This window comes from Pandoraea sp. PE-S2R-1 (assembly GCF_002179865.1).
GTDB lineage: Bacteria > Pseudomonadota > Gammaproteobacteria > Burkholderiales > Burkholderiaceae > Pandoraea.
Genome location: NZ_NGUR01000009.1, coordinates 1 through 57671 on the forward strand (window position 1 = coordinate 1; position 57671 = coordinate 57671).

Sequence of the window (57671 nt, forward strand, 5' to 3'; positions counted from 1 at the left end):
TCGAGCGCAGTCAGTACATTGATTCTTCAGGGCACCGGCACCGCCAGCAACGCGTTCGTGAACTTTGGCACCCTTCTCGCTCAAGGCGACAACTGGACATGGAGTGGCAGCGGCAACTTCAACAGCGCCCAGTTGCAGACCGGCACGTTCAACCTTACGGGCACGCTCGGCGGCGCGACGACGACCGTGGCCTCTGGCGCAACCCTTACCGGCACTGGGACACTCACGGGCAACGTCACTAACCAGGGCACCGTTCATCCGGGGGACGGCAGCGGCAATGGGACTCTGACCATTGTCGGCAACTACACTGGGCAAAATGGCACCTTGAAAATTGACTCTGTACTTGGCAACGACAGTTCGCGTGTCGCCCCTCTCACAGTGAGCGGCGGCACGATCAACGGCAACACATCGGTTGCCGTCAATAATCTGAGCGGGCTCGGCAACCTGACCACCGGCAACGGCATTCCGGTGGTGCAGGCCGTCGGCGGCGCGACATCGACTGCGTCGGCCTTCGCGCTCGGCTCCTCGGTGAGTGCCGGCGCCTACACCTATTACTTGTATAAGGGTGGCACGACGGCCGACAGCACGAACAGTTGGTATCTCCGCTCGACGGTTGCTGCCCCCGTTGAGGTGACCGTCACAGATCCGGTCACCGGAGAGCCGGAAGTCGAAATTCTGACGCCCACGCCAAGTATCGGAACACCGCCAACCGCGACGCTCCAGCCCGGCGACGACCCGCTCCCCATCTATCGGATCGAGGTGCCCGTCTACTCGATGATGCCGGAGCTAGGCAGAACCGCAGGCTTCGCCCAATTGGCCACATTCCACGAGCGGCAGGGCCAGCAGGGATTGCTTGATGAACGTGGCTGGCTGACCGATGGCTGGGCTCGGGTGTGGGGGCAGACTGAGCAATTGCGTACGAAAGGCGATGTCACCCCTCAGTTTGATGGCAACATTGGCGGCATTCAGATCGGGCACGACGTCTTTGCCAGTCGCAGCGATTCGGGCCACGGCGACCATGTGGGGATTCTCGGCGGCTGGACGCGCGCGTCTGGTGACGTTCAAGGTCTCGCTCTCGGCATGCCTGATACGCACGCCGGTTCCCTGGGATTGGACATGTACAGCGCTGGTCTCTACTGGACTCACGTCATGCCCAGCGGTGCTTACACGGACGCCATCTTCTTGGCATCGTCAATGCAGTACCAAGCAAAGCCACTAAGTGGCCTCAATCGGAACGTCAATGGCAAGGGTCTCGCCGCGTCGCTGGAGACGGGCTGGCCGATTCATCTTTCGGAGACGTTGGCGCTTGAGCCACAGGCACAGATCGTCTGGCAAAGACAGAGCATTGACGATTTCAATGACGGAATTTCCAGCGTAGCGTTCAATAACGTCAACAGTCTGATGGCGCGTGTCGGCGCGAGGCTGGAAGCGAACTACGACGGCGCGCGCGGGTTGCTCCGCCCATACCTGCTCCTCAATCTCATCCACACCTTCGGAAACGATGGTCGCGTTCTGTTTGGAGGCAACACACCGGTGGTGACCAACTCCAACAGCACCGCCGCCCAGTTCGGCATCGGCGTCGCCGGGCGCTTTAACAAAGCAGCGAGCGTCTATGCCACGCTCGCCTATCTTACACAGCTTGACGCGACGCGGCAGCAATCCGTGTCGGCAACGTTAGGGCTTCGTTGGACGTGGTAATCAGCGAGATTTACTCCTTCAAAAGCACCTGTGGCACCACCTGCCTCACAAACTCAACAAGCGCGACCTGTGCCAAATTTCGCCGGGCGATGGCACCGGCAAGAAGAATGGTTCCACTTCGCCAGACGTCAACAGTTGCTGCTTCGACCTCAGTGTTCGCACGCTCGAGCTGCCCAAGTAGTTTCGCGTATTGGTCTGGAATGTCCACGTGCCCTCCTTTCGCTTTGGGATGCCTCCGCGAGGTTCCAATTTATCGTTCCTGAGGACTGTATCAAAGGATTTATTTCACGTCAGCAACTCGCTGTTGAGTTTGGGAAATCGCCCTATCAATGCATTGGATCGGTGTTGGCGTGATCAGGATTCGACGATGTCGAGATCAATGGCTCGTCGGACCTCGCTTAACAATTCTCGCGTAATGAGGTCTAGGGATTCGGCCTTAGCCAGTTTCAGCTTTCGGCTGCCCGGTGGCTCGATGAGTTCGACCCCGTCGCGCGGCGTAACGGTAATCGTGATATCCCATCGCAGCGCTCGCTCGCTGATCTGTATGCCAATCTCGCAACCGCGATAAGTCTCGCGCAGGTCAACCATCAGCTACTCCCACGTTTCATCAATTGGCCGGTCCGAGGTCTTGGGCCTCGATCGCCATTGCTTGCGCAACTTTGGTCAGGCCGGCACAGAGATTCCCTATCTCTAGGAGCGGAATCGCGAACGCAAGCCAGCCGAACCCGGGATGGCGAATCTTAATGACAGCACCGCCGCCCAGAGGGTCGGGACCAACCTGCCACTTGGGATCGTAAGCGGCCATCATTGTCAGGTGAGGAGGAGGCGGGTCTGCTGCTATAGGCGGGTCGATTTTGGCACGACAATGGCCGAGGACCGCTATCAAACGATCGAACATCTCAATCGCGACGGGTTCGTTCGGATCTCCATTCTGGTACCGCAGACCAGTTTGGTTACCGTCTTCAAACATTTCCACGATGAGAAGCGTTTCGGACATGCTGGCCCCCAGCACTAGATATACGTAGCGAGGTCTACAACATTCCTCACCTGCCTGCATTAATTTCATGAATCCATCCGACTTGCCCCCGGCGATCAGCGTTGTGCCCTGGCGACGTGTGCGACGGCGGAACTGGATACCGGAGTTATCGACCCCTTGCCTCCCATCGTCAAGCGAAATCTTGCGGTGCAGCGATTCACTGCCGTTGTGTGATCAAGTTGATACGGCCCCGTGCCATTTCGGCCGGTGTGGTCAGTCGGTTGGACCAGATCGAAGCATGGCAAGCCCACTTGCAGCCGCTGCTACTGAGGATGCGAAAAACATCGACGTGTATGTAAGTCGCTGACGAACGATTTTGGCCTTGGTCGGAGCGAGCACAGTGGTGACGTTTACGATGATGCGCATCAGTCGACTGAACGTACTCGCCCCACATCCCGGGATTCGTGTAACAGATGCCTCTGATTGCTTACTACCGCGTGCTAAGTGACTGGGGTTGCTTTCTCGCGGAATGAGTGGCGCCAGTTGCTTGTGAGAGATGGTCGCTTGATTCCGCACGCGACACATGCGGAGCAAACAAAGATGGACTGGCCGCCGAAGGCGGTAAAATAAATCAACGGCTTAGCCGTGAGGTGGCATACCCTACTTTACTTTGGTCTCACAGGAAACCGGAAAGTCGATCTCGCTCGAGTCGTGCCGATAAAAGCGCGGTATGCCGGGAAATAAACCGTGTTCGCTGAGCGGTTCGAGCTTGACGGCGTCCTCAGTACACGACTACCGAGCGGATCGACTCGCCGCGCTTCATCAGATCGAAACCTTCGTTGATCTGGTCGAGGCGCAGCGTGTGCGTGATGAGATCGTCGATGTTGATCTTGCCTTCCATGTACCAGTCGACGATCTTCGGCACGTCGGTACGGCCGCGCGCGCCGCCGAAGGCCGAGCCCTTCCACTCGCGCCCCGTCACCAGCTGGAACGGACGCGTGCTGATTTCCTGACCCGCCGCCGCCACGCCGATGATGAACGACTGGCCCCAGCCCTTGTGGCAGCATTCGAGCGCCTGACGCATGGTCGTGACGTTACCGATGCACTCGAACGAGTAGTCGGCGCCGCCATCGGTCAGTTGCACGATGGTGTCGACCACGTTCTCGACGTCGTTCGGGTTGATGAAGTGCGTCATGCCGAACTTCTTCGCGAGTTCCACGCGGCCCGGGTTGATGTCGACGCCGATGATCTTGTCGGCACCGACCATCTTGGCACCCTGAATGACGTTCAGGCCGATGCCACCGAGACCGAACACCACGACGTTTGCGCCCGCTTCGACTTTCGCCGAGTACACCACGGCACCCACGCCGGTGGTCACACCGCAGCCGATGTAGCAGACCTTGTCGAACGGCGCGTCGGAGCGCACTTTCGCCACGGCGATTTCGGGCACGACGATGTAGTTCGAGAATGTGGAAGTGCCCATGTAGTGGAAGATGGGCTTGCCGTCGAGCGAGAAGCGCGACGTGGCGTCCGGCATCAGGCCGCGCCCTTGCGTGCTGCGGATCGCCTGACACAGGTTGGTCTTGCGCGACAGGCAGAACTTGCACTGACGGCACTCGGGCGTGTACAGCGGAATGACGTGATCGTCTTTCTTGAGCGTGGTCACGCCGGGGCCGACGTCGACCACGACGCCCGCGCCTTCATGGCCGAGAATCGCGGGGAAGATACCTTCCGGGTCAGCGCCAGAAAGCGTGTAGTAGTCCGTATGGCAGATGCCGGTGGCCTTGACCTCGATCAGCACCTCGCCAGCGCGCGGCCCTTCCAGATCGACTTCCTCGATGGTCAGGGGCTTGCCGGCTTCCCAGGCAATGGCGGCTTTGGTTTTCACGTTAGCGATCTCCCTTGTTTGGCGCTTGCTCACGGCGCCCTACCGGCTCGGTTTGTGGCGCCTTCTCAAGCACCACCAACCCCGGCGTGCGCAAGGCAACCTCCTTCACTGCTTCGAAATACCGCACATAGCCCGTGCACCGGCACACGTGAGTGCCCAGCGATTCAGATATCCTCGCTGCCAGATCCTTCTGCTCGACGGGTGAGCGTTTGAATTGCTCGAGCAAGATCGTGGCCGCATTCACGAAACCAGGCGTGCAGTAGCCGCACTGAAAACTGAAGTGCTCGAGAAAGGCCTGCTGCACAGGCGATAGCGAAACCACCTCACCCGCTGCATCACGTATGGCATGGCCTTCAATGGTCCGAATGGTCCAACCATCGAACGTCAGTGCAGGCGTCACACACGACTGGAGTTCCTGACTCGTGCCATCCGGTTGATCGACGATCACCACACAGGCACGGCATACGCCCTGACCGCACCCCAGTCGCGAGCCGGTCAGACGCGCGTACTCGTGCAGATAGTCAATCATCATCAACGTTTCCGGCACCGGTGTCGGGCCAAATCGCTTGCCGTTGATAGTCAGCGTCAACGGACGGGTCTTGATCGTCATGCGAGCACCTTGAGAATTCTTTCGGGAGTGACCGGCAGTTCACGAATGCGTGCACCAATCGCATGGGCAACCGCGTTGGCGGCGGCCGGAATGGGGGCAACCATCGTCATTTCAGCGATGCCCTTGGCAATATCGCCCTCGGCCAACGGTGGCAGGATGTCAGCGGTCTGCTTCCATACGGCAACATCTTCGGCACGCGGCACGTGGTAGCGGCTGAGGTTCCAGTCGCCCTCGCCCGGGCCCCCGGCATAGGGCGGCATCTCCTCGAACAGTGCATGCCCAAGCCCCATCGCCGTACCGCCCTGCAATTGCCCCGAGACGAATTCCGGCACGAGCATCGTTCCGCAGTCCATCACAGAATGAAGGGCCACGATTTCCGTTTTTCCGGTCGCCACCTCGACGTCCACGGCGACCAGAGAGGACAACGATGCATAACGCGTCCACGTGCCGCGGCTCTTCGACGGCGGCGGGTATCGGACATCCCCGCGCGCGATCTTCTGCCAGACACCGCTCCCGCGAGAAACGGCGACTGCGTCGAGCGGCAGCCGGTCCTTCTCGCCATCGATCGCGAAGTCTGCCTCTGCCCACTCCCACCGATCGAAGCCGTGCACGGCAACTCCGCTCACAAATTTCATGGCATGCACGACACCTGCCAGACGCGGCAATGACAGCGGCGGCTGCCCCGCTAACGTCAGGTGGCCATCGACCCACTTCGCCGTGCGTGCTTGGGCCAGTCCGACGCGCCACAACTGCGCCGCTGCCGGTGCGATGCCGTGCATGAACATCAGCCGGCAAGCTTGGCGCGTGTAATGCGATGAGTAATACGCACTGTTGGTCGCGCTTGCCCCCGACGACAACCGGGGCGTCCAGCGCTGGTCTTTGGCTAGGCGAGTCTGGGTGGCCTCATCAATGCTGTAGGGATCCTGCGTCTCATGCAAATCGAGTTCGGACCAGTCCAACGCGCCCATCTCGACATGGCTCGCCGGCGTACCCAGCCATTGCGCGCAAACCAGCGCCTGTGTCGTGAGTGAGCCGGTACCGATCTCAATCACCACATGCTTGAGCCGGAGGGTGCCGTCGGGTGCCAGAACTACACCTGCATAGCCAGCCTCTGCAAAGTTGCCGAAACCCCGCTGAACGCAGGCCACACCCACGCCATATTTATGCCCCGGATGCGCCGCCTCGAAAGCGGCCTTGTCTTGAGCGCGGTTGCGCCACAGCGTATGTGCAGCCGTTTTCTTCAATACCTCGACAATCCGGCTGGGCACGACCGGCACATCGCCTGTAATCGTGGGAACCCCGGTCGGCAGCGCATTGGCAATGCGAAATTCAATCGGATCGATGCCCAGTTCGCTAGCGATTTCATCGACGAGCATCTCAATCGCGGGCTCGGCTTCCGTACCGCCGACACCCCGCATCGCCGATGCTGGCGGGGCCGTCGACGCGATGCCCACAGCGATCGAATCGACCTTCGGAATCGCGTAAATTGACGTCGCAGCACCGGCCGCCGCAAGGGTAATAATCGGCGTCCACATGCAGCGTCCGCCACCGTCGAGCTCGAATTTGGCCGAGAGCGTTTGCATCTTGTGTGTGCGACGATCGACTGCCAGCGACAAACGTGCTCGTACCGGGTGACGCTTCAGCCCCATCTGAAACTGCTCGAAGCGATCGAAGGCCAAGCGCACCGGACGCCCATCGCTGAACAGCGCCGCAACGGCACCATAGAACGGAAACGTATCGCTATCTTTGCTACCGTAGCCGACGGTGTGAGCCGGGTGCACGAAGATCCGCCCGGCCTTGATGCGGCTCGCCTTGAGCATGGCGTCTACCCCCGAGGCTTCGGCGCTGGGCGACTGCGTCGCCACCACCATATGCATTTCATGCTTGCGTGCGTCGTACCAGCAGTTGCAGTTGTTGGCCTCGAGTGCCACCGGGTCGATGAACGGCGAGTCGTAGTCACGGGAAAATACGACATGATCGGACGACGGCTTCGCAAGTTCGCGTGCAATGCCTTGCGCGTAGTGCACGCCCCGCTGCCCCGCGTCGCCGTGGGGATTGGCCTTCGGCCAGACCGGTTCGTTGCCGGAGAACCCCGTCGGCATCACATAGTCGTCGCTCAGCGCAGAGAATTCGTCCGGCGCGCCGTCCACAGCGCCGGCGACGCGCACGATCCGAAACGCGGCGTACGGTTCACGCAGCACGGGCGTCGCGGTACGCCCATACCGAATCACTTCCTTGCGGAATTTCAGTTGACTCTTGGCCAGCCGAAAACGTGCAAAGTCGTGATAGATCAGGATGGCAACGGGATGCCCGAAGAATGCCGGCGCACTGCCTTTGGGGAGCAGCAGCTGGTCGCCGTAAGGATAGATGTCCGGAAATCCGAGCTTGGCTGCGCGCAAATCGTGCTCCGTGACTGTTCGATCGGGTTGCAGGTCCGAGCCCAGCACCGAAAGATCGACACCTTCGAATACGGCGTCGACCCGCGTCGTCGCCAGCAGGAAGGCGTGCGATTGACGCGCTGGCCAATGCGGCATGTCCCACGCGCGAATGTCGCGCGCGAAGATCTTTTCTCCTGTCACCTTGGCCACGCCATCCGCACGAAACCGGGCGTTGCCGTGTTCGTCATACCAGCGCCGGGGCTCGAATACCTTGTCCTCGAACAGTGCCGCGAAGGCCTGACTGCCCAGCGGGGCCACGAAAACCGACGGCGCGAGGGCTGCCAGCTTGACGAAAGTTCTGCGTGAAAGCGTCATGTCGTTGAGTCTCGTGTCGTGTCGTTCAGGCCGCTGCGAGAACACCGGCCCCGCCGCCCTGCGTCAGTCCCGCCCCGCTTCCCAGAGCTTGCTCGCCAACCCGGCGGGGTCGGAGAACATGACCTGATGACTGCCCGGCATATGGACGACGCGACAGGGGAACAAGCGCTCGGCAAAGCGAGGGAACCACGCGTATTGCCCCGGCGGCATCGCCACGTCGCTCTGCGCATTCAAGTAAGTCTTCGGGATCGTCAGCGTCGCGAAGGTCTTGAGCGGCACCTTGTCGGTCAACATCCGGTAGGGCTCCGAGCTGAGCAGTTCGTAGGTATGCTTCGCCGTCGCCAAATCGGCGTCCGCGATGAACCCGTCGCGCCACACATGAAACGGCAGCATCACGGTGTTGTCGCCCCGTTCGGCAGCGATGGCATCCATCATCTGGTTATAAGGCGGCGGCGACACGTCGGCGATACTCTCGCCGTCACGCAACACGAACGCGTTCCAATACACCAGTCGGCGGATGCGCTCCGGCACTTCCTCGGCGACGCGAGACACGATGGTGCCGCCGAAACTGTGCGCCACCAAAACGAAGTCGCGTAGATCGTTCGCCACGATGTAGTCAACGATCGAACGCACCCCGTCGGCATGGCAGACTTGCTTGTCAGCTTCCTTGCCGTGTCCGGCAACGGTCGGGGTATGCACGGTGTGGCCGGCGATGCGAAGATGCTCGGAAACCGGCGCCCAAAGCGCGCCATCGTGCCAGGCACCGTGAATCAGGACGAACGTGTAGCGATCATTCATGGCATTGTCCATTGCGAGATGCGATCAAGAGGAAAAGGAAAACAGTCGTGCGGGCTCGGGGAAGTACAGCGGGTCGAAGGCTTTCAGCCGCGCGAAATCGGGCATCGTGCCGACACTCGCCACAGCCCCATCGTTCATATCGGCCACATGGCCGAGGCGCATCACGTCGGGCACACCGTGCGCCGACATGGCGGGCCAGTCGGTTGTTTCCCCGCCAGCCGGACATCCCGTATGCACGAAACGAGCCAACAGCGCGCGCATGGTTTCGGACAGCCGTGCGTGCCATACCCCTGCCCCGAACTTCGCGCGATAGAAATCGGTGTCGTAACTGCCGAACCAAAATGGCAGATCGGCGTTGTGCGGCGTGCCTCGCGCGGGCGCTGCCAGCGGCATGCCGAAATCGTAGTAGTACACGGCGCTTCCCTTGATGGTCGCCCGTTGCGCTACGCGCCATGTTGGATGCCGGTATGCGGCGTCGCTGTGAAGCGCCAACCATTGGTCTCCCGGGCCACGTACGGTGTCGTCGAGTTCGGCGAAATGTGCGATTAGCGCTTGCGCCTCCGGCCGACAGGCCGGGTCAGCGAAACGCAAGTCCAGCAGTCGCTCAACTGCCGCCCGTACACCCGGCACATCGGTCGGCAATGGCGCCGTCAACGACCGGGCTTGTAATGTGTCGTAGAGATCGAGCGAAAAGCTGCTCTCCGTGCGCGTGTTCCCGATTAGCATGGGCTTAGCGCCCAGCGAACGTGTACCGGGCCATGCTGGCGCACTCGTCGCGTCGCGCGTCGGCCATCGTCGAAACCGGCCCGTGCGCGTCTTGCAGCGGTAATCGCTAAAGAAGGCTTGCGTGCCTGCCGTCAACGACATGGCTGGAATGTCGCGCAAGCCCGCCACCGACGTTGCAAAATGCGCCGCGAGGTCCTCCACGCACGCCGCGAGATCCTCCGGTTCCGCGACATCCGGCGGTGCGATATACGGCACGCTGAACAACGCCAATTGATGAAATCGCGCCGTACTCGCGGGATGCTGCGCGAGCAAGATCGCGCTGATCGCACCGGCCGATTGGCCCATCACCGTGATCCGGTCGGGGTCTCCGCCGAATGCCGCAATGTTCGCGTGTACCCATTCGAGGGCGAACGCCTGATCCTGCAAACCCCAATTGGCCTGCGCGCCGGTCGACGCGTCATGCCAGTCGGGATGTCCGGCGAAGCCCAACACACCCACCCGGTAGTTCGGCGCGACGACGATCAGGTTGCCCTCGCGGGCGAGCACCGCGCCATCGCTGAGCGGCAGACTGTTGGCACCCGCACCGAACGCGCCGCCGTACAACCACAGCACCACGGGTAATCGTTCACCTGCGTCGCCCGTGCGCACCGGGGCCCATATATTGACGTTCAAGCAATCTTCGCCGACCCACGGCAATTGAGGATAGATCCACGACACGATGCCGGCCACCGTCTGGAGGGGCGCAGCCCCATGTGCACCGGCGTCGCGCACGCCCGTCCACGGCACTGCCGGCCGCGGCGAGGCGAAGCGTAGCGGCCCGACCGGCGGTGCCGCATAAGGCACCCCGAGAAAACGCATGACGCCGTCGGTCTGCCGTCCGGCGAGTCTGCCCGACGCACACTCGGCCAGACAAATCTCCTCTTGCGTCATACGGGTTCGCGCGACGCCGTCGCGTTGGCGCGCATGTCGTGCAGCACCGCCGCGCCTCGTGCGGGCCCGTCGTTCTCGATCTGCCGCTCGACCATGCGCCGGCCTCGCAACGATGCCGCATCAGCACGCGCCGAGATTTCGGCAATATCGCCTTCGCCGCCAGCGAGCATCGCCTCGATCTCTTCGAGCGCCTCGATGTCCTGCACCAACGCACTCTCGATCACGCTGCGCATCGCTTCGGTCATACGCGCATCGTCGCGCTTGAAATCGCGCGAAAAACCCCAGAAGTAGTGAGTCGTCGTCGCCGTCTCCGGCGTCACACCATGCAACACACGCAGGGAGCCGAAGTGGCGGCCAGGGTCGATGCCCCCACTCATCGCACTGTCGAAATCCGACCCCGTGGCGTGAAAGCTGGGCGCGAAGAATTTTTGGATCATGGTGCGATCGGTCAACCCTTCGAGACCGAAGGCTTTGCCGACCGGCAGATGATCGAGGCGGTCGCTCTTGATATAGCGCGCGACTTCCAGATGTGTTTCGCGCTCTTCGACGCTGACCGGTGCGGTCGCGACGCCCGCACTGCCGATGTTGTCGCTGTGCAGAAAGGACAGGTGCGACAAGTCGAGCAAATTCTCGTTGAGCAATTGGTAGCGCGCCTTGAGCGGCACACGCCCGCCGACCTCCGGCAGCCAGTCGGGGTCGTCGACCTTGATGGTGCGGCTATCGGGAATCAAGGCGATGTCCGCGAGCGCCGGGTCGCCCATCCATACCCACAGCCACTCCCAAGCCTGATGGACCGGGTATGCGCGCACGGCATAGGTCGGCGGCACACTGTCTTGCGACGGAATCGCCGTGCACTTGCCGGTGCAGTCGTAGGTCAGCCCGTGATACCCGCACTGCACGCTGTCGCGGACAAGCCTGCCCTTCGAGAGCGGGTAGCGCCGGTGCGGGCATCGGTTGTCGAGCGCGACCGGCATGCCGCTCTCGGTTCGATAAAACACGAGCGGCTCGCCGAGAATCTGGCGGGCGAGCAGTTCGCGCCCGACTTCGTGCGCCCAGGCGGCGATGTACCACTGGTTGCGCGGAAAGGTTTGGCCTTCTTTGAGGGGATACATATGACTTGCCTCCGTGTACCGGATGGCCGGGCGTGGGCAGGCTGTCATGCCCTACCCCGCCGGTCTGGTTATACGTGCCGCAGCGCAGCCGGGTTAGCGTTCCTGCCCCGCATTTCGCGTTTGACGATCATCTTCGGATCGGTAAAGCGTCCTTCGTCCATGATGACCTTACCGTCGACAATCACCGTGCAATCGCGCATGGGGATATCGCAATGCCCCATGGTTTCGCGCTTGCCGCCACCGAGCGTGTTCGGTCCGCACGAGAACAGGAAGTTGCCGGCAAAAACACGTGCATTCGCGCGATTGCGTTCGGGGACATCACCATACAACCCCGTCCAGTACCAACGTGCCTGTGGGTTCAGACCCCAGCCCAAATGCGAGATGGCAAACGGATCCATATCGTCCTCAGACGTCTTGTTATCCACCAGCCAGTCGCGAATCAGCTTGGCATCGAGCCCACCCTCGATCGACGTCATAAAGCCGTTTTCGACACGGATATCGACCGGATCGACCAGATATCTGCAGTACGGCAGAATCACCATGTCGCCCGGTTGCAGCACGACACGACCGTGTGCCGTTCCGTCGTTCGGGAACATTTGCACGAGCCCGCCGCCCCATAGGTCGAAATGCCCCGGCTCGTCAGCGGCCCCCCAGAGCGCGAAGGTCCGGTATTGCCCGCCCTGCCAGCGCAAGTCCGTACCGTCCTTGCGCACCAGTTGCGCCTCTTTGGCGTTCGCGAGAATGTTCTGCGAATGCAGCACGGCCTCCTTCATGCCGGCAGGCGACATCAATTCTTCGAGGTCGTCAGGCGCATCGTGCAGCAGCAAAATGCGACCGCCGGCCTTGAGCACGTGCTTCATCCATTCCGCCCACACAGGCACGTGAAACACCACAATCAAATCCGCCGCCTTGAGCGCTTCCAACGCGCCCTTGCATTCGCTGATGACGTCCACACCGACCCGCACCCAGCTCGGCACGGTGCCGAGGCGAATTTCATACGCATGCGCGCCGAGATCCTCGGCGGCGACTACCGCGCTGTTGATGTACTCGTCGCGAACCGTCAAATCGCTAAGGACCACCACGGTCTCTCCCGGCTTGACTTTGCACATCTCCAATTGCTTCTTGAACAGGCCCGGAATCCTTCCGCTGTTCAGCTCTTGCGCACGTACGGCTCCCTGTCTCATCGCACTCTCCTTTGACGTTCGACACCGGCGCTCGCAAGGGCCGGGTATGTGAGACAGATTAGTGAGATCCGGTCGCGGTGCCGCCCGCCGAATCGGATAGGTTGGGTGCAGAACGGGTGTCGCCAGACTCTTTGAGCTTGAGCCCATCGAGAATGCGGCGCGCCTGAATCGAGGCAGCATCCCCGCCGACGGTCACCACCGGAAAATCGAAGACGTCGAGCGCGCCGAGATTGCGTTGCTGCGCCTCGAACACCACCAGGTCTTCGGCGAACGCCGTGGCAGTGGCGCCATGGAAGAAGTCGGCAAATTTCGGGTCGTCAGGCGCAAAGTCCTGTGCGTCGCCCCAGAAGTAATGCGTCGTGTCGTCGGTCTGGGGGGTAATGGCGATCAGGTTCACCCAACTCGACGCTGCCTGCTCGGGCTCACCGGCAAACGTGGTTGACGGTGTGAATACCCATACGGCAGGCGCATACCATTGCGTCGTCAGCCGCCAATCGACCGCGTCCAGCCGATGAGTCTCGTAATCGAGCCCACGCTGCAAACACAGCCCCTTGACGAACGCCGGCCCGCCCGGCGCATTGAGCACCTTCCAGCGATGCTCTATGCCACCGTCGAGCAGCGAGAACTCATAGCTCCGTTCAACTTGCTCGCTACGCGCACGCATGGCTTCCCCCATGCGCTCCACCTTCAGCGTCTTCTCGTGAACGAATTCGGCGTGACTGCCATCGTGAAGATTGTCGACAATCAGTCGATAGCCCGCTTCGATCACGACGTGGCTCACGCGGGCATCCCACCCGGCCTTATCCAAGACGTCGAGCGCCTCAGGAATGGAGGCGTGATCGTCGCTTTTCGCAGGGTCGCCCATCCAGATCCAGATCAGGCCGTGGCGTTCTACGATCGGGAACGTCTTGACGTGCGCCTTGGCCGGAATCTTGTCCTGCCCCGGAATCTCGACACATCGTCCGGTTTCGTCAAAGCGGAAACCGTGATATCCGCAGCGCACGGTATCGCAGACAACCGCCCCTAGAGAAAGCGGCACATGGCGATGGCAACAGCGGTCCTCCAACGCGACCACATTGCCGTCCTCCTTTCGATACATCACGACGGGCACGTCGAGCAACGTGCGCGCGAACAGCTTGCCCTGAGTCACTTCACGTGCGATGGCTGCCACATACCAGGTATTCAAGATCAGCATTTTCAAACTCCGTTCAAGAGAGCGTCGCTTGCGACATTGGCGGTGTTGTCGGTGTTAGCGGGTTTTATCCGAAGCGTCGACAGGGTTGCCGGGCCAGGGGCGTACGGAAAATGCACCGGCGACGCGATAACCGAAGGCAGCGATGAGGAAAGTGGCAGGTGCCGAGAAGCGGGCGTACTCACTGGACATCAACAACACACCGCACACGGCCCCCAGCAGCCAAGCGCTCACGCCCACCGGGTCGAGCAAACGGGTGCCCCTGCCCAATTGCCCGGCCTCGGCACCGCCACGTGCTGCGTTCGAGGTGATATAGGCCACCATGACGCCCACCCAAGCGACGATGAACACCCCCTGATAGGCCAGCGCCTGCAACAAGTGCGAGAACACGTCGGCCAGCATCAGGACGTAGACCAGCAGGCCAACGACCGCGAGCCATGCGGTACGAGGCAAACTCAGGCGCAACGCTTGCGCGAAGAAGGCATGCGTGTTGAGCGTGGCAAGGAAATAGCTCGCCGTATTGATGCGCGTCTGGGTGACCCACAGGAAGCCAAACCCCCAGAAGCCCATCAGGGCAAGCAAGCTGAACACGACCGAGACTTCGGAGAGCGGACCATTGGCCGGAATCGTGCTGACGAGATAAATGCCAGCCACGCCGTTGACGACGAGCGTCATGAACCAGAACGGCAGCCCGAAGTTGAACCGCGCGTGATAGCGCATGTCCCGAGCCCGCCCAAAGCGCGCGAAATCGGCGGCGGCCATCATCAGCGCCCAGCAGCCGAGGTAATAGACAAAGCAATCCCACCAACCGTAAGCAGGCACACCTTGCGCCGGACCGAAATCGATCCAGCTCGCGTGGTAGCCATAGGCTTGTGTTGCCATCACGACGGCAGCCGTCAGGCCAAGCAGATAGAGCGGCAACAGCACACCATTGAGCTTATCGAGCCAATGCTGCACGCTGCCGAACACCAGCGGCACGCTATACGCGACCACAATCAGTGCCGCCACGCCATAGGACAAAGTCGGCCACATGTGCTTGATGGCGATCGCCACCACCGAGCTCTCGAATACCGCGTAATAGATATTCGTGGCGGCGAAGAGTAAGGTCGCCACCGTGGCGCCGACGCGGCCGAACACAACCCGCGATGCGAGCGCGACGGAAAAACCGGTGCGGATCGCATAACGGCTAAGGATGCTGCAAACAATGGCCGAGACGACAGCGGCGAGCGACATGCCGATGATCGCGTTGCGGGCACCGAAATGCGTCGCGAGCGTGGCCCCGACGATGAGCAGGAACATCGCGCTGCAAAGCGACCACCACGCCATCGTCAGCGCCAATGGGCCCATGCGAGCGGAAGCAGGTACCACCGTCGTCGACAGGTCAGTCTCGCCCGTCGCGGGCGCAGCCGGATCGGAATGTGTCATGTTGTGTCTCCTGAAGAAAAACGCACCGCACCTGTCGTGGGTGCGGTGTCGTGGGCGTGCGTCAGTCCTTCGCCGTATTCACCGTATTCGCCGTCGCGCACGGACTCACCTTTCGGAAACGCCCTTGCGTGTGCTTGATTTCCTGCACCGGCCCACGGGCGTGCTGACTGGCGAAGTGGCGCCACATCAGCAATTCGAGATCGCATCCCATGAGCACTTCGCGGTCCCAGCCGTCCTCCTCGTGGTAAAACCTCGCGATGGCTTCGCGCGCTTGAATGTCTTCCTTCGTAAAGCCGTCGACATTGGGCGTTTTCCAAAGCGGGATGCCCATCTCGCCGGACTCCCATGCGCGTCGCTCCGCCTCGGAGGACACCTTCTTGCAGCCGTACTGCACGTAGTAGTGCGAGTTCGCATCGCGCGGCACGAAGAATTCCCCCGTCGACACGCCCGGGCTCGGCCACGGCGAAATACGTGTGCCGCAAGGCAGCCACAGGCCGACGTCGATCTCGAAATCGTGGGTTTGCAACGCGTGCAGCCGTTCGGGGGAGAGCCCGCGCGCCATCGGTACCGCGTACGTGGTATCGGGCGCACCGCCAACGCCGGGAATCGTGGCTTCGAAACTCATATCGGTATCGGCCGCGCAGCGGGTGAATCCTTTCGGGCCGTCCGCTGGCGCCGCGTACTGCAATACCTCCGCAAGCTGGCCCAGATCGGGCACCCAGCCGAGCGACATCGGCAGACGATTGTCGATGGCGAACGTCGACCAGTTGTGGATGAAGTGGTGTGCCGGGTCGAACGATCCTTCACAGCCAATTCGCCAGTTGCTGTGCACGATGTCGATCTCGGCGACATACACAGCGGTGTCGTCGTCCAAGAACCCAGGCGGCACATCTTCGGCCAATGGCGGCGGCGCGCTGTCGCCGATGAAAACAAAGATCAAACCCTTGGCTTCCTGTACCGGGTAGACCTTAATGCCCGGGCGCCCGACCAGCTTCGAATCGGGCATGTTGAGAATCGTACGGATCGAGCCGTCTTCGAGGCTGTAGGTGAACGTGTGCACCCAGCAGGTGATGGTATCGGCCGACAGGCATAACGGCTTTTCGGACAAGCGCGCGCCGCGATGGCAGCACCGATTCTCCACGGCGTAGACCCGCCCATCGCGGCGCAGCAGCATGATGTCTTCGCCCAGCGGACTCACGACACAATGCTCACCCTCGCGTAAGTTGCGGCTCAGCTCGACCGAGTACCAGTAGTCGCGCAGTCCCAGTTCGGCGTCGAGCCATTTCTGCCACGGACGATCGCCGGCCCGGTTTGCCGGTGCGCCAGCAGGCTGAACGTCAGGAATATATCGGCTGGTTGTCTCGATCAGCTCAGCGGTTATCGGATTGGACATGGGTGTCTCCTCGCAATCGTTTTCGGGTGCCTTATGTGGACATTTGTGCGGGCATTTATGCAGCCATGCCGCCGTCGACCGAAAGCGTCGTGCCGGTGACGTAACGGGCCTGATCGGACATGAGCCACAGCACGGCCTCGGCCACCTCCTCGGGTTGGCCAATGCGCCCCATCGGAATCACCGCGTCGAGCATGTGCACGTCGTTGTTGGACGAGCGCATGTAGTTCGGCGTTTGCGTTGCGCCCGGACACACGGCATTCACGCGGATGTTGCGCGCCGCGTACTCTTTGGCGACCGCGCGCGTCAAACCGACCACCGCGTGTTTGCTCGCGACGTAATGCGCAATGCCGCTCATGCCTTCGATGCCAAAAATCGACGCGTTGTTGACGATGCTGCCGCCGCCGGTGCGCAGCATCGCTTCGATCTGATACTTGACGCCGTAGTACACGCCCTTGAAATTGAGATCGATGACCCACTCGGACTCGTCGACGGACGTCTGATCGATCGGCTTGAAGTCGGCGTGGCCACCCGCGTTGTTGAAGGCGAAGTCGAGACGGCCAAAACGCGCCTCGACGAATGCCACCAGCGCTTCGTTCTCATCGCGCCGGGATACGTCAGCCGTTCGAATCTCTGCGCGCCCGCCAGCACCGAGGATCTCCGCGCGTACCCCCTCCAATTTGTCGGCGCTGCGCCCCGCCAGCACGACATGTGCCCCCGCCTTCGCAAGCGCAAGCGCGCTTGCGCGTCCCATGCCCGAACCGGCGCCGGTCACGAGGCCAATCTTGTCTTTCATCGTCATACGTCTACTCCTTGGTTGTCGTTTTGGCCGTGCCTGCATTGGCTTGGTCGTTTCGATGGGTTTCGCAGCGCTGTGGGCGCCGCATCACGTCAACCCCACTTCGGCGCGGCTGCGCGAGCAGGTGTCGATAATCAAATACAGAACGGTCTTGATCGGATCGATCAGGTCGGGCACATGGACGACGCCCATGCCGCCCAGCCCCTCACCGCAGTCGGTCTGCTGCGGCGCGTTGCCAGGCCACGGAAAGCCCAGACGCACCACGGGCAAGCCGAGCTTGGCCATGACAGCGGCGTCCGTCTGTCCGCTCATTCGAGGCGCGCCGGGATAGGGCCGACCGCCGTGGGTGTGCTGCCACGCGCGGGTCGCCGAGCGCACGATCCAGTGGTCCGGATCGACGCGCGAGGCGGGGATGCTGCCGATCATTTCCCAACGCGCCCGGATCTCGGGAAAGCGCCGCATGATGTCTCGCATCTGCACCGAGAACTCGGCCAGCATCCCGGCCGGCGTCTGCTGCGGGCCAATGCGCAGATCAAGATAGATTTCCGTCACAGCCGACGGAAACGCCGGCCGTTCGGGCCAGCCCGCACGCACGCCCGAGATCCATCCTTGCGGCTCGATCTGATCGCTCAAGTGTTGCGCGGTGTAGTCGGGAAGCCAGGCTTCGAGGGCCTCGATAAGGCGCGCCGCCGGCAGGATAGAACTGCGAAATCCCGGTGTACCGCGCGGCACACCGGCATACCCCAACGTGCCCTCGACACTGACCTTGAACCAGCAAAGCCCCGGATGCTCGTAGTAGACCTCGTCCCACGGTTTCAAAACGAGCCCGAAGTCGGCAGTGACGCCGTGGGTCATCAGATGCATGACGCCATTGCTCAGACCGGCGTGATCGCGTTGCGGCGCAACGACCGGCATGCCGCCGCCTGCACAGGCGAGAAGCACATCGCCGGGAAGCCGGGCCCCGGCATCGACCAGTGCGTTGACCGCCTCGGTGAGCGCCGCGATCATGGCCTTCGGATTCGACGCCCCCAAGCCGACGACGGTGTCGCCCCGCACACTGGCCGGCACCGTCATATCGCGCGACATCGACGCACCGACCCACGGCACGTCGTCCGCCGGATTGGCCTCGAGATGCGTGTCGAGCGGCGCATAGAGCATTAGACTGGCCCCTCCGCCCTCACCCGAAAGCCGCCCCCATACGTTGCCGGCCTGCGCAGTGATCGGTTGATATGACGCCGATAACCCCATGCCTGCAAGATGCCCGCGCATGAATTCGGCAAGCGGCCGTTCCGCGCCGGTCGGGCTATGGATGTCGACCAGATCGGCCACAAGCCGTTTAAGCCGATTGGCATCGATCTGTGCGCACGCGCGCTCGAACAACGCGTGCTGCGCCTCGCTCATGGGTGGATGACGCTGCGTCATGCTCATTTGTGATGGCCTCAACTCGATGTCCGTGCTGCGACCTGCCGGTCGAGCGTCCCGCAGGTGTCGGCGAGATCGGGCGGCAGCAATGTCACCCCCGTGTGCTCGAACATCCACGCAGCGCACGCCAGCAAGGCCGCGTCACTGCCGCGCTCGCCGACCACCTGAACGCCCAGGGGCAATCCCATCGGACCAAGCCCAACGGGATACGTGAGGCAAGGCAATCCGAGCAGCGTCCATATGCGGTTGAACACCGGACTGCCGGTATGTGCGAGACCGCGCGGTGCCTCGCCGGCGCACGCCACCGTCAACATCGCGTCGAAGTCGCGCATCACCATGCTGAAGTAGTCACGACATGCCAGCACTTGCCGCCAAGCCGCGTCTTCGTCGGCATCGGAATAGTTCAGACCGGCTTGCAGCATCTCCACGAACTCGACACTCAGTTGCGGCTTGTGCACTGCGAATTCGTGCGAGAAGCCCCGTGCCGCTTCGCGGCTCATGATGATCTGATGTGCTGTGTGCAGCGCATCGAATTGCTGGGGCAGCACCACTTCTTCGATCACCGCCCCGGCGGCGGCAAGCGAGCTGGCGCATCGCTCCACTGCCTCGCGCATCGGCGCTTGTGCGGCAACCCAGCGGTCAGTACGGCACAGCGCGATGCGCGGCGGCCTCGGCTCGTTCACAGCGCCCGCCGTCGGCGCGTCGCCCAATACGCCCTGAACGAGCGTCAGGTCGTCGATATCGCGCACAAACATTCCGAGCGTGTCGAGCGACGGCGCCAACGGCTTCACCCCACCGTAATCGAACGCACCCACGCTCGGCTTGTAGCCGATCACGCCGTTGAAACTGGCCGGACGAATCACCGATCCTGCGGTCTGTGTGCCAAGCGTCAGCCCGACATGACAGTCGGCCACGGCTGCCGCCGAGCCACTCGACGAACCGCCTGGACTATGCATGGCGTTGAACGGATGCGTGGTCTTGCCGGGGTGATACGCGGCAAACTCGGTGCTTACGGTTTTACCCAACACAATGGCACCGGCGTTACGAAGTCGGCGCACGCAAGCGGCATCCATTGCAGGCCTGTGCCGGGCGTAGATCGGCGACCCGTAAGTGGTCGGCATGTCACCCGTGTCGATAACATCCTTGATACCGACCGGAATACCGTGAAGCGGCCCGCGACGGCTCATCCGATCCAAGCGGCGAGCGTGTTCGATAGCTCGGTCGATGTCGAGATGCGCCCACGCACCCACCGTCGCTTCACGCTCGCCAATACGCGCAAGGCAAGCCATCAGTAATGTTTCGGCGTCGAGCGAGCCATCGGCCATCGATGCGGCGGCAGCAGAGATCGACAGCAGCGCCGGGTCTGCATTCGTAGGGAGTTTCATCGTGCTCATCTCGGCGGCACCGCAGGGCTTTGCAGGTGATGTCCCCACAGGCGCGGGCTGTCGTAGTACTTCACGTCCCAGTCGTTATCGATCTCCCGCGCACCGTGTCCATACTCGATGGCCCATCCCCCCGGGGTCTGAATGTAGAACGACGTCATGTGATCGTTGGAATGCTTGCCAAGCGTCAGCACTACCGGAATGCCCAGGTCCCTGACGATGTCGTAAGCCCGGCCGACGTCGTCCATGGCATTGGCTTGCACCATCACGTGATTGAGTTGCCCCGCTGCCGTACCGTAGACGGGGTTCATCACGGCCAGACTGTGATGGCGAGCGTTGCAATGCAGGAACGTGGCGCGACACACGTCCCAATGGATGTAGTCGCTGACAGAAAAGCCGAGCGAATCGCGGTAGAACTTCACGGTCGCATCCGCGTCGGCGCTGCCGAGTACAACGTGGCCGAGCCCCTGCTCCTCTGTCCGGAATCCCGAGATCGTGCGCGCGGGCGCAAAGGGTTCGGCATCCTCGATGCCACCGAATGCGATCTCGGTACGCACCCCGTCCGGGCCGTCGAACCAGAACATGTCGAGTACCGCCCGCTCAGCCTTTTCCTGCGCAGTCGCGGGCCGTACGGCATGGCCTTGACGGCCGATCGTCTCGGCCAAGCGTTGCAGGGCCTCGAGCGAGTCGGTTTCCCACCCCACGTAGGCGAGCGAATCACTGTTGCCCGGCACGAAAGTGAAGCGGTGGTGCCGCGCATCCATGCGATATGAAATCGTGCCATCGCCACCCGGGCGGGCCTGCATACCGAGTACCCGGCCGAAGATGGTTTTCACCGTGGCGATATCACGCACATTCAGGCCAACGTAGCCCAGTTTTCGCACACTCATGGCGTGGCTCCTGTTCGATGCTTCCATTGGGTCGGGCCAATCATCAGCGAGTGCGTTGCAGGAACGCCGTCACCACCTCGTCATGCTCTTCGGGGCGCTCCCACTGCGGCCAATGGGCCGCGTTGGCGACAACATGCACTTGCGCGTCGGGGATGACATCGGCCATCGCGTGAGCGGTATCGGGGCCGGTGATTGGGTTCTTCTCGGTCCAGAGCAGCAGCGTCGGCACCGGGATCTTCGCCAGGTCCGGGGCACGGAACAGATAGTTCGCACACTCAGGTGCAAACAAGCGCTCGTAGTACTCGAGCAGGGCTTCACGCGTGGCGGGACGCGACCACATCGCGAGTCGCACGTCGACGATCTCGTCGGTGGTGCCGCCCAGCGGCATCAGCCATTCCATGCGACGCCGGATGGTCTCGCGCGACGGATTACGCAACGCGTTGAGCGACGCCTCTTTGAGACTCGGCATCTCGCCGCTGCGCTCGGTGCCCATATCCATACCCCACGCCGTGTTGAGAATGATCTTCTCGACACGTTCCGGATGACGCAGGGCGAGATCGATGGCGATCCATCCCCCCAGCGACTCCCCCTCGAAGCTCGCGCGCGCGATGCCCATCTGATCGAGCAAGGCGAGCATCTGATCGCTGAACTGGCGCACCCAGTTTCCGGACGCGAACGGCGGGCAGGACGACAAGCCGTGCCAGATAAAATCCGGACAAATCACGTGGAAGTGCTTGGACAGGCGCTCGACATTGCGCGAGAACGCTTCGGCGTGGCCGCCACCGCCGTGCATCATGACTAGTGCCGGGCCGCTGCCAGCTTCGATCACGCGGGTTCGGAACGTGCCGTTGTCGTAGTAGCGGACTTCTGCGTTCAGCAAGTCGGTATGAATCGTGCTCATGAAAAACTCCTGGGTCGTGGTCAGCCGGCGCGCGATGCGTTTTCTGCTACGCACGCCATCGCCGGCGGTCATGGGTTGTGGGGGTGAATTCGGCGCGTAAGGCGTTGCCACCGAGGTGCGCGGCCTACAGTTCGCTATGGGTCGCTATATGTCGCTATAGGTCGAGAGTCAGCGTCTCGGTGCGCGCGCGTGAACAGCACACGGTGATTTGCCGATTAGCGCGGTGCTCCGCGTCCGTGAGAAAGCAGTCACGGTGATCCGGCTCGCCGTCCAGAACGTTAGTCAGGCAAACACCGCAAACGCCCTGTTCGCACGACACGGGCACGTCCACACCATGCTGTTGCAATGCCGACAAGATCGATTGATCGGCACCGACGTCGATCGTCAGGCCACGACGCGCGAGCACGACACGAAAAGCCTTGTCGTCCTGTGAATCGTGCACCGGCGGGCTGAAGGATTCTTGATGGAACCGTGAAGCGGGCCAGCCGCAGGCCGCCGAGGCGGCCTCGACGTAGGTCATGAACCCCACCGGACCACAGAGATAGAGATGGGCACTGGACGACACCCACGTTCGCAGATGCGCCGCCACGTCGAACGGGCTTGCCGCCGACTCGTCATCGAAATGACAATGCACGTGCGCGGCGAACGGCGACTGGGCCAGCCAGTCGACGAAGGGGGCGTTTTGGCAAGAGCGGGCAAAATAGTGCAGTTCGAACGATTGCCCCAGCGCATCGAGGCGCTGCGCCATGGCCAGCGTCGGCGTGATGCCGATACCCCCGGCCATCAACACCGTATGCGCGCCGTCCTCAACCAACGCGAAGGCGTTGCGTGGCGCGCCGATCACGAGCGAGTCGCCAACTTCCAGCGAATCGTGGATCCGACGCGAACCGCCCCGCCCCTGCGCTTCCTTGAGCACGGCAATACAGTAGCGATGGCGCTCGTCCGGTGAGTTGTAGAGCGAATACTGGCGCGTCAAACCTCGCTCGACCTGCACATCGATATGTGCCCCTGCGGTAAACGCCGGTAAGGTGCGGCCTTTCGGGTCCGCCAGTTCCAACGAAACGACGGCATCCGTTTCCTGTCGACGCCGCTTGATCACTACCTTCAGTTGCTCCATGTCTCGCACCATTCTTTTTTTCGGGCGCCGTGATCGGCCTTGATCGGTGCGCCATGGATACAGTTTGGTGGACCCCGCCCCTCACTTCACCTGCCTTTTCCGGATAGTTCGGCGCGCTTTCGTGAAGGGGTCTCGACGCGTCGAGACCCCGCGCCGTCAGGCTTCGATTTCGTCGCGGCGAGCGGCGGTCAATCCGGCAGGGGTGCCGGAGGCGGCGAGGGCCTTGGCTGGGTGTAACAGGAAGTGCGCGAGCGCTGGCAGCAAGATCAACGCACCTAGCATGTTCCACAGGAACATGAACGCCAGCAGGATGCCCATATCGGCCTGAAATTTGATGGGCGAGAAGGCCCACGTGGCGACCGCGATGCCAAGCGTCACGCCGGTGAGCACCACCACTTTGCCGGTGAAGAGCAACGCTTGGTAGTACGCCTGCGACAGGCTCATGCCATCGCGCAGGCGAGCCAGCGTCACCGACAGCACATACAACGCGTAGTCGACGCCGATGCCCACGCCCAGTGCAATGACCGGCAGTGTGGCCACCTTCACGCCGATGCCGAGGCCGACCATCAACGCTTCGCACAACACCGAGGTCAGCATCAGAGGCAGTACCGCACACACCACGGCACGCCAGGAGCGGAACGCGATGAACGCCAGAACGATGACCGCTGCATAGACCATCACCAGCATCTCGGCATTGGCCTTCTTCACGACGATATTCGTAGCCGCCTCGATACCCGCATTGCCCGCCGCCGAAAGGAACTGCACGTCGCGAGTGTTGTTCTTTGCCGCGAATTCGTCGACCGCACTCACGACCGCACCGAGCGTGTCGGCACGATGGTCTTTCAGGTAGACGTAGAGGGTGAGCAAATCGCAGTTCTGGTTGAACAGTTCGCGCGGCGCACGGGTGGTGATGGCATTGAGCATGTCCTGCTCGCGCGGCAGTTCGTACCACTTGAGGCTGCCTTCGTTCATGCCGGCTGCCGTGCGCTTGGCCAGCGATGCGAACGACTGTGTCGACTCGACACCCGGCAGTTGTTGCAGTTGCCACTCCAGCGCGTCGACTTGTGCGAGCACCGAATATTGCGCGCATTGATACTGCGGCGTCTGCACCATCACCACGTACACGTCGCTGCTGGCAGCGTAGTTACCCGCCATGAAGGCGTTGTCGAGGTTGTAGCGCGAGTGCGCTCTCAACTCCGGTGCACCGGGATCGAGATCCCCGATCTTGAGATGCAAACTGACGGCGGTACCCGCGATGCCGAGCACCACCGATGCCAGCAGCGCAACGCTCGCCCATTTGCGTTCGGTGAAACGATCGAGGAACGCCCACAGCGCCGGCTTGCGGTGGGTAGGATCGTCCTGCTCGAGCCGTTCGGCACGCAAGCTGCGCAACGCCGCTGCGGGGCTGACGCCTGTGTAGGAGAGCAGAACCGGCAACAGCACCAGATTCGTGAAAATCAGCACCGCGACACCGACGCTCGCCGAGATCGCCAAGTCGTGAATGACGGGAATGTCGATACTCATCAGCACGGCAAAGCCGACGGCGTCCGCGAGCAGTGCGGTCAGACCCGCGAGGAACAGGCGCCGGAACGTGTAGCGAGCCGCGACCCAGCGGTGCGTGCCGCGTCCGATGTCTTGCATGATGCCGTTCATCTTCTGCGCACCATGACTCATGCCGATGGCAAACACGAGAAACGGCACAAGCACCGAATACGGGTCGAGCTCAAAGCCGAGCGTCGGCAGCAAGCCGAGCAGCCACACCACGGCAATCAGCGAGCACGTCACGACCAGCAGCGTGCTGCGTACGCAGCGCGTGTACCACAACAGCACCGCAGCGCAAATGGCGATAGCGACGGCAAAGAACACCAGCACTTGCTGCAAGCCGTCGAGCAGATCGCCGACAATCTTCGCAAACCCTGTGATGTGTATCTCTACGCCCTGGGACTGGTACTTCTCGCGCAACTGTTCAAGCCGCGTGGACAGCGCACGGTAGTCCAGACGTTGCGCACCATCGGCTTCCATCAGCGGCACGACGATCACACTGGAGCGAAAATCTGGGGCGACCAGCGCGCCGATCTCCCCCGAGCGCTCCACATTGGCGCGAAGTTGGTCGAGGCTTTGCGGCGAGCCGTCGTAACCATCGGGGATCACTGGCCCGCCATCGAGTCCTTCTTCCGTCACACCCATCCAGCGGGTGGCCGGCATCCAGAGCGATTTCATAAACGCGCGATCGACGCCGGGCAGGAGGAAAAACTCATCATTGAGCTTGCGCAGCGTATCGAGGTAGGCGGCATCGAAGATCGTACCTTTCGGATTGGCTACGGCGATACGCAACGTATTGCCCAGACCGGCCAAATCCGCCTTATGGCGCTGATAGTTGACGATGTAGGGGTGCTTGCCAGGGATCATGCGCTCGAAGCTTGCGTTCAGGCGCAAACCGAAAGCCTGATAGCCGAGCACGACGCTCACCAGCAGGCACAACAGCACCACCAGCGATCGATGATTGAACAGCAGGCGCTCGGCAAGCGCCCCCGAATTCCGGTCGAAGTCCTTAGGGTCCCGGATCACCGGGTGTTCTGCGAGAGCGGTATCGTGGTTCATGGTGATTTTGCCTTGGTGTGACTGTCGAGCACGATGCGGGTCATGCCACGCACGCCGGACAGCACCAATGCGCCGTCGCTAGTTTCGACAGCGCCGGTATAGGGCGAGGATTGCGGCACGTCGGCCGCGGTAAAGCTGTGACCGGCATCGTCGCTACGCAGCAGCCGGCCGCTATCGTCGAGCAGGACCAACGTGCCCGACGCCAAGCGCAATCCCGCCGCAATCGTGCCGGTGCCAGCCAGTTCGCTTTTGCGCCACGCGCCGCCCGCGTCGTCGCTCCAATAGACATTACCGCGCAAGCCATACACCACCACGGTGCTGTCCGGCACGCTCAGCGCACCGAAATAGGTACCGGCGTAAGGTGTCGTCACAGTGGTGAAGTGCGCCCCGCCGTCGTCGGAACGAAACACCGCGCCTTGCTCGCCGACGATGAATAGCTTTGCGGCAGCGCGACGAATCGCGTAGAGGTGTTTGCCTTGCGGGTTATCGATACGATCGAGTGCGGGTGCCCAGCTCGCGCCACCGTCCTGCGTCGCGAAGGCGAGACCGAATGCGCCGACGATCAACACATTGCGCGCGTCGAAGGCGTAGACATCCAGAAACGGCTTGCCGGGCCCCTCGGCCACAAGCCGTTGCGCATTGGCGAGCGCGGCGCGCGGATCGCTCCCCGCACCGGGCTGGCCGTCTTTGGCAGCCGCCAGCAACAGCGACGCGGCTTGCACACCGTCGAGCTGCTTTTGCCATGTCATCCCGCCATCGTCGCTGTGCAACACGACGCCGCCGTGGCCAACAGCCCAGCCGTGCGACGCATCGACAAACGTAAGCGCTGTGAGCGACACGCTCACCGGTACTTGCGCCTGCTGCCAGTGGCGACCGTCGTCGTCGGACCAGATCGCGATGCCACGCTCGCCGACCGCCACGATGCGTTTGCCCGCGTGGGCGAGCGCCAACATGACCGACGTCGCGGCGCGCGCACTACGCAACGCCGGGCGCTCCAGCACATCGAGTGTGGCTGCCTGCGCCGCTGCCACGTGTGCTACCGAGGCGAAGCCGCTCGCGGCCATTGCCACACAAAGCGCGACTGCGCGTGCGCGCCTGCCGGATATTGCCTGCATCATTTTGTCTCCATGAATTCATCCCCTTCGCCGTGCCGCCACGCGCGAGCGCATCCGTTGCTGAAGGACACGCCCGCGAGCGAAAGCGTCAGAAGGCGTCAGCGTGTGCCCTTGGCAGCGAGACTGTCTGGGGTGAAGTAGCTCGCCGGCCACGGCTTGACCTGCCGATAGACATACGGCTTGCCACCGGGGTAGTTGTCGATCATGTAGTTGTTCGCGATCAGGTTGTAGATCGCGAACGACTGGAATACCGTGCCCGGCAAGTCCGGCATCACCATCGGCAGGCTGTAGCTGGTGTGCCAGAGCTGGCCCTGTGCATCCCAGCTGTCGGACAACACAGCGCTGTAGGTGTCCTCGTCGAGATAGAGACGGCGTTTCGGAATGGCATGACGTTTGCCCGCCCCGAGATTGGCCTCGACGATCCACACACGATGCAACTCCCAGCGGATGGCATCGGGGTTCAAATGCTGCGGTCCAAGAAGATCGTCCTGACCGACCAGCCATGCACGGTTGGCGTTGTAGGGGACATACATCTCCTTCTTGCCGACGATCTTCCAGTCGTAGCGATCGAGGCCGCCCATGAACATGAAGGCTTCGTCGAAGTAGTTGATGCCGGAGGTCACGCTGTCGGGTGTGTCGTAGCCAATGGTCGGGGCCTTACGGGTGCGGCGCTGCCCGACGAGGTATTGCCATGCCTGACGGCCCTTGGTGCCCATATCCACGGTGTCTCGGAACAGCAAAGACTCACCGGCTTTGAACGGCGGGCCGTAGGTGGTCACCATGGCAGCCCAGTAGTCGCCGTTGAACTTCTCGAGCGAACCGTCTTTGAACCAGTACGGATACTGCGATTCATCGAGGATGTCGCTTGCCATCGTGGGTTTGCCGTCGGATGGCACCACAAATACCTGCGACAACATTTCATGAGCCTCACCCTTCCACGACAACAGGTGATTCCACATCAACTCGTTGCCATCCTTGGGAATGGGAAACGGGATGCCGCCGTAGCACCCTTCGATCGACAATCCCGCGTCCTTCGTCTTGCAACGCGTCGCGTTCTTGAACGTGTTCTCGTATGCCCACTGCGGCAGCGCAGCGGTCCGGTGCGTCGGATAGACGTCAATGCGAAAGGTCGCCGACCTCTTCATCAACGCTTTGACGCCGTCGCTGAGTTTGTCTGCGTACTGATCCATGTTCTTCGCGCTGATCGACGCGACCGGCTTCTCGCCGGCGAACGGATCGATACGCGCATCACCCTGCTTGAACCCGGCGGGGACTTTGGTGTACCCACCGTCCCATGCGGGAATCGTGCCGGCTTTGTTACCCGCCTTTTCCGCCCCCATGGGGGTCAGTTCAGCCTTGAGCCTGGCGGCTTCCTCGGGCGTAACGGCGGCAATAGCGTGCGAAGTCATACCAAGGGCGCCGAACAGTGCGCCGATCCGCAAGGCGGATATGACCATGTCGCGCGATAACTTTCGTTTCATGAAGGGACTCTCCTAATTTAGAACGTCGCTTGCATGGTCAGAGAGACGAAATCTCTGTCCTTGAGCGATTGGCGGTATTGGAGTTGCGTGGCCTCGGGCGGCTGATTGGGCGTGAGGAACGTGCCCGACGGACCATAGAAATGGACGTAATTGATGCCGAACTTGAGTTGCTTGCGATACTCGAAATTCGCGCCGATGCTGAGATCTCCGCCGCGCGCTGCGCCGCCGGCGAACTGCGGATCCACGGATGAGCGTCCGCTGGCGAGATAGCCGACGCCGATCGGCACCGTCATATCGAGCCCCGGTGCGATCTGGTAGTACTCGGGGGCGAAGAGCACGCGCAGGCCCACGGCGTCGCGTGTGGCGACAGGAGAGAGCGCGGACGGATTCTTTGTCACGCTCAGCATGCGGTTCCACGCCACCTCAGCCAGAATCGACCCACCGTTCCAGAGCGGTGTGCCGTCTAGCAGATAGATCATCGACAGATTGGCGTGGGCCGAGTTACCCACGGCATACGACGGGTTGCCTGCGTTATCGGCGCCGAGCCCGATGGACGGGTTACTTGTCAGGGGCGTGTTGCGGCGCGTGGAAATTTCGGCGGCGACGTTGGCCGCACCGATCGTCGTGCTGACACTCGCACCGACAGCCGCGATGTTCTCCGGGAACACTTGCTGATAGCCGCCCAGCGAAGGCAGTGCCGGATTGCCTGACGGATTCAGGTACAACTGAAAATCTTTGGCGTGATAACGAATCGCGTACAAGCCGAACTCCGCAATTTCGCTGTCGGGACGGAATCGGATCTGCACGCCCCCCTGCCCCGAGTTTCTCGCCTCCATATCGGGCGAGCGATTGAAATACAACTGACCGTTGCTGCCGGGGGCGTACATCAGTTGCGAGCCCGCGCCGACGAAGTCGGCGGTGGACAGATAACTGCCAGAAGGCGGGATGCGATTGGGCCGCCATTCGAACTGGTAGTAGCCGCCGACCGACACGTTCGAATTGAGCTGCACCTGCCCTGACAATTGATTGACCGGCATGAGCAACTCTTTGAATTGCGTGCCGGGCACACTCAGCAACTTGATCACGTCGACGGGCGCTTGCCCGCCAGCGATACCGTTGCCACCAAAGAACAGCGTTTCCCCGTAAATCACCGTGTGGCGGCCCAACCGGAAGCTGACGGGCAGCTCGCCCAGGTCGAACTGACCATGCACGAAGGCATCGAGCAGTTCTGCTCGTCTGCCTTGGAGATCGCGCGTGCCGTCGGCAAACTGATTCGGTGCGGGCGTGAAGTGATTGACGGTGCCCGGCGAATTGTTGTCGTTGGCGCGGTTGTAAACGGTGTCATACCATGCCGCCCCACTCGCCCGGAAACCGAACTTGCGATACGAAATGTCGAACTCGGAAAGCAGATCGACACGGTTCGAGATCATCCCAGGCCGGAAATTCCGGTCGCCGTCGTCCATGTTCGGATCGACGGTGAGATTGCCGGCCTGCCCGGATAGCCGGAACGCGGTGCTGTATTTGACGGTGTTATCCCAACGCAACTGCAAGTCCGGATTGCCGGTATCGATCTCGAATGCGCCGGCCGACGGCATGAGGGCCAATTGCAAACACGCTGCCGCCGCCGCGCCGCGCCATAGGCGGGCGTCAGGAGGGCGGCGTCGGGTTGGCGTCATCCGACCACCCGGTCGTATCGTTGTGTAGTCCACGCGATGTCTCCTGTTCCTTGACTGGCCCGTCTCGAGGCCTTGTGAGAAGGTATTTTTTGTATTGGCTGGTACACGGAGCGAAGCGTTGCCGCACCGTCGATTGCATGTCCCTGCGGCGACGTGTCGACCCGCGACAACGGGCGGCCGGGCGTTGCAATGTCCGGGGAGTGTCGACAAGGGCGGGAGGCAAGGCACCTGCCTTTTCGGATAGTCGGTCGATCGGTGCCCGCTGCATGGCTTGGCACACCTGCGGGACGCTGATGGGTGACCCAACCTTTTTTGGCAGGTCCGCGCGCGGCGAGGGTTATTCCTTACGCGTCAGGGGTTCTCGGCCGCGTAGCTTCTCGCATACCGTATAGGCTGCCCATCGCGCCAGAGACCCCGCATGTCATCCCGTACCACCCGCGCTGTTCCGATGTTGATCGAGACCAAGCTGGCACCGGCACCACAAGCCTCGCCGTGGGTCGAGCGCCCTCGCCTGATCGATTCAGTCATTGCCCGCGGCGCGCAGAGCGCGATCCTGCTATGCGCTCCGGCGGGCTACGGCAAAACCATCGTGATGAGCCAGGCCTTCCAGCGACTGGCTGAGCGTGGTGAAAAAGTCGGTTGGGTGAGCTTCGATCGCTACGACGCGACCCCAGTGAATTTTCTGCGGTATGTGATGGCAGCCATTCGCCGCGCCTGCCCGAGTTTCGGCGAATCGTTTTTTGGCTTTCTCGACGCACGCGCCGGCGCCGATCTCGATTTCTACCTCGACGTTGCACTCGCAGAAATTGCAGCGCTTGACGAACGCGTGACCATTTTTCTGGACGACCTGCATTACGCAAGCACCGCCACGCTGCCGGAAATGATCGAAGCGATGATCCGCTTCAGTTCCTCCAGCGTGCGCTATGTGCTCTCGACACGCGACCAGAAGAACCTCGAATTCTGGCAATTGCGCGCTGAGAGCCGGCTTCAGCTGGTCGATGCGAAAGCGCTTGCGTTCGACGAGCAGGAGGCTTTCGACTACTTCGCCGTCTGTGCGCCGCGTGGCATCGATGCGGAACAGGTCGAGAAGATTTTCCGCGCGACGGAAGGCTGGGGCATGGGACTGCAATTAGCGCGTCTGGCACTTGCCCGCCTGAACGATCCGGCAGACATGGTTGCGCAATTTTCCGGGCGCAATCAGGACATCAGCGGCTACTTGCTGCAAAACGTGCTGGACGCCCAGGCGCCTGAGATCCGTACGTTCCTGCTCAAGACGTCTCTACTCGACCGGCTGTGCGCGGAAAATTGCGACGCCTTGCTTAACATCGATGCCAGCGGCCGGACTATCGCCTATCTCGAGCACGCCAATCTCTTCCTGATCAGCCTGGACGCCGACGGCAAATGGTTTCGTTACCACCATCTGTTCCAGGAATTTTTGCAACGGCAGTTGGCGTTACAACTGCCCAACGAGCTGGCCGCCTTGCGACGCGTCGCCAGCCAGTGGTTTTGCGATCACCGGCTCGCGGAAGAGGCGCTTGATCTCGCACTGGCGACCGGCGACATGCAATTTACGGCCGAGACCCTCGCGGCAACATGCGACACGCTGGCCTATACGGGAAATCACAGCGCATTTCGCATGGCGATCGACGCCGTCCCAAGATCGATTCTCGCCGCCTTCCCGCAGTTGGCACTGGATCAGGTCTGGCTGGAATTAATGAACTGGAACTTTCGCGAGGCTCGCCACTTGCTCGCCCTTGTGACGAAAGATATCGACGACGCGCACAATGCAGAGGACGCACGGTTGGGAGAAGCCTTGCTGCATCGGCGCCTGATGATGGCTTTTCATTGCGGAGATATCGCGCAAGCTGCCGAGCTATGCGAGCGTTGGCTCGAGCGCTACCCGATGGGCGAGCGCTTCGTCATGGGCTCGGTCTATATCGTGCTTTTGCTCTCTCGCTCTTATCTGATGGACAACGCAGGTCTGGCCACCGCAGCAGACAAAGCCAAGGGGCTTTATCAAGATGGCAACCGGCGCAACGCCATGGTCTGGCACAACTGCATCACCGGGCTGACCTTCGAGGCCCGCGGCGAACTGCGTCCGGCATTACAGGCCTATACCGACGCACTATCGTTATCCAAACATTTGGTGGGCGCGCCACCTGGTGTGTTGGCGATGCCGGCAATATTCACCGCACAGGTGTACTACGAGCAGAACGAACTGGACAAAGCGCGCTGGCTTATCGACGCCAACCCCGCGCGCGAACGTCCAGGGGGCCTGATCGAGTATGTCGTGGCCTACATCCTCACGCGGGCGAAGATTCAAGCCGTCGCCGACAACTACGACGCAGCGGCCGTCACGCTCGCCGATGGCCTCGACTTTGCCGCCAGTTACGGTCTGCCGCATGTCGCAAAAATGTTTGCGGCCGAACGCATTCGGCAAGCGCTGTTGCGCGGACACGTCGACGAAGCGCGGTGTTTTGCCACTGAAGCCGGTATGTTGCCCAACGAGCCGGTATACCCGAGCCCGAAACTCACCATCTGGGATGCCGCCGCGGTCATTGCGTGGGGACGTGTGATGCTCGCGACCGGTCAATACAAGACGGCACAGCCGGTGCTGCGGCGCTGGTCTGAATATTGCGCCACACGTGGCAGCGCTCGGATGGCCGTGGTGTTCGCGCTGCTGACCGCTCGCGCCCGAATGTTATCGGGCGAGGTTGGCGGGGCGTTGCGCGTGCTGGCGCCAGCAATCTCCACCGGCATGGAACTTGGACTGATGCGCACGTTTATCGACGAGGGCTCCGCACTACGCCCGCTACTGCTCAAGCTTTACGAAAGCGCCGGGCTGGTCGAGGCCCGAGAGAAGGTCTATACACGCACATTGCTCAGTGCGCTGAGCTGGCGAGCACCTCTATCGGATGTCGACCCGATGGCTGCCATCGAGCAAGGAGGGGTGCAGACCTCGTTAAGCACTCGCGAGCTTGAGATCCTGCTGTTGATGAGCCAGGGGATTAAGGGCAGTTTCGTCGGCTCACGGCTCGGCATTACAGAAGGAACCGTAAAGTGGCATATGCAGCGCATATTCGACAAACTCGGCGTCCGGAATCGCCGGGAAGCCATCGACCGCGCACGTACGCTTGGGATGTTGGCACTGTAAGTTCGATGCACAACCCCGCTAAATCAGATCGCGATATTGCGCCGACAGTGCTTGGCAGCCGGAGACGCCGTCACGCCACATGCACGCCGTCAACGCATCCTCGAACTCCTCGGTCCCCTCTTCAAACGTGTCGTACACCGCGTCGTTCGACAGGTTGTCTCTCAGAACCTGAAGTGCGGCATCCACCGCCTGGCGTGCACGCTGAGGAAGTTGGGGCTGCATCTGCGTCAACGCGCCGATTTCAGTTTGTACTTGCGCATCGGTCTTCTTTGGCATGGTGATTTCTCCTGTGTGACCCGCCGGTCTGATGCGAACGCTATCCGTGCGCATTTACCCCCGAACGGGGCATATTAAGATAGCGTCGCACGTCAAATCAAGATTTCTCGATGCGCTGGGCGCCGTTAAAGCGTGACGACAATCTTGCCGACTTGATTGCCCGCCTCCATGTACCGGTGAGCTTCGGCGATTTCGTCGAAGCGGAAGACCCTGTCGATCACGGGACGAAGCGCTTTCGAAGCCAGGCCGTTGGTAATAAAGGCCTTAGCCTCGGCGAGACGGGTTTCACTTTGTGTGATCTCGAAAAGCGTGTAGCCCTGGATAACGAGGGGCTTCGCCAGAATGTCCATGACCGGCACGGGAATGTCGCGCGCGTCCAGTGCACCGTACTGGTAGTACACGCCGTGAGGCGCCATGGCGCGAATGACCCGGCGCGCGTTCGGCCCTCCCACCGGGTCGAATACGACACGAGCGCCCTTCCCGCCCGATGCATCAAGGATGTCATCGGTCAACGCTGCGTCGTCGCTCAGCATGACATGGTCGGCGCCGATCTCGCGCAGTGCAGCCGCTTTTGTCTGGCTACGCGTGAGCGCAATGGTCGTGGCACCCGCGAGCTTAGCTACCTGAATGGCCGCGAGGCCGACGCTACTGGTCGCCGCACCAATGACAACGGTATCGCCGGTCGTCAATTTGCCGTAGCTGATCAACGCACCATACGCCGTGATGAACGCCATCCACGTGGCTGCTGCGTCTTGATGCGTCACGCCTTCAGGGTTCTTCACGACAGCGTGCTCTGGCGCGTTGACTAGCTCACCGTACATGCCGTAATCGGCAAACGAGAATGCGGGAACAACACTGACATCGTCGCCGACGGCAAACCCGGTGACGCCGGGGCCGACGGCAGAGACTTCGCCAGACGCTTCGTAGCCAAGCTTTGCCGGAAATTGCGGATCGATCAAGTACTGGCCGGCGCGATACATGACTTCGGCACGATTGATGCCGAGCGCCTTCACCTGAATCTGGACTTCACCTGTGCTGGGACGCGGCACTTCGACATTATCGAACTGGAGTACCTCAGGGCCACCGATGCGATGGAAGCGGACGATTTTGGACATATCTGGACCTCAAGAGTGACGAAACATAGCGGCCGTTGGGGCGGCTGCGAACGGGTGTCACACTCTAGACCCAGGGCCCGCAGAGATATACGAATTGGCGCGTAACTAACTGTTGCTCCTTCGAGAAACAATGCCATCCGTCTGGCGGCGCCGTTACGCTACGAGCCAAGTCTGTTGCGTGGTCGCAAGCGCTTGCGCCATCCACTCGGCGAACACTCTGACGCGGGGTGCGACGTATGCACGACTCGGATACAGCAACGAAACGGTCCACGGTTCCGGGCGGTACGCGGCAAGCACTTCCACCAACGAGCCATCGGCCAATTGCTCCTCGACCAAAATGCCGGGTGCCTGAATCAATCCAAAACCGGCAAGCGCGCACTTCACATAAGCGTTTGCCTCGTTAACGCTCATACAGGTACCTGCCGTGGTACTGACAGGCTCCCCATCGACGATAAAACGCCACCTGAGTGGGCGATTGTCCAAGCCGGAGAGAAAATTGACGCCTTTGTGCCGCAGCAAATCGGACGGCAATTTCGGCACACCGAAATCATTGAGGTAGTTAGGGGTGGCACACAAGACCATGACGGCACCACCGATTCGGCGTCCGACCAGACTCGAGTCCGGGAGCTCCCCTATTCTGAGCACGCAGTCGACACCCTCGGCGACCAGATCGACGGCCCGGTCGGTCACTCCGAGGACCAGCTCAAGCCCCGGATGTTGACGGGCGAAGGTGTTCAGTCGCGTCAGAAAGTTAAGTTGAGATAGCGCGCCGGGCAGGTCAATACGCAAGCGCCCTCGCAATCCATCGCCCGAGTCACTGAACATGGTGGTGGCATCATCGATCCCTGCAAGGAGTTCCTCCGTTCGCACGAAGAACTGCTCCCCCTCGGCCGTCAGCTTGACGCTTCGCGTGGTGCGATGGAACAACCTGACGCCCAACGATGCTTCCAGTTCCTGTACGGAGCGTGTTACATGGGGGCGGCCAACTTGCAATACATCGGCGGCACTCGTAAAACTCCCTGACTTCGCGACAGCGCTGAAGACCTTCATGGCTTGGAGCAGTTCCATGCCGCCTCCCTATGTTTTGATTCCCGCGGACTGTAGCAAAAGATCATCTCACGCCGGCAACTTTTGGCCCCCGTCGGAGCGAGCACAGTGGCAATGTTTACGATGATGCACATCAGTCGACTGAACGTACGCGCCCCACATCACGGGATCCGTGTGACAGACGCCTCTGATTGCTTACCACTGCGTGCCAAGTGACCGGGGTTGCTTTCTCGCGGGATGAGTGGCGCCAGTTGCTTGTGAGAGATGGCCGATTGGTCCCGTACGTGACACATGTGAGGCAAGCAACGATCGACTGCCCGCCGAAGGCAGTTATATAAATCAATGGCTTAGCGGTGAGGTGACATGCCCTACTTTGCTTTGGTCTCGCAGTCTTTCCAGATCGCGTACGCCAATAACAAGTTTTCATATCGAATCGTTAAAGACAATGGCGTCGCTTGCCGATATCCATGTACCTCGTCAGTCAGATCCATGGACTCGTGCCCCATTGGATGGTTATGATTACTGGATTTTGTCGTATCAATATCATGGACTCCGATATATGGAACAAGAATCGGCAACTACATCAAGCCACGCGACATGAATAAATCGGTCAGACGCATTGTCACGTTGTCAGTATCAGCCAGCATTCTTAGCGCATGTTCGGCACTCGAACCGACTCGCCATATCCTCACGCAGAACCCCACATATGATCCGGCCGCATCGGCGCGGCTCCGGGTGCAGGGCTCCAATGCCGGGGGGCTCGTTGCGTTGCGTTTCGGGCAAGCTTGCTACCGCCCCGCTTACGACGACGACGGGAAGACGGTTTTCGGGCAAGGTCGCGGCTTTCTGACCGCGTACAAGTATTCGTCAACGAGCGTGCTGATCGGCATGCCGGAGAGCCCCCGAAAGTGGATGCGTGCCGATGGACTCCAGTTCAAGGACTACATCATGGAATATGTCGTCCCGGCAGACGCCCCCACAGTCGTGCTGCTCAGCAGCAATCGGGCCATCAACTACGGCGGCTCAAGGCAGGCCCAGACGTGCACGCCACCCCCCACCCGGTTCACGCCGCAACCCGGCAAGGACTATGAGGCATTCGAAGAGGGCGGCGGCGGGAAGTGCTGGATAGAAATCCGCGAAATCGATGCCCGCGGTCACGACATTCCTGTCGTTGCAAGTCGAGCTCCCGATTGCACCCCCAGCAAGGTGGTGGAAGCGGTCAAGACCGGGCCGGATGCGGAGCGTTAATCCCCCTTTTACCCTTCAGAGATTTTCGATGAGCAAACATTTGCTGATGCTTCTGTGCTGTGTCGCCGCCCCCGCAATGGCCTCGGTCAAGTGCGAGACGCAGAACCTCAACGGTCATAGCACCAATATCTGCGTGAATTCAGGTAAGTTCTCGCACGATTACTACACGCTCGTCGTGGACAAGAACGTTCTGTTCACGCTTCCCGACGATTATGTTGAAGACATTGTCCTGACCCACCGTGTCCCAGAGGACGCCGCCATTGAATTTCCGGCTTCGGCCAGCCGTGCTGCCGGGACAGTCGTTCGCATCAGTGGCGGTTGCGTGCCTGTCAGCGAAAAGAGGCCCGCCGGCGGGAAAATGATTGGCGTAGAAGTCGCTCGGGTCTGCTCGTTCAAATGGGGGGATGTCGATGTGCTGAAGGACGCGCGACTGAGCTTTGAATAACGCTCTCTGGCGTAACAGGGTTTAGAACAGATACCGCCCGCCGCCGTTGAACAACCAGCCTCGTATTCTCGCGCTGCCCACGTCTTTTGACCAGGACACGCGAGCGTACATGGCCATGCGCTCCGGCATCGTCGCATTTGCGCCCAGAGAAAAGCGCAAGGCGTCTCCGAGCTTTCCGCTTGTGAAATCCACGTCGCCTACGGTGACCTGCGTTCCGTCGGAAAAGGCATGCAGGTAATCCACGGCAGCATACGGCGTCACTCTCCCTCCTCCCTCCTCCCTCCTCGAACGCTCGTGTGAGACGCATGCCGCTTCGGTCAACCCATTGATTCTGGCTGCCAATGTTGACGGTGAACCCGTCGGCGTCCACCTGATTCTTGAGGCTCACGTGTTCGACATATCAACCCTGCGCGTTCTGATGGGTCGCGTCGCTTGAACTGGTTGCCGCCGAACTGGATGGCACTGTAGTCGATGTCGGCGTTATAGCCGTACTGAAGAAACGAGCGGTTGCTGCGATAGTTGAAATTTCCGCCATAGCTAAACGGCGAATCGGAAGCGTTGCCATTCCGACACCCAATCCACGCACGCCAAAGAAACGTTCGAATCCAGTGGGCATATTGATTTTCCTTATGCAAAATCTGAACTGTCAGTAATAGTTATTCAAATAGTTATTCCAATAATGATCTCGGAAGATTTTTTAAATAAACTCGAAATGACGCTGATGAAAAGCCGAAGGATCAGGGCTTTCATCTCCGTTGAAGTCGAAAAATTCCGGGAAAATTATGATGAGTATTGATAATTTTTATTATCAGATTACCTATCCTTGCGGATCGATTGTTGGCATATGGAGCGGGCGAAATTTTTCAGTTTTTGTGTCTTTCAATTAAAATATTCATTATCCCTAATGAATTTTATTGCGCCTCTATTTGGCTGTGTGGTATTTAATGTGTCGAAGATAGTGCTGATATGAAGTTGTTATTTTTTGTGGAATTTCGTGGGTAAGTGGCGCTCGTTGCCAGAAGCGATCAATAGCGCTCCAGGGCCGTTATAGAGGCGGGCCAGTTCCAGAGGGAGATGTTGCTCATGCGAGAAGAATCGATCCCGGACGACTCACTGCTTCGATCTATTTTTTCTCTTACCTCCCGGCGTTGGCTGTGGTCCGTAGGAACCGTCAGCGCATTGGTGCCGGGTGCCGTGGCGAACGTTGCGGCACAGTCAGTGGTCGGCCCAGGTACGGTGCCGGGTTTCACGGTGTCGTCTGGTACCACGTCAGTGATCGGCAGCACCACCGTCGCGGGGAGCGGCACCGCCATTTTCGTGACCGGTGGTGCACTCGTCATGGACCCCAATGCTGGCGCGTCACCCGGCGCGATCTCTGCCAGCGCTACGGCGTTCAACGCGTTTGCCATCTATGCGACAGGGGGAACCATGTCGCTGCTGAGCGGGCCGGGGGGCATCACGCTGAAGACGTCCGGCAACGCGTCTGCCGCCCTATGGACACAGAACACCGGCGTCAACTTCGTTTCACAGGGCGGGCTTACGATCACGACGTCTGGCGGCAACGGCACCGTCAACGGGCTGTCGGTGGGTTCGTTTGGCGCGGTGGCCAGTCACAACAGCTCCATTTCGCTGACCGGCGCTTCCATCACGACAACAGGCCCGGGCGCTGCCGCCGCCTATGCCTACGGCAGCACGATGACGCTGACCAACGTCACCATGCAGACCTCCGGGAACGCCGCCGTCGATGCGAGTGGTACCTATGGCGCCTATGGCGGGATCTCGGCGGTGCTCAATAACATTCGTGGCTCGTTGACCGTCAACGGCGGCTCGATTACCACCGCAGGCAACACCGCGTACGGCCTGTTCGCACTCCAAGGGGACATTACGGCAACCGGCACGTCGGTGACGACCAACGGCACCAGCGCTTACGCCGTGTTCGGCCGCAATGCGAGTGTTATCTCCGGTACAAATCTCACGGTGCTGGCAACGGGGAGCGGCGGCTATGGGGCCTATGCGGCAACCGGGTCGACAATCAATCTGTCGGGAGGATCAGTCACAACAACCGGCGCATCGGGCTACGGCCTGCTCAGTTACGGCGCAGGGTCTCGCCTCAATGCCACCAACGTTACGACGAGCACGCAGAATAGTTCTGCACCGGGTGCCACGGCATGGGGAACGACGGCAACGGATGATGTTCGTCTGGCCCTCACCGGAGGCTCCGTGACGACCAACGGACAAGGCTCACACGGTCTGTACGTGCGAGGCAATCTGGCGCAGATGTCGGTGGATGGAACGTCCGTCACGACATCGGGCGCGTCGACCTTCGCCGCCCGTGTCATCAATGGCTCGCTGAGCACCAACAATTCGTCGATCGTTGCGAACGGCACGAATGCAACGGCGCTCGGGATCAGCAGTGACGCCGGGGTGACTGCCAACGTCTCGTTGACTGGCGGCACACTGCACTCGGCGCAATCGGATGCCATCGCTGTCAACGGCGGTACGGCAAACATCACGATCAACGGGACAACAGTGTCGGGTGCACCTAACTGGTTGCATACCATCGGCGCTGCTTCCGTGGCCGCTGACCCGCTCCTCGGGCCAGACGCCGTGACGACGGTTTCAAGTGATAACGCCGCAGTTCCCGCCAGTGTCGGCGTCAATGTGACTGGTGGCGTTGGTATCACGCCCACAGCGGGACTCACCAGCGTGGCTACCGTGGTGGCGAATGGCGCAACGCTCACCGGCACCGCAACCACCGATGCCGACACGACGACAACGGTCACGTTAGCGCAGAATTCGGTATGGAATATGACGGGAAATTCCACACTCACGTCGTTGACGAACGACGCGAGCCGAGTCCTGTTCACCGCCCCGTCGGCCGGCGCATACAAGACGCTGACGGTGACGAATTATGCCGGGGTCAACGGACTGATTGGCCTCAATACCTATCTCGGCAGCGATGGAGCGCCTTCCGACAAATTGGTGATCGATGGCGGCAGTGCGACAGGCACCACGCGCTTGAGCATTGCAAACACTGGCGGCCCGGGAGCGTTGACAGTGTCCAACGGCATTCTGGTGGTGGATGCGATCAATGGCGGTACCACGCAGGCGTCGGCATTCTCGCTGGCGTCGCGCGTGTTGGCAGGGCCGTATGAATACCGGTTGTACCGTGGCGCTCAAGGGAGCGGCTCGGTTGATAGTTGGTACCTGCGCTCGGAGCAGCAACCTGAGCCACCGGCGCCGCCCGACCCGGACCCGCCGCCGGACCCGAGCCCTCCTCCTTCGCCGCGCCCGCTGTACCGGCCCGAGGTCGCTTCGTATCTCGCCAATCAACGAGTGGCGATGCAGATGTTCGTGCATACGCTGCATGACCGGCTCGGGGAACCGCAGTATGTCGAAGGCCAGGGTTTTCGAAGCGCTGACGGGTCTTCGGATGCGGCACGTTCTGCGTGGCTGCGTGTTGTGGGCCAGCGTGAAAGATCGACGAGTCAGTCCGGAGACTTCGATGTTCGTACCAACTCGGTGTTGCTCAATCTAGGTGGTGATATTGCGAAGTGGTCGTTATTCACCGACACGGATCGCGTTCATCTGGGCCTGATGGGCAGTTACGGCAGTGCGACCACCGACGCCACAGCTGCGGGCAATCCGGCGACATCTCGGGGCAAGGTAAACGGCTGGCTCATGGGGCTTTATGGCACGTGGTACCAAAACGACGCCAACAAGCTTGGCCTGTACGTCGACACGTGGTTCCAGTACGGCTGGTTCAACAGCAAGGTCGAAGGAGATACGCTGCCCGACGTGTCGTACAACGCACATGGATGGGCAGTATCAGGTGAAGCGGGGTATGCGATACCGATTCGCGCCGGGTGGATTATCGAGCCGCAGGCGCAGATTATTAACGTCAGTTATAGCGAAAGCGGGCTAACCGAAGTTAACGGTACGGCGGTCACCGCGGCGAGCCGCAGCAGTGTAATTACGCGTTTGGGCGCGCGCTTCTATCGCACGTTCGTTCGCGACGATGACCGCAAGGTACAGCCATTCATCGGCTTTAACTGGTGGCATAACAACAACGGCTCTGGTATTGCGTTCGACGGCATCGAAATGGGCAATCTTTATCCGCTCAATCGTTATGAAGTGAAGCTTGGTGTGAACGCCGATCTCGGCAAGCGATGGACCGGGTGGACAAATGTATCAGGTGCATGGGGCTCGCAAAATTACTCCCAATACGCCCTGCGTGCGGGGTTCAAATATACGTGGTGAGGTGCACGTGCAGATGAATTTCCCGTTAAATCAAATCGCGATACTGTGTCGACAGTGCTTGGCAGCCGGGGACGCCGTCACGCCACATGCACGCCGTCAACGCGTCCTCGAATTCCTCGGTACCCTCTTCAAACCTGTCGTACACCGCGTCGTTCGACAGGTTGTCTCTCAGGACCTGAAGTGCAGCATCCACCGCCTGTCGTGCACGCTGAGGAAGTTGGGGCTGCAACTGCGTCAACGCGCCGATTTCGGTTTGTACTTGCTCATCGGTCTTCTTTGGCATGGTGATTTCTCCTGTGTGACCCACCGGTCTGGTGCGAACGCTATCCGTGCGCATTAACCTCTCAAGGGACGCATATTAAGATAGCTTCGCACGCCAGCTCAAGCGTCGGCACAGTGATGCCACTTTGCCGGCGAGCCCTGCTCGCCGGCCCGGGCTGATCAGTCTGCCCCGACCCCTCAGCCATTGAGTGCGATCAAGCCGATACGGCCTTCCCCTCCTGCCGCCCGCGGTTCGGCCCAACACCCGGACGCACTTGCAGCATCGCAAACACGCCCACGGCCGTCGCCACGGCGGTCGCAACAAACATCGACGAGTAGCCGTACTTCGCCGACAAAATGCCGGCCAGCGTCGGGGCGAGCACAGCAGCAATGTTCGCGATGAAGTGCATCAACCCGCTGAACGTCCCCACGCGCGTCGGTGCCGTGTCGATCACTACCGCCCAATATACCGAGTTCGGCAGCGCATTGAGGGCGTTGCCCAGCGTCATCAACGCAATCACCGCCCACACGCTTGTCGCCTGCGAAACCATCAGGAAGCACAAGGTCGTGCACGTCAGTGCCGCCGCCGCGAACCAGCTTCGTGCGATGACCAGCTTGCCCGTCTTGCGGTACAGCCAATCGGAAATGCGGCCGCCGAGCAGCACCGTCACGCATGCGCCCGTCCACGGGATCATGCCGATGTACCAAAGCGACGACAGCGTGAAGTGAAACTCGTCGGCGAGGTATTTCGGCGTCCAGGTGAGCAGCATGAAGTTCACATAGACGAACGCGAAGTAGCCGATCGAATTGAACACCAGCGTTTTGCTCTTGAAGAAGCTCCACCACGGCATGTCATCGGCGGCTGCGGCAGCCGATGGACTCTGCGCCGGACGCCCTGCCCGAATCAGCGCCGCTTCGGCAGCATTCACGCGCGGATTGTCTTCCGGGTGGTTCGTATAAACACGCGCGAACAAGGCAATCAACACGAAACCCGCCAAGCCGAGCACGACGTACATCGTTCGCCAGCTATCGGTGAGCAGTAGCAGACCGACAGCGACCGGTGCCGTCAGCAGCGCGCCGAGCGGCGTGCTCAGCAGCCCGATGGACACCGCGAAACCACGCTCCGACGGCGAGGCCCACGCTGCCATCGTTTTGTTGATGATCGAGTACGCCGGTCCTTCAGCGAAGCCGAACAGCACGCGGATCGCCGCGAAGCCGGTCAGCGCCGAGCCGCCAAAGATGGCGAGCCCAAGGTCACCCGCCCAGATCATGGCAATGGCGAACACCGACCACGCAATGCCCGCGATCACCCACACCGTCTTGGCGCCAACGCGATCGGCGAGTGCCCCGCCGAACAGCGCACCGAACATATAGCCGTAGCCAAAATATCCAAGGACGGCGCCCCACCCTGCCCGATCAAACCCGTATTCCGACGTGATTTGCGCCGCCGAGTACGAAATCGCGCCGCGGTCGATGTAGTTCACGAGGGCGATCACCACGATCAGCGCAAATATCGCGAACCGATATCGCGTCGCTGCGACGGGGGGATGCCCTGCTGTTGTTGGTTCCATGACGTCTCCTAGGTGTTGATTTCTCTGCGAAGCGCCCGATGCCCTTCGCAAACGATTGTCGATTATATATAATGCACAATGCACTTCAACCGAAATCAATAAACTCTCCACCTTGCCTACCCAATCCACCGAATCCACCATGTCCAACTCGCTTCCCGTGGTCGCCGTCGCCTCCCTTGGCGGCACGATCAGCATGACGCCGTCAGACGCTGCCGGCGGCGTCGTTCCTACGCTCGACGCTGCGCAGTTGACTCGTTCCGTGCCCGGGTTGTCCGATGTGGCGACCATCAAGGCGGCATCGCTTCGACAACTGCCCAGCGCGTCGCTGGGTTATGGCGACTTAATGGCCGCCCTCACCTGGGCTGAGCAGCAGATCGCCGACGGCGCCACCGGCGTCGTGCTCACGCAGGGCACCGATACGCTTGAGGAAACCGCTTTCCTGCTGGATTTGTTCTGGAAGTTGCCCGAACCGCTGATCGTGACTGGCGCGATGCGCGCGCCTCAGGCCGCCGGCGCGGACGGTCCTGCGAATCTTTTGGCGGCCGTGAGTACGGCGGTGCATCCCGACAGCGTGGGCCGCGGCGTACTCGTGCTGATGAACGACACCGCGCACTACGCGCGTTGGGTCAGCAAGGGCGACGCGCTGGCGGTGCAGGCATTCGTCTCGCTCGACGGAGGCGTCGCGGCACGTATCGTTGAAGGGCGTCCGATGTTTTTCCACGCCAAGCCGGTTCGCCCGCAACCGTTGCCGCGCCCGGTGCGTGATTGGCCCAAGGTCGCACTCGTGACGGCAGCGTTGGGTGACGATGGCGAACTGGCGGAAATGGCGGTCAACGGCGGCTGCGAGGCCGTTGTGATCGCGGCGCTGGGTGCCGGCCATGTCTCGTTCGACTTCGCCGAGCGCATCGGCCGTCTGGCAGCGAAAGTGCCGGTGGTGATCGCCAGCCGTGCGGCAAGCGGGTCGACGGCATCGAAAACTTACGGTTATGTCGGTGCGGAAATCGATCTTGCCCGGCGCGGCGCGCATCTGTCCGGCTGGCTGTCTGCACTCAAGGCGCGTTTGTTGGTCGTGGCGCTAATTGCCTCGGGCGTTGCACCCGGAGCGCTCGGAGAAGCGCTGGCAAATTGGAGTAAACTCACGCGTCAATAATCTTCACATGGCACCCCTTTGAAAAGCATGTCCTCCGCATCTGCCAGCGCGTCCGGCTCGTCTGGCCGTCGTCGACTCACGGCATATCAATATGCCATCGAGACACTACGCACCGAGATTCTGCAAGGCAAGTTGAAGGCAGGAGACCGCCTTCGGCAGGACGATCTCGCGCGCCGTCTCGAGATGTCGACGACGCCCGTGCGTGAAGCGCTGCGCACGCTCGTCTCCGAGGGGCTGGTGTTTTTCGACGTTCACCGCGGTGCCGTGGTGCGCGGTCTGACGATCGACGATGTGAACGAGTTGTACCGACTGCGTAAGACACTCGAACCGATGATGGCCGAGCAAGCGATGGCCACGCTTCGGGAAGACGATATTGCGCAGGCAGAGGCGTTGCACCTTGAGATGGTTGCGACGTCGGACGTCGTCAAATGGACCGAGTTGAATCAGGCGTTTCACGCGGCGCTCTGGGCGTCACAAGACGAGTCGCGTCTGGCCCACCTGATCAAGACCTTGCGTGACGCCTCCGGGCCCTACATTGCGCTGTCGTTGTACATGCGTCCCGTGCACGTCGACGTGAGTAATCAGGAGCATCAGAAGATGCTCGACGAGTACCGGGCCCGCGATATTGCGGCTTGCCGGCGTCACACGGTGGATCACCTGGACGCCACGCTGCACATCATCATCAAAGCCATCGAGCAGACCGAGGCTGAAGCCGCGGCCCCGAATTAACGCTGGGGTCAATTCCCCACGTCACGACGCCCTTGTTCCTCGACAGTCAGCACGGCTTCCGGTGCGACTTCCAGTCGCGCCTTGGGAATCGGGTCACCGCTTTCGTCGGAGAAACCGTAGGTGCCGTCTGCGATCTTCTGCAACGCGCGTTCGATATCGCCGATACGGTTGTTGTTCACGTTGCGCAGGTTCTGGTTGACCTCGTCTTGTGCCAGCGTCTGCGCATCGTCTTCGAACTCGTGGGCTTCGTCGCCGTGCTCCGACTGCAACGACGCCTCGTCGGCGATCGTGTTCTCTTCGCCGCCAAGCAATTGCCGGCGCATGGCTTCCAGACGTTTGCGTTGCTGTTCGATGAAGGCGGGGTCTAGCGTCGATGACGGCTGGGACATGGTGTTCTCCTATCGTCTGATTCAGCGTTGCGGGGCATGGGAGTGCCGGTCTCGGCGACAAACCGAACACTGGCGATGACCGGAAATGACATCACACCTTATGCCCTGAACATCGACGCGGTCAAGGCAGCCTGAGCTGCCCTGCCCTCGCCCGCTCCTTCCCTACTTCGCCGGCAAATACCGCTGAAAATCGCTATCGAGCGACGCAAGCGACCGGTCGATGGTCTGGCGATGGGTATCGATCCACTTGCCGTCGGCATCGAGCTCACGATCGGTGCGTGCCAGCATGCGTTTCATTTCCGCAGGCTGAGGGCCCCCGGACGTCGCGCGATGCATGACGATCGCCGTTGGATCGAGTGTTGCGCGGAATTGTGCTTCGCTCATCGGAAGCTCGCCGCCGCTCACCTGCATCTCCGTCAAAGTCTGCTTGAAGATGCGTTGCGCTTCGGCGTAGGGGAAGTTGCTCGGACGAAGGTCGTTGGCCTTTGCGTAGTCGACGATCTCCGAGGCAAAGTGATGTCCCACGCGGAACGGCAGGCCGTGCTCGCGCATCAACACGTCGGCAATTTCCTGCGACGCCGTCCAGTCGCTGTCGAGCTCTTCGAGCGCACGCTTCGGGTCGATCACCAGCGCGTTGAGCACGCGATCCCAGCGCTTGAGCAGCGCGGTCGTCCGATCCAGCACCGCCATGTTTTCGTCGATATGCTTCGCATCGTTCATGCCCGGCGGGATGTTATGTGCGGCGATCGCGCGCCCCACGCCCAGCGTCACGACCATCGACGCTGCGGTGCGCGTGTCGTTGAGCAGACCCGGATTGCGCTTTTGCGGCATGGCGCTCGAGACGTAGGTATTGCCGCCCCCTTCACGCAGCAAAATCCACGGCCGCGGTTGCGCGTACTGAACCATGACGTCCTGCACGAAGGCCGACGTATGCAGCGCGATACTCGTCGAAAGCGCACCGATCTCGACCGGCAAGTCCGTTGCCGCAATTTGCGACGCATCGTAGGCGTTATCGACCTTGTCGGCAAAGCCGAGCGAATGCGCCATCTTGTCGCGATCGAGCGGCCAGCTCGTGCCATTGAGCACCGTCGTGCCCATCGGCGACAGGTCGACGCGTGCGTACAACTCGTGCAAGCGCTGCGAATCGCGCTGAAGGCCCGCGACGTGCCCCAGCAGATAGTGGCCGTAGCTGTTCGGTTGCGCCGCTACACCATTGGTGTAGTTCGGCACGATGGTCGTTTCGTACTGTTGGGCAAGCCGGCGCAGCGTCGCCGTGGTGGCGCGCAACTGCGCGGCGAGGACGAGCAACCGGTCGCGGTACATCGCGGCACGCACCGTCGCCAGCATGTCCTGACTGGAGCGACCCGCGTGCAACAGCGTGGCTTCGACACCGGCAGCCTTGATCAGCAACGGCTCGAACGTGATGACCAGATCGGGACGCGCACCGCCGGGTTGATCCCCCGCGCGCAGCACCGTATCGAGCCCACTGGCGATGTGCGGTGCGAGCTTCGCATCCAGCAAGCCTTGACGGGTATTGATGACCAGCGAAGCCTTGTTGATTTCTCCCAGCCAGAAGAAAGCGTCGCGTTGCGGCGCAGCGGCTGTGGCCGCTGTGGTCGTCGCGGCGTCGGTTGTGTTTTGCGCCATAGCGGGCGCGGCAAGCATCGTGATAAGGCTCAGTCCCAACCCGGCAATTCTTCTCTTGTGCACCGCATGTCTCCTGATCGTCGAGGCGTCCGAGGGGGATCGGCGCCAGCGCTATTGTAGAGAAATGGCGGACGGAACAAAAACGGCGCAACGCCCATGGTTGGGGCGTTGCGCCGTGCAAAACAGCGTGTCAATGACTGATCATCCAAGGCCTGCCAGCAGGCCGTTTGAGTCCGCCCGATGCGTCCTGACTGGCCCCCGCCAACGCCACCTTGCCGCCGGAACAACAACTGCATCCCGCCCGGTGGCGTCTCGCGGACCCATCGCCCGACTGACGTGGCGCATGCGCCGCGCGCTCATTCGTTGCGTGCGCGTTGCGGCTTGCACCGCCCATCAAGGCCAGCGACGGCGCTGAAATTACCCGCGCCCCCTCGCCGCCACATTCCGGGCAATGACATGGTGCGTCGCGATCCGTGATCCGTCGCATCACCGCAAACGGCCCGCAACGCCCGCAATCGAAGTCGTATATCGGCATGGTTTCCTCCGTTCGACGCGATGCGTCAGGACTTCACGAGATCGGGCGAACACGGCATATCCACACCGCCCTTCACATGCTGCACCGGTCCGTCCGCGTTCGGGCGGATATCGAAGTCGAAGATCTGCGTCGGCAGCCACAGCGTCGCGCAGGCATTCGGAATGTCCACCACGCCGCTGATATGCCCTTGCACCGGCGCGCAGCCGAGTATCGAATACGCCTGCGACCCCGAATAACCGAACTTCTTCAGATACTCGATGGCATTCAGACACGCCTGACGATACGCCACCGTCACGTCGAGATAGTGCTGGCCGCCCTGCTCGTCCACCGAGATCCCTTCGAAGATCAGATAGTCGTTGTACGACGGCGTCATCGGACTGGGCTGAAACACCGGGTTGCGAATGCCGTACTTGGCCATGCCGCCCTTGATGATGTTCACGCGCATGTGAACCCAGCCGGCCATTTCAATGGCACCGCAGAACGTGATTTCGCCGTCGCCCTGACTGAAATGGAGATCGCCGACGGAGAGGCCCGCGCCATCGACATACACCGGGAAGAACACCTTCGAGCCGCGTGACAAATCCTTGATGTCGCAGTTGCCGCCATGCTCACGCGGCGGCACGGTCCGTGCGCCCGTCGCAGCTGCCTTCTCGCGCGCAGCGCCGGACAATTTCCCCATATGGGCTGTCGCGGCAAACGGCGGATTTGCCAGCGGCGGGACACGCTCGGGCGCGGTTGCAATCAGCCCGGTTTCGCGTTCGTTCCACGTCTCCAGCAGCTTCGGGTCCGGCAGACACCCGATCAGCCCCGGGTGAATCAGCCCCGCAAAATTAACGCCCGGAATATGGCGCGAACTCGTGTACAGACCGTGGAAATCCCAGATGGATTTTTGCGCGTGCGGAAAGTGATCGGTCAGGAAGCCGCCACCGTTCGTCTTTGAGAAGAAGCCGTTGAAGCCCCACTGACTGTCGGCCTTCGCGCCGATGTCCAGCAGATCGACCACAAGCAGATCGCCCGGCTCCGCGCCGTGCACACCCACGGGGCCCGACAGGAAATGCACGATCGACAGGTCGATGTCGCGCACATCATCCGCACTGTCGTCGTTCTTGATGAAGCCGCCCGTCCAGTCGTACGTCTCCAGAATGAAATCGTCGCCGGGCTTCACCCAACACGCCATCGGAATGTCGGGATGCCAACGGTTATGCACCTGCTCGTTCTCGTACGCGGACTGCTTCAGGTCGACCTTGATGAGAGTTTCTGCCATTGCGCTCGCTCCTGGTGTCAAAGCCAGTGTTGAAACACCGGCGTTCTGATAGGCGCCTTGCGGCACCGGATTTACACAGAGAGGTATTCGATGACGTACTGAAACATCAAAAGCATAGATATTGCGGACTCCATTAGATCACAACATAAAACGCCAATTTGAAACCGGTGCGTTTGGCGCATTCATGGAGTGCATGGCGCGGCATTTACCCGCTTTGACTCGAATATGAGAATGATTGTCGTTTGCATTAGAGACATATTAACGACATCTGCCATGACCGACTCTCTGATTCACCACCGGCGTGCGGGGCAACCCGTCGCGCGCCATTCACTGCAAAACACTCGTCTGGCTGCTGCTTTGGCGCTCGCGCTCGCCGCACCGTTGCCAGTGTGGGCGTTGCACGCTGCCGGCGACAACGATGCTGTACAAGCGCCGCCCGCCGACGCGGCGGCGGTCAACTTGCCTGCCGTCGAGGTCAGCGCCGCCAAGCCGGAAGCCACGACGGAAGGCACCCTCTCCTACACCACCGGCGAGACCTCGGCGGCAACCGGCTTGCCGCTGTCGTTGCGTGACACACCGCAATCGGTGACGGTCGTGACCCAACAGCGCATGGAGGATCAGCAGATGACCGCCATCACCGATGTGCTCAACAACAGCACGGGCATTTCCTCTTACGCGCTCGATGGCGCCGGCGGGCGTGTGTCGTTCTATTCACGCGGATTCGAAATCACCAATTTCAATTACGACGGTGTGCCAACGGCGGCACTTCCCAATACCTTCGTTCCGGGAGACGGTATTCAGGACGCTGCGTTTTACGACCGGGTCGAGATTGTCCGGGGCGCGACAGGATTACTGAGCGGGACCGGCAACCCGTCGGCATCTATCAATCTGGTGCGCAAACGACCAACGAAAGACTTTGCCGCTTCGGCATCGATAAGCGCGGGTTCGTGGGATAACTACCGCGAGGCCGCCGATATATCGACGCCATTGACCGTCGACGGACGCATCCGCGCTCGCGTGGTGGCAGTGAATCAGAATTCGCACTCGTTTCTGGATCGCTACAAATTGAAGCGCCAATCGCTCTATGGCGTGGTGGACGCAGACCTGACTGCGAGCACAACCCTTTCCGTCGGTTATCAGTATTCACACTCGGTGCCCAAGGGAATGCCGTGGGGCGGTCAGCCGCTGTTTTTCAGCGATGGGTCGACCACGCACTGGCCTCGTTCCACCAACATGGCCGCGAACTGGAGCACGTGGGACAGCACCCTGCAAACCGCCTTTGCCAATCTTGAGCAGCGATTCGACAACGGTTGGAAATTGCGGGCGGAATTCAGTCAGAAGCGGGCGAATGCGGATTCCCGGCTGCTGTCGGTGTTGGGCTATCCCGATAAGCTCACCGGTCAGGGGCTGATTCCCGTGACGGCCGCCGGGCTGCTCGACACCCGGCAAAATAACTTCGATGTGATGGCCACTGGCCCCTTCCGGCTTTTCGGCCGAAAACATGAACTGGTCATTGGGGCCATGGCGTCAAACCTTAACTCGGACGATCACGAAACGGGCTTTGTCTTTCCCGGCACGCCGATCGGCAACTTCTATGACTGGAACGGCAACTATCCGGAACCCGATTTCAACGCGGCGTCTTATTCGTTGACCCGAACTCGCGTGAAGCAAAGCGGGTTCTACAGTGCAGCACGATTCTCGCTGTCGGATCGGGCGAAGCTGATCGCAGGCGGTCGATTCAGCAATTACGAAGTTGATCAGAATTCAGAGACCAGTTCATTCCATGACAAGACGGCCGCGAAGTTCGTCCCTTATGTGGGGCTGGTTTATGACCTCAACGACACGTACTCCGCCTATGCAAGTTACACGGCGATCTTCAACCCGCAGACATATCGCGACAGGAATGGCGGCATTCTTTCGCCCACGACCGGAAAGAATGTGGAAGTCGGCCTCAAGGGCGAATACCTCGATGGCCGGCTCAATGCCTCGATTGCCCTCTTCCAAGCCAAGCTCGATAACGTCGCCCAAATCGACGCCGGCCGGCTTCTGCCTGATGGGACACAAGCCTATTACGCGGCCAGCGGCACCCAATCGAAGGGCGTGGATGTCGATGTGCAAGGCGAGGTGGCGCAAGGATGGAATGTGTACGCGGGGGTTTCTCACTTCACGGCATCCAATGGCGATGGCAGCCGGATGAGCAGCCAGATTCCGCGCACCACCGCTCGGCTGTTCACCACTTACCGCTTGTCCGGCGCTTGGGCTCGGCTCACGATCGGCGGCGGGCTCAATTGGCAAAGCCGCTTCTATCAATCCGCCGTCAGCCCCAACGGAACCGTGGAAGTGGGACAGAGCGCTTACGCCACCGCATCGTTGATGGCTCGATACGATTTGACGAAGCACGCGACAGTATCGATGAACGTCAATAACGTCTTCGACAGGCGGTACTACGCCATGACGGGTTTCTACAATCAGGCCCTATATGGTGAGCCGCGCAATTTCATGGTGACACTTAGCTACAAGCTGTAATGCACGGAGCAAGGCGGGATTGAAAAACATACTCGTGGTGTTAGTCGCGCGAGCACCCCTCGATTTCGTCTCATTCTTACCGCCAATTTGCCTCATTTCACAGTCATCCCCGTCTCTCGCGAAAGGTCCCGGAGTACAGTCCGGGAACCTCTGCCACAGCCAGTTCTACAGACCGTTTTGTGGCTATTTTTCGCATCAGAGATGGAGAAGTGAATGGTTTTCAAAGGCACCCGCGGGCTCGTCACCGCCACGCTGATCGGCGCGCTGTGCGTCCAGATCGCTCATGCGCAGAAGGCCCCGGATGGGGCCGCCGCTACGAAGGGGTTCAATACCTATATCCCACCGGATGTCCTCACGCCCGACACCGTCCAGACGCGAATCGGCACGCTCAACTTCGTAGATGGCGTGCCGACGGAAGACACGGCCAAACGGGCCTTCGACAACCTCGATTTCCTTCGCGGCGTGGAGGTGTTCCTCAACCTCATGCCCGCTGCGAGCATTGAAGCGATCCGCCGCTCAAGCGTTGCGCTCGGTGCGACGAAGAGCCATCAGGCCACCATCTACGATCAACTGGCCGATTCGAATCCGCTGCTGCTTACCGCCAACACTGACACGGTCTATGCCTTCGGCGTGCTCGACCTTGAGACCGATGGCCCGACTGTGGTCGAAGTGCCGCCGGGCAGTGGTCCGGGAACCGTCAACGATGCATTCTTCCGCTTCGTCATCGACATGGGCGTGCCCGGACCAGATCGTGGCAAGGGCGGCAAGTACTTGATCGTGCCCGCAGACTACACGGGCAAGTTACCGAAGGATGTGAAAGATGGCGGCGAGTACTACATTGCACGCTCGCCGTCCTATGTGAACATCGTGGTCTTGCGCGGTTTCCTCGTCGACGGCAAACCTGACGTAGCGTCGAAGATGTTCCGCGACGGCTTCAAGGTCTATTCACTCAGCAAGGCAAAGCACCCGCCGAAGATGGAGTTCATCAATTCCTCGAAGCAAGCGTTCAATACGGTGCACGCCAACAACTTCGAGTTTTTCAAGGAACTGGATCACGTCATCCAGAAGGAACCCATCGGTTTCATTGATCCCGAACTGCGTGGACTGGTCGCCTCGATCGGCATCCGCAAGGGCAAGGCATTCGCGCCGGATGAGCGTATGACGAAGACGCTCACCGAAGCCGTCGCCGTCGGTAACGCCACTGCCCGGGCGATCAGCTTCCGAAATCGCGATCCGCGCGCCTATCTGTATCCGAATAGCCAATGGCGTGTCGGCTTTATCGGCGATGACTACCGCTGGCTCGGCGGTGACGGCACCCCGGGCCGCGACCTCGATGCCCGCACGGGCTTCTTCTATGTCGCCACGGTCAATACGCCGGCGATGGCCGCGAAACTGGTCGGCAAAGGGTCGCAATACGCCCTGTCCAGCGCGGACGCGACGGGCAAGCCATTCGACGGTGCGAAGCATTACCGGTTGCGCATTCCCGCCAACGTGCCGGCAAAGGACTTCTGGTCGGTGGTTATTTATGATCCGCAGACCCGCTCCGAGCTACAGACTTCGCAGCCGTTCCCCAGCAAGAACAACAAGCGTGACAAGCTGATCACCAACGCTGACGGGTCCGTCGACCTGTACTTCGGGCCGGTGGCGCCCAAGGGCAAGGAAGCCAACTGGATGCAGACCGTGCCGGGCAAAGGCTGGTTCACGATCCTGCGACTGTATGGCCCGCTTGACGCATGGTTCGACAAGACGTGGAAGCCAGGCGAAATCGAAGAAGTGCAGTAACTCGGCGCGTTGGCTGAGCCATGGCAGGTCGCGCGCCGATCTGCCATGGCCCGGCGGCATCGTAGCACCGTGGCGTTGACGCCACCGCCCTGAAACCCCGGAAACAAATTTGCCTGATATTCTTGCGGACGAAAGGCGCGCGATCTGAGGCGCGTTTTCTGCCTTTACCGTTAAGAACATCCACCAATGAATTCAACACCTGGGTCTGTTGCACAGACGACAACGGGCGTCGCCGCAGGTCTGGCACTCCTGTATTTCCTTCGCCCGGTACTCATCCCTTTCTTCCTCGCCGTCCTCCTGCGAATTCTCATTTCGGGCATCGTTCTGGTGGTGGTTCGCCTCCTCCCGCGCGCGCCGAAATGGCTGATCCTCGTGGCGACGGCAGCGATTGTGGGTTTCAGCGCCTATAGCATTTTCATCATCACGCTTCAGGGCATCAGCGATCTGATCCAGCAAGCGGCTGACCTTCCCGCGCAGCTCGATCGCCTCATTCGGACGGCCACCGTGGGTTTCGGGCGGAAGTTCGATCTGGCGACGGTGCTCGGGTTGATCGATCTGCCGAAGTTTGAACACACCATCGCGACGTGGCTGGGCGACGCCGTGTCGATGGCGTTTCTGACGCTGATGTTTCTCGTGTTCATGCTGCTTGGCGCCTCACGAAACACTGAACCGAAAATTCTGCGCATCACGACGAGCGAGGCCCGGGCGAATTCTCAGCGCATCGTGCTCAACAAGATCGTGCATGGCGTGCAGGCTTACCTGATCTCGCAGACGGCAATCAATCTGGCGATTGCGGTGATCTCCGCGCTGGTCTTCCGTGTCGCGGAACTGCCCAACACGGCATTCTGGGCCGTGACGGTATTCCTGCTGGCGTTCATGCCTGTCATCGGGCCGTTTGTGGCGAGTGTTGTGCCCGCCCTGTTTGCCGCGATCCATAGCGACTCGATTTCGGTGCCGCTCGCGGTGTTTGTCGTCACGCTTGCCATCTTCCAGATTGCGCACAACCTTGTGCAACCCAAGCTTCAGGCGAAAAGCACCAACACCGACCCATTGGTCGGGATTTTCGCGCTTGGCGTCTGGACGCTGGTCTGGGGCGTGCCCGGGGCCATTCTCTCGACACCGCTGACGGTACTCGTGATGGTGATCGCCGCGCAGTTTCAAAGCAGCCGATGGTTGGCGATTCTTATCTCTCACGACGGCGCGCCCGACGCGGCGCTTGTACCACCCGAGAAGTGAGCGTGTGGTGAACGTGTAGCGAGCTGAACAGACTCGAGTTCTGAAGCACATAAAAAAAAGCCACCTTCGACGAGGTGGCTTTTTTCTTACTGATTCAACGAGGACATCACGCCGCCTGGCGCTTCACTGCCCCCACTTCCGGAGCCGTCAATAGACCGGCGCCATGCCTGTCGGCCGATGCTTGAAGCGCCGGTGCACCCAGTAATACTGCTCGGGGAATCGGACCACTTGTTCCTCAAGGAAGGCGTTCATGCGACGCGCGTCGATCTCATCGCTTCCTGACGGAAAGTCGGCGAGCGGCTCGAAAATCGTCAGCTTGTACCCTTGATAATCCGGGAGCACCTCGGTCACGAACGGCACCACCCGCGCACGCCCCAGTTTCGCAAGACGCGAAACGGCCGTGAGTGTGCAGGCCGGAACGCCGAAGAAAGGGACGAACACGGAGTTGTCGATGCCTTGATCCATATCGGCGGCGATCATGACGGGTTTGCCGGAGCGCAGCAACGCCACAATCTTTTTGCCGCTGGTGGCGCGCTCGATCATCTCTGCACCGAATCGGCCGCGTTGCTTCTTGGCCAGATCGCACAGACCTTTGCTCGACATGCGTGTGTACAGCGATGCCACGGGAAGGTGCGTCGAATAGAGCATGCAACCGACCTCGATGCCGACAAAGTGGAACCCCATGAAGATCGTGGGCGGCGCGTCGGGGTCGTCGAGATCGATTTTGCTGTCGAGCTGGACGATATTCTGGATCGACTTGGCGCTGCCGAACCACTGGATGCCGCGCTCGAGATAGCTGCGAACGACATGGCGGAAGTGGGTTCTGGCGAGCGTCTGATGTTCGGCGCTGGTCTTGTCGGGGAAGCAAAGACGCAGATTGACGAGGACGATATGCTTGCGGCGGCTCGGGAGTGCATACAGGACTGTGCCGACAACCATCCCGAGCCTTGCGACCAACGGATACGGCAGTACGGACAATACGCGTAGCAACGCCACGATGAGCGCGAGGCTGAGGCGTTTCACGGTGAGTTTTCCCTCTGGGGGCCAACGTTGGAGGGCGAATTCAAGCGCCACGCTGACGGCCGTTAGGCTTGTCCTTACATCGTGGCAATGCTTTCGCTTGAGATACTGACCGTGGGTTGCACAACACAAGCTATGGTCAACAAGTGAGCAGATGACTGGAGCTGAGGCGACTCGCGAACTGGCGCAGTGTAACAGGTAGTCCAGTGTCCTTAGCCAACTGTTCCTAGTCGTGGTAGCGGTGGCGGCCTTTCAATGCCTAACCTGCAACGCCCCTCGTTGTGAAACATCACGCCCCGCGCAGTGCCTGCCCCGCCGCCGCCCGTACCCTCAACGCCATCACCAACCCACCAACCAACATCACCGCTGCCACTGCAAACGTCACGCGCATGCCGCCGCTGATGGATTGTGCGGAAGCCATTTCCAGCGCCACGTTTCCGCTCGCGGCACTGAACACCGCGCCCATTACCGAGACGCCGGTAATCAGTCCGAGGTTGCGTGACAGGCTCAGCATGCCGGCGACGACACCCCGCTGCGCCGGATCGGTCTGGCGCATCACCGCCGTATTGTTGGCCCCCTGAAACGTGGCGTAATGGATCGTCATCAGCACCAGCGGTGCCAGATAGCCCAGCACCCCGAAACGCAACGGCATGCACGCCAGCAACCCCGCACCCAACGACATGCCGCTCAGGCCCACGATCGTCATGCGTTGCGCACCGAAACGGTCCACCAGACGTCCCGCCGGTACCCCCGAAAATGCCGACGACAACGGTCCCACCGACATCGTCAGCCCCACCAGCGTTGCCGCCAGCCCCAACCCGTGAGACAGATAAAACGGTCCGACCACGAAGGTCGTCATCATCACGCATGCGACCACCGCACTCATGATCAGGCTGGCAATGAGTCGCGGTTGTCGCAGCAGTGCCAATTGCACCAGCGGCGCCCGTGCCCTGCCCTGCACCATCACAAACAAGATCGCACCCGCCAGCGCCGCCATCAGCAAGCTCACGTTAAGCCCGCCAAAATGGCCACGTCCCAGCGTCATCGCCAAGGCATAAGCCGTCAACGTCAACGCCAGCACCAGCGTGCCTGCGTGGTCAAACCCCGGGCGCGGCGTTGTGCGGCGTGCATCCTCAGCCAGATAGCGATAGGCCAGCCACCAAGCCAGCAACCCCAACGGCACCTGAATCAGGAAGATCGCCCGCCAGCCGATAGCACCAATCACGATGCCGCTCAACGATGGCCCCAGCGACGTGCCGGCGGCAGACATCGTGCCCAACAGTCCCATGGCACTTCCAGTGCGCTCTTTGGGGACGGTGGCACCCACCATTGCCATGGTCAGCGCCATCATGACCGCGCCGCCCACGCCTTGCAGCGCGCGTGCCGCAATCAGCAACGGCAGATTTGGCGCCAAGCCGCATCCGATCGACGCTACGGTGAACAAGCCGATGCCGCCCAACAGCAAACGGCGCCGACCGACCATATCCCCCAGACGCCCGGCGCTGACGATCAGCGACGTGATCGCCAGCAGATAGGCCAGCACCACCCACTGCACGGCCTGAAAGCTCGCGCCGAAGACCTGAGCCAGCGTCGGCAGGCTCACATTGGCAATGCTGGTATCCAGCGACGACATCAGCATCGAAAGGCATAACGCCGCCAGCGCCATGCGCGTGCTGGCGGTGACGGGCGTAGCGGGAGCGCTTGGCGTATTGGGCGTATTGGGCGTATTGGGCGTATTGGGCGTATCGGGTGAATTGGGTGTAACGGCCGAAGCCGTCGAAGGTGGGACGATGACTGTCTTGGGTTGCATAGCCGGTGCCTGTTCATATTGACGATGCAACAAAGCATATCGGCGCTTAATATGTGGCGGAAGACGCAGCATTTGCACTTTATAAATGCATCAGACGCCATCTCTCATTCCTATGACGAGCCCCCTCGTGCGGCCCCCAT

The 57671-nt window shown here is 61.0% G+C and carries 45 protein-coding genes; 10 read left to right on the forward strand and 35 right to left on the reverse strand.

The window, feature by feature from the left end:
* On the forward strand, positions 1 to 1698 hold a 1698-nt coding region (locus CDV44_RS07345; RefSeq protein ID WP_170935888.1), incomplete at its 5' end, for an autotransporter outer membrane beta-barrel domain-containing protein.
* A 10-nt stretch (positions 1699 to 1708) separates the two neighbouring features.
* Here CDV44_RS07345 and CDV44_RS07350 read toward each other — a convergent pair.
* From CDV44_RS07350 to CDV44_RS07460, 23 genes are all read right to left on the reverse strand, one after another.
* A complete protein-coding gene (locus CDV44_RS07350) occupies positions 1709 to 1906 on the reverse strand; it encodes a hypothetical protein (protein WP_087687446.1) in 198 nt (65 codons plus the stop codon).
* 146 nt (positions 1907 to 2052) lie between these two features.
* Complete coding sequence (locus CDV44_RS07355) at positions 2053 to 2286, reverse strand: hypothetical protein (protein WP_087687447.1); 234 nt, start codon at positions 2284 to 2286, stop codon at positions 2053 to 2055.
* A gap of 19 nt (positions 2287 to 2305) precedes the next feature.
* Positions 2306 to 2695 carry a hypothetical protein gene (locus CDV44_RS07360; RefSeq protein WP_141118691.1) on the reverse strand — a complete coding sequence of 130 codons (390 nt, stop codon included), beginning with the start codon at positions 2693 to 2695 and terminating at the stop codon, positions 2306 to 2308.
* A gap of 760 nt (positions 2696 to 3455) precedes the next feature.
* Entirely contained in the window at positions 3456 to 4562 is a 1107-nt protein-coding gene (locus tag CDV44_RS07365; protein ID WP_087687449.1) for an S-(hydroxymethyl)glutathione dehydrogenase/class III alcohol dehydrogenase, read from the reverse strand.
* A 1-nt stretch (position 4563) separates the two neighbouring features.
* Entirely contained in the window at positions 4564 to 5172 is a 609-nt protein-coding gene (locus CDV44_RS07370; RefSeq protein WP_087687450.1) for a (2Fe-2S)-binding protein, read from the reverse strand.
* Complete coding sequence (locus tag CDV44_RS07375; protein WP_087687451.1) at positions 5169 to 7925, reverse strand: xanthine dehydrogenase family protein molybdopterin-binding subunit; 2757 nt, start codon at positions 7923 to 7925, stop codon at positions 5169 to 5171. Before CDV44_RS07375 ends, CDV44_RS07370 begins: the two co-directional genes overlap by 4 nt.
* A gap of 63 nt (positions 7926 to 7988) precedes the next feature.
* A complete protein-coding gene (locus tag CDV44_RS07380) occupies positions 7989 to 8723 on the reverse strand; it encodes an alpha/beta fold hydrolase (protein ID WP_087687941.1) in 735 nt (244 codons plus the stop codon).
* A 24-nt stretch (positions 8724 to 8747) separates the two neighbouring features.
* A complete protein-coding gene (locus CDV44_RS07385) occupies positions 8748 to 10379 on the reverse strand; it encodes a carboxylesterase/lipase family protein (RefSeq protein ID WP_087687452.1) in 1632 nt (543 codons plus the stop codon).
* The gene (locus CDV44_RS07390; protein WP_170935889.1) at positions 10376 to 11491 is read right to left on the reverse strand and encodes an aromatic ring-hydroxylating dioxygenase subunit alpha; all 1116 of its coding nucleotides are present in this window, start codon (positions 11489 to 11491) and stop codon (positions 10376 to 10378) included. The genes CDV44_RS07385 and CDV44_RS07390 overlap by 4 nt, the downstream gene beginning before the upstream one ends.
* 68 nt (positions 11492 to 11559) lie before the next feature.
* On the reverse strand, positions 11560 to 12675 hold the full coding sequence (locus CDV44_RS07395; protein WP_087687454.1) for a hypothetical protein: 1116 nt from the start codon (positions 12673 to 12675) through the stop codon (positions 11560 to 11562).
* Between the two features lie 58 nt (positions 12676 to 12733).
* A complete protein-coding gene (locus tag CDV44_RS07400) occupies positions 12734 to 13870 on the reverse strand; it encodes an aromatic ring-hydroxylating dioxygenase subunit alpha (protein ID WP_087687455.1) in 1137 nt (378 codons plus the stop codon).
* A gap of 54 nt (positions 13871 to 13924) precedes the next feature.
* Positions 13925 to 15292, reverse strand: a complete 1368-nt coding sequence (locus CDV44_RS07405; RefSeq protein WP_249277435.1) for a cytosine permease — start codon at positions 15290 to 15292, stop codon at positions 13925 to 13927.
* Between the two features lie 61 nt (positions 15293 to 15353).
* Positions 15354 to 16685, reverse strand: coding sequence for a Rieske 2Fe-2S domain-containing protein (locus CDV44_RS07410; RefSeq protein ID WP_087687456.1), 1332 nt, complete (start codon positions 16683 to 16685; stop codon positions 15354 to 15356).
* Between the two features lie 55 nt (positions 16686 to 16740).
* Positions 16741 to 17484: an SDR family NAD(P)-dependent oxidoreductase gene (locus CDV44_RS07415; protein ID WP_087687457.1), complete on the reverse strand. Its 744-nt coding sequence runs from the start codon at positions 17482 to 17484 to the stop codon at positions 16741 to 16743.
* Positions 17485 to 17568: 84 nt separating this feature from the next.
* The gene (locus tag CDV44_RS07420) at positions 17569 to 18909 is read right to left on the reverse strand and encodes a M20 family metallopeptidase (RefSeq protein ID WP_249277436.1); all 1341 of its coding nucleotides are present in this window, start codon (positions 18907 to 18909) and stop codon (positions 17569 to 17571) included.
* A gap of 11 nt (positions 18910 to 18920) precedes the next feature.
* On the reverse strand, positions 18921 to 20288 hold the full coding sequence (locus tag CDV44_RS07425; protein ID WP_170935890.1) for an amidase: 1368 nt from the start codon (positions 20286 to 20288) through the stop codon (positions 18921 to 18923).
* Between the two features lie 5 nt (positions 20289 to 20293).
* Positions 20294 to 21175 (reverse strand): VOC family protein, encoded by an 882-nt coding sequence (locus tag CDV44_RS07430; protein ID WP_087687459.1) that lies wholly within the window; start codon positions 21173 to 21175, stop codon positions 20294 to 20296.
* Between the two features lie 43 nt (positions 21176 to 21218).
* A complete protein-coding gene (locus CDV44_RS07435) occupies positions 21219 to 22076 on the reverse strand; it encodes an alpha/beta fold hydrolase (protein ID WP_170935891.1) in 858 nt (285 codons plus the stop codon).
* 154 nt (positions 22077 to 22230) lie between these two features.
* The gene (locus tag CDV44_RS07440; RefSeq protein WP_087687943.1) at positions 22231 to 23193 is read right to left on the reverse strand and encodes a PDR/VanB family oxidoreductase; all 963 of its coding nucleotides are present in this window, start codon (positions 23191 to 23193) and stop codon (positions 22231 to 22233) included.
* A gap of 156 nt (positions 23194 to 23349) precedes the next feature.
* Positions 23350 to 25794 (reverse strand): RND family transporter, encoded by a 2445-nt coding sequence (locus CDV44_RS07445; protein ID WP_087687461.1) that lies wholly within the window; start codon positions 25792 to 25794, stop codon positions 23350 to 23352.
* The gene (locus CDV44_RS07450) at positions 25791 to 26912 is read right to left on the reverse strand and encodes a YCF48-related protein (RefSeq protein WP_087687462.1); all 1122 of its coding nucleotides are present in this window, start codon (positions 26910 to 26912) and stop codon (positions 25791 to 25793) included. Before CDV44_RS07450 ends, CDV44_RS07445 begins: the two co-directional genes overlap by 4 nt.
* 95 nt (positions 26913 to 27007) lie before the next feature.
* Entirely contained in the window at positions 27008 to 28390 is a 1383-nt protein-coding gene (locus tag CDV44_RS07455) for a DUF1329 domain-containing protein (protein ID WP_087687463.1), read from the reverse strand.
* A 17-nt stretch (positions 28391 to 28407) separates the two neighbouring features.
* Positions 28408 to 30066, reverse strand: coding sequence for a DUF1302 domain-containing protein (locus tag CDV44_RS07460; RefSeq protein WP_212677083.1), 1659 nt, complete (start codon positions 30064 to 30066; stop codon positions 28408 to 28410).
* 418 nt (positions 30067 to 30484) lie between these two features.
* Here CDV44_RS07460 and CDV44_RS07465 point away from each other — a divergent pair, with 418 nt between their 5' ends.
* A complete protein-coding gene (locus CDV44_RS07465) occupies positions 30485 to 33220 on the forward strand; it encodes a LuxR C-terminal-related transcriptional regulator (protein ID WP_087687465.1) in 2736 nt (911 codons plus the stop codon).
* Between the two features lie 18 nt (positions 33221 to 33238).
* Here the strand turns inward: CDV44_RS07465 and CDV44_RS07470 are convergent, their stop codons facing one another.
* The 3 genes from CDV44_RS07470 to CDV44_RS07480 all read right to left on the reverse strand — a co-directional run bounded on the left by CDV44_RS07470 (position 33239) and on the right by CDV44_RS07480 (position 35679).
* Complete coding sequence (locus CDV44_RS07470) at positions 33239 to 33496, reverse strand: hypothetical protein (protein ID WP_087687466.1); 258 nt, start codon at positions 33494 to 33496, stop codon at positions 33239 to 33241.
* A gap of 125 nt (positions 33497 to 33621) precedes the next feature.
* Positions 33622 to 34611 carry a zinc-dependent alcohol dehydrogenase family protein gene (locus tag CDV44_RS07475; protein ID WP_087687467.1) on the reverse strand — a complete coding sequence of 330 codons (990 nt, stop codon included), beginning with the start codon at positions 34609 to 34611 and terminating at the stop codon, positions 33622 to 33624.
* 153 nt (positions 34612 to 34764) lie between these two features.
* Positions 34765 to 35679, reverse strand: a complete 915-nt coding sequence (locus CDV44_RS07480; protein ID WP_212677084.1) for a LysR family transcriptional regulator — start codon at positions 35677 to 35679, stop codon at positions 34765 to 34767.
* 576 nt (positions 35680 to 36255) lie between these two features.
* Between CDV44_RS07480 and CDV44_RS07485 the strand changes: the two genes are divergently transcribed.
* Together CDV44_RS07485 and CDV44_RS07490 are read left to right on the forward strand one after the other, a co-directional pair.
* Positions 36256 to 36906 (forward strand): hypothetical protein, encoded by a 651-nt coding sequence (locus CDV44_RS07485; protein ID WP_141118692.1) that lies wholly within the window; start codon positions 36256 to 36258, stop codon positions 36904 to 36906.
* Between the two features lie 28 nt (positions 36907 to 36934).
* A complete protein-coding gene (locus CDV44_RS07490) occupies positions 36935 to 37351 on the forward strand; it encodes a hypothetical protein (RefSeq protein WP_249277438.1) in 417 nt (138 codons plus the stop codon).
* 21 nt (positions 37352 to 37372) lie between these two features.
* Here CDV44_RS07490 and CDV44_RS07495 read toward each other — a convergent pair whose 3' ends face one another.
* Positions 37373 to 37693 carry an autotransporter outer membrane beta-barrel domain-containing protein gene (locus CDV44_RS07495; RefSeq protein WP_371328739.1) on the reverse strand — a complete coding sequence of 107 codons (321 nt, stop codon included), beginning with the start codon at positions 37691 to 37693 and terminating at the stop codon, positions 37373 to 37375.
* A gap of 1353 nt (positions 37694 to 39046) precedes the next feature.
* Here CDV44_RS07495 and CDV44_RS07500 point away from each other — a divergent pair.
* Positions 39047 to 41611 (forward strand): autotransporter outer membrane beta-barrel domain-containing protein, encoded by a 2565-nt coding sequence (locus tag CDV44_RS07500; protein WP_249277439.1) that lies wholly within the window; start codon positions 39047 to 39049, stop codon positions 41609 to 41611.
* A 25-nt stretch (positions 41612 to 41636) separates the two neighbouring features.
* Here CDV44_RS07500 and CDV44_RS07505 read toward each other — a convergent pair whose 3' ends face one another.
* Together CDV44_RS07505 and CDV44_RS07510 are read right to left on the reverse strand one after the other, a co-directional pair.
* Positions 41637 to 41894, reverse strand: coding sequence for a hypothetical protein (locus CDV44_RS07505; RefSeq protein ID WP_087687470.1), 258 nt, complete (start codon positions 41892 to 41894; stop codon positions 41637 to 41639).
* 193 nt (positions 41895 to 42087) lie between these two features.
* Positions 42088 to 43443, reverse strand: coding sequence for an MFS transporter (locus CDV44_RS07510; RefSeq protein ID WP_087687471.1), 1356 nt, complete (start codon positions 43441 to 43443; stop codon positions 42088 to 42090).
* Positions 43444 to 43582: 139 nt separating this feature from the next.
* Here CDV44_RS07510 and CDV44_RS07515 point away from each other — a divergent pair, with 139 nt between their 5' ends.
* Together CDV44_RS07515 and CDV44_RS07520 are read left to right on the forward strand one after the other, a co-directional pair.
* Positions 43583 to 44593 carry an asparaginase gene (locus CDV44_RS07515; RefSeq protein WP_087687472.1) on the forward strand — a complete coding sequence of 337 codons (1011 nt, stop codon included), beginning with the start codon at positions 43583 to 43585 and terminating at the stop codon, positions 44591 to 44593.
* 27 nt (positions 44594 to 44620) lie between these two features.
* Positions 44621 to 45322, forward strand: coding sequence for a GntR family transcriptional regulator (locus CDV44_RS07520; RefSeq protein ID WP_087687473.1), 702 nt, complete (start codon positions 44621 to 44623; stop codon positions 45320 to 45322).
* Between the two features lie 8 nt (positions 45323 to 45330).
* Here the strand turns inward: CDV44_RS07520 and CDV44_RS07525 are convergent, their stop codons facing one another.
* The 4 genes from CDV44_RS07525 to fmdA form a co-directional block, all read right to left on the reverse strand.
* The gene (locus CDV44_RS07525; protein ID WP_087687474.1) at positions 45331 to 45711 is read right to left on the reverse strand and encodes a TraR/DksA family transcriptional regulator; all 381 of its coding nucleotides are present in this window, start codon (positions 45709 to 45711) and stop codon (positions 45331 to 45333) included.
* Positions 45712 to 45873: 162 nt separating this feature from the next.
* A complete protein-coding gene (locus tag CDV44_RS07530) occupies positions 45874 to 47376 on the reverse strand; it encodes a lyase family protein (RefSeq protein ID WP_087687947.1) in 1503 nt (500 codons plus the stop codon).
* A gap of 172 nt (positions 47377 to 47548) precedes the next feature.
* The gene (locus tag CDV44_RS07535) at positions 47549 to 47893 is read right to left on the reverse strand and encodes an FmdB family zinc ribbon protein (RefSeq protein ID WP_087687475.1); all 345 of its coding nucleotides are present in this window, start codon (positions 47891 to 47893) and stop codon (positions 47549 to 47551) included.
* A gap of 25 nt (positions 47894 to 47918) precedes the next feature.
* On the reverse strand, positions 47919 to 49157 hold the full coding sequence (fmdA, locus tag CDV44_RS07540) for a formamidase (protein ID WP_087687476.1): 1239 nt from the start codon (positions 49155 to 49157) through the stop codon (positions 47919 to 47921).
* 273 nt (positions 49158 to 49430) lie between these two features.
* Here fmdA and CDV44_RS07545 point away from each other — a divergent pair, with 273 nt between their 5' ends.
* The 3 genes from CDV44_RS07545 (at position 49431) to CDV44_RS07555 (ending at position 54701) form a co-directional block, all read left to right on the forward strand.
* Complete coding sequence (locus tag CDV44_RS07545) at positions 49431 to 51683, forward strand: TonB-dependent siderophore receptor (RefSeq protein WP_212677085.1); 2253 nt, start codon at positions 49431 to 49433, stop codon at positions 51681 to 51683.
* Between the two features lie 213 nt (positions 51684 to 51896).
* A complete protein-coding gene (locus tag CDV44_RS07550) occupies positions 51897 to 53465 on the forward strand; it encodes a DUF1254 domain-containing protein (RefSeq protein WP_087687477.1) in 1569 nt (522 codons plus the stop codon).
* A 186-nt stretch (positions 53466 to 53651) separates the two neighbouring features.
* On the forward strand, positions 53652 to 54701 hold the full coding sequence (locus tag CDV44_RS07555) for an AI-2E family transporter (protein ID WP_087687478.1): 1050 nt from the start codon (positions 53652 to 53654) through the stop codon (positions 54699 to 54701).
* 147 nt (positions 54702 to 54848) lie between these two features.
* Here CDV44_RS07555 and CDV44_RS07560 read toward each other — a convergent pair whose 3' ends face one another.
* Positions 54849 to 55724, reverse strand: coding sequence for a lipid A biosynthesis lauroyl acyltransferase (locus tag CDV44_RS07560; RefSeq protein ID WP_087687479.1), 876 nt, complete (start codon positions 55722 to 55724; stop codon positions 54849 to 54851).
* 286 nt (positions 55725 to 56010) lie between these two features.
* Positions 56011 to 57531 carry an MFS transporter gene (locus CDV44_RS07565; RefSeq protein ID WP_371328740.1) on the reverse strand — a complete coding sequence of 507 codons (1521 nt, stop codon included), beginning with the start codon at positions 57529 to 57531 and terminating at the stop codon, positions 56011 to 56013.
* Between the last annotated feature and the right edge of the window lie 140 nt (positions 57532 to 57671).

Excerpts from the sequence above, each read along its gene's own strand:
- CDV44_RS07520 (WP_087687473.1), top strand. The coding sequence starts at position 44,621 with ATGTCCTCCGCATCTGCCAGCGCGTCCGGCTCGTCTGGCCGTCGTCGA.
- CDV44_RS07435 (WP_170935891.1), bottom strand. The coding sequence starts at position 22,076 with ATGAGCACGATTCATACCGACTTGCTGAACGCAGAAGTCCGCTACTAC.
- CDV44_RS07525 (WP_087687474.1), bottom strand. The coding sequence starts at position 45,711 with ATGTCCCAGCCGTCATCGACGCTAGACCCCGCCTTCATCGAACAGCAA.
- CDV44_RS07460 (WP_212677083.1), bottom strand. The coding sequence starts at position 30,066 with ATGACGCCAACCCGACGCCGCCCTCCTGACGCCCGCCTATGGCGCGGC.
- CDV44_RS07530 (WP_087687947.1), bottom strand. The coding sequence starts at position 47,376 with ATGCTTGCCGCGCCCGCTATGGCGCAAAACACAACCGACGCCGCGACG.
- CDV44_RS07455 (WP_087687463.1), bottom strand. The coding sequence starts at position 28,390 with ATGAAACGAAAGTTATCGCGCGACATGGTCATATCCGCCTTGCGGATC.
- CDV44_RS07550 (WP_087687477.1), top strand. The coding sequence starts at position 51,897 with ATGGTTTTCAAAGGCACCCGCGGGCTCGTCACCGCCACGCTGATCGGC.
- CDV44_RS07390 (WP_170935889.1), bottom strand. The coding sequence starts at position 11,491 with ATGTATCCCCTCAAAGAAGGCCAAACCTTTCCGCGCAACCAGTGGTAC.
- CDV44_RS07465 (WP_087687465.1), top strand. The coding sequence starts at position 30,485 with ATGTCATCCCGTACCACCCGCGCTGTTCCGATGTTGATCGAGACCAAG.
- CDV44_RS07405 (WP_249277435.1), bottom strand. The coding sequence starts at position 15,292 with ATGACACATTCCGATCCGGCTGCGCCCGCGACGGGCGAGACTGACCTG.
- CDV44_RS07515 (WP_087687472.1), top strand. The coding sequence starts at position 43,583 with ATGTCCAACTCGCTTCCCGTGGTCGCCGTCGCCTCCCTTGGCGGCACG.
- fmdA (WP_087687476.1), bottom strand. The coding sequence starts at position 49,157 with ATGGCAGAAACTCTCATCAAGGTCGACCTGAAGCAGTCCGCGTACGAG.
- CDV44_RS07545 (WP_212677085.1), top strand. The coding sequence starts at position 49,431 with ATGACCGACTCTCTGATTCACCACCGGCGTGCGGGGCAACCCGTCGCG.
- CDV44_RS07500 (WP_249277439.1), top strand. The coding sequence starts at position 39,047 with ATGACGCTGACCAACGTCACCATGCAGACCTCCGGGAACGCCGCCGTC.
- CDV44_RS07535 (WP_087687475.1), bottom strand. The coding sequence starts at position 47,893 with ATGCCGATATACGACTTCGATTGCGGGCGTTGCGGGCCGTTTGCGGTG.
- CDV44_RS07385 (WP_087687452.1), bottom strand. The coding sequence starts at position 10,379 with ATGACGCAAGAGGAGATTTGTCTGGCCGAGTGTGCGTCGGGCAGACTC.
- CDV44_RS07470 (WP_087687466.1), bottom strand. The coding sequence starts at position 33,496 with ATGCCAAAGAAGACCGATGCGCAAGTACAAACTGAAATCGGCGCGTTG.
- CDV44_RS07565 (WP_371328740.1), bottom strand. The coding sequence starts at position 57,531 with ATGCAACCCAAGACAGTCATCGTCCCACCTTCGACGGCTTCGGCCGTT.
- CDV44_RS07420 (WP_249277436.1), bottom strand. The coding sequence starts at position 18,909 with ATGAGCATGACGCAGCGTCATCCACCCATGAGCGAGGCGCAGCACGCG.
- CDV44_RS07480 (WP_212677084.1), bottom strand. The coding sequence starts at position 35,679 with ATGGAACTGCTCCAAGCCATGAAGGTCTTCAGCGCTGTCGCGAAGTCA.
- CDV44_RS07510 (WP_087687471.1), bottom strand. The coding sequence starts at position 43,443 with ATGGAACCAACAACAGCAGGGCATCCCCCCGTCGCAGCGACGCGATAT.
- CDV44_RS07370 (WP_087687450.1), bottom strand. The coding sequence starts at position 5,172 with ATGACGATCAAGACCCGTCCGTTGACGCTGACTATCAACGGCAAGCGA.
- CDV44_RS07395 (WP_087687454.1), bottom strand. The coding sequence starts at position 12,675 with ATGAGACAGGGAGCCGTACGTGCGCAAGAGCTGAACAGCGGAAGGATT.
- CDV44_RS07355 (WP_087687447.1), bottom strand. The coding sequence starts at position 2,286 with ATGGTTGACCTGCGCGAGACTTATCGCGGTTGCGAGATTGGCATACAG.
- CDV44_RS07400 (WP_087687455.1), bottom strand. The coding sequence starts at position 13,870 with ATGCTGATCTTGAATACCTGGTATGTGGCAGCCATCGCACGTGAAGTG.
- CDV44_RS07375 (WP_087687451.1), bottom strand. The coding sequence starts at position 7,925 with ATGACGCTTTCACGCAGAACTTTCGTCAAGCTGGCAGCCCTCGCGCCG.
- CDV44_RS07380 (WP_087687941.1), bottom strand. The coding sequence starts at position 8,723 with ATGAATGATCGCTACACGTTCGTCCTGATTCACGGTGCCTGGCACGAT.
- CDV44_RS07505 (WP_087687470.1), bottom strand. The coding sequence starts at position 41,894 with ATGCCAAAGAAGACCGATGAGCAAGTACAAACCGAAATCGGCGCGTTG.
- CDV44_RS07485 (WP_141118692.1), top strand. The coding sequence starts at position 36,256 with ATGAATAAATCGGTCAGACGCATTGTCACGTTGTCAGTATCAGCCAGC.
- CDV44_RS07445 (WP_087687461.1), bottom strand. The coding sequence starts at position 25,794 with ATGAACCACGATACCGCTCTCGCAGAACACCCGGTGATCCGGGACCCT.
- CDV44_RS07440 (WP_087687943.1), bottom strand. The coding sequence starts at position 23,193 with ATGGAGCAACTGAAGGTAGTGATCAAGCGGCGTCGACAGGAAACGGAT.
- CDV44_RS07425 (WP_170935890.1), bottom strand. The coding sequence starts at position 20,288 with ATGAAACTCCCTACGAATGCAGACCCGGCGCTGCTGTCGATCTCTGCT.
- CDV44_RS07490 (WP_249277438.1), top strand. The coding sequence starts at position 36,935 with ATGAGCAAACATTTGCTGATGCTTCTGTGCTGTGTCGCCGCCCCCGCA.
- CDV44_RS07410 (WP_087687456.1), bottom strand. The coding sequence starts at position 16,685 with ATGTCCAATCCGATAACCGCTGAGCTGATCGAGACAACCAGCCGATAT.
- CDV44_RS07360 (WP_141118691.1), bottom strand. The coding sequence starts at position 2,695 with ATGTCCGAAACGCTTCTCATCGTGGAAATGTTTGAAGACGGTAACCAA.
- CDV44_RS07475 (WP_087687467.1), bottom strand. The coding sequence starts at position 34,611 with ATGTCCAAAATCGTCCGCTTCCATCGCATCGGTGGCCCTGAGGTACTC.
- CDV44_RS07430 (WP_087687459.1), bottom strand. The coding sequence starts at position 21,175 with ATGAGTGTGCGAAAACTGGGCTACGTTGGCCTGAATGTGCGTGATATC.
- CDV44_RS07415 (WP_087687457.1), bottom strand. The coding sequence starts at position 17,484 with ATGACGATGAAAGACAAGATTGGCCTCGTGACCGGCGCCGGTTCGGGC.
- CDV44_RS07450 (WP_087687462.1), bottom strand. The coding sequence starts at position 26,912 with ATGATGCAGGCAATATCCGGCAGGCGCGCACGCGCAGTCGCGCTTTGT.
- CDV44_RS07555 (WP_087687478.1), top strand. The coding sequence starts at position 53,652 with ATGAATTCAACACCTGGGTCTGTTGCACAGACGACAACGGGCGTCGCC.